Here is a 55,748-nt window from a genome sequence, read left to right on the forward strand (position 1 = left end):
CTCCGGAGGTTTCTTTCGGAGACGACCCGCTGCGGATGCTGCGCGCGGCTCGGTTCACCGGGCAGCTGGGTTTCACGCTGGACCTTGACACCGCGCTGGCCATGGAGAAGATGCGGGAGAGCATTCGTATCGTGTCGGCCGAACGCATCGGTGACGAACTGTCGAAACTGTTGGTCTCGAAGGACCCACGCGCCGGCATCGAAGTGCTCATGGAGTCGGGCCTGGCCGAGATCGTGCTCCCCGAGATTCCCGGGCTGCAATTGGAGATCGACGAGCACCACCATCACAAGGACGTGTACCAGCACAGCCTCACCGTGCTGGAGCAGGCCATGGGCTATGAGAAATCACGCGGCAACCTTGAGGCTCCCGACCTGATTGTGCGCCTCGCCGCGCTGCTGCACGACATCGGCAAGCCGGCCACCCGCAAACTCGAACCGGGTGGAGTGGTGAGCTTCTATCACCACGACGTGGTCGGGGCGAAGCTGGCGAAGAAGCGACTGCGCGCCCTGCGCTTCGACAATGACACCATCAACGCTGTCGCTCGCTTGATCGAGTTGCACCTGCGCTTCTTCGGCTACACCGAGGGAGCCTGGACCGACTCTGCCGTCCGCCGATATGTGCGCGACGCTGGGGATCAGCTGGAACGGCTGCACATTCTCACCCGTGCCGACGTCACGACCCGCAACCGGCGCAAGGCCGACCGGCTCGGTTTCGCGTACGACGACCTGGAACAGCGTATTGCCGCGCTGAACGAGCAGGAAGAGCTCGGCGCCGTGCGCCCCGACCTCGACGGTGAACAGATCATGGTCGTGCTTGGCGTGAAACCGGGGCGCGAGGTGGGCGAGGCCTATCGTTATCTGCTCGAGCAACGACTTGATGACGGCCCGCTGGGTGAGGAAGAAGCCACCCGCCGTTTGACTCACTGGTGGGCGGAGCGTGTCCAGTAAAGGCAGCCTGCGTCGACGCAGTGCGATCACCGGCTATGCCCTGCTCGCGCCCAGTCTGTTCGGCGTAGTCTGCTTTCTCCTGCTGCCGGTGCTCGTCGTGCTCTGGCTCAGCTTTCAGAGCTGGGACCTGATCGGCCCGATCACCTTCGTCGGTCTCGAGAACTACCGATCCGTTCTCAGTGACGGTGTCTTTGGAAATTCACTGCTGGTAACGCTCATCTTTGTCGCGCTCGTGGTCCCGATTCAAACCCTGATCGGACTCGCCGCGGCCACTCTGCTTACGCGCGGTCTGCCGGGGTCGGCCTGGTTTCGCACCGTCTATGTACTGCCGTGGATTTGCGCACCACTCGCTCTCGGAGTGGTGTGGAAATGGATCCTCGCGCCCACTGACGGGGCACTCAACACCCTGCTCGGGCAGCGCGTCGAGTGGCTCAGTGACCCCGCACTGGCGCTGCCGGCCGTGGCTGCAGTGGTGATCTGGACCAACGTCGGCTACGTCACCCTGTTCTTCATGGCCGGGCTGCTCAACATTCCCGGGCAGATTCTCGAGGCGGCCCGCATCGACGGGGCCGGCGCGGCCAAGATGTTCTGGCACATCAAGCTGCCCCTATTGCGTCCAACGATGTTCTTTGTGTTGGTCACCACCGTTATTTCGGCCTTTCAGGTCTTCGACCAGGTGTACGCGCTCACCCAGGGCGGCCCGGCACGATCGACGGATGTTGTGGCCGCGCGCATCTACTACGAAGCTTTCGACGCCTTCGACCTCGGACGCGCGGCCGTCATGGCCGTCGTCCTGCTGGTCATCCTGGTTGTCATCACCCTCGCCCAGCAGCTCTATTTTCGCCGGAGGGTCACCTATGAGATGGACTAAATTCTCCACCACGGCCGCTGTCTACCTGGTGCTGGTCCTTGGCGCCGTATTCACCCTCGGCCCGTTCCTGCTGAGTATCTTGACCGCGTTCAAGACGCGTGGGCAGTTCGCGCAGCAGTCGGCGCTGAGCTGGCCTGACCCGTTCACCCTGGAGAACTTTGCGCTGCTGCTGAACGGTCCGGCCCAATTCGGGCGCGCCATCCTGATTACGGTACTTGCGGCCGTGCTGATTCTGGTCGGGCAGTTGATCTGCTCGATCCTCGCCGCCTATGCCTTCGCCCGGGTCGAGTTTCCCGGTCGCCAGGTGCTGTTCTGGGTGTATCTGTCGACCCTGATGATTCCGCCGGTCGTGCTTGTCGTGCCGCTGTACCTCATGATGACCGAGGCCGGGCTGCGCAACTCGTTTTGGAGTCTCGTGCTGCCATTCGCGTTCGCTTCCCCTTATGCGATTTTTTTGCTGCGCGAATATTTTCGGGGAATTCCCCAGGAACTCATCGATGCTGCCCGGCTCGATGGGGCGAACACGCTCGACGTGTTGGTCGAGATCGTCGTGCCGCTGTCCCACCCGATCATCGCTACCCTGACCCTCATCACAATCGTGAGCCACTGGAACAGTTTCATGTGGCCGCTCGTGGTCACGACCGGTGCCGAATGGCGGGTCGTGACCGTGGCCACAGCCAGCCTGCAAAGCCAGTTCAACGGCAACTGGACACTCGTGATGGCGGCCACCACGCTCGCGCTCGTTCCGCTCCTTGCACTGTTCCTGATGTTCCAGCGCAGCTTCGTGCGGTCGATCACCATCACGGGATCTGCGTAGGCTGGTCCACTGGGGAGGTTCGATCCGTCAACAAAGGACATCATGGCCAAGCGTTCCACCATCATTGCTGCGGGCGCGCTCGCCGTGCTGCTCGTCATCACCGGGGCTGTCGCCGCACTGAATTTCTTCGACTCTGACACGGGAAACACGGCGACAACGGTGACCGTGCGCCTGTGGGACGAACAGGTCGCTGCCGCCTACGAAGAGTCTTTCACCGCCTTCGAACAGGACAATCCCGACATCCATGTCGACGTCGAGATCGTGCCGTGGAACGACTACTTCGAGAAGCTGCGCACCGACGTCGCCGGTGACAGTGCCCCGGACGTGTTCTGGGTCGATGGAGGCAGCTATCCTGCCTATGCCGACGCGGGCGCCCTGCTCGACATTACGACCGCCATTCCAGTGGATGCCCAGGCCGGCTGGGTTCCAGCCGTCGTGGCTCAGTACACCCGGGATGCCACGCTGTGGGGAGTACCGCAGCTGGCCGACCCCGGCATAGCGGTCTATTACAACGCCGACCTGCTCGGTGATGCCGGCCTGAGCGCTGAAGACGTATCTGCGCTCACTTGGGATCCCACCGGGAACACTGACACCCTCATCAGCGTGCTGCAGAAACTCACCAAGGACTACAACGGGAATACGGCCGACAGTGCAGCGTTCGACGGCTCCAACCTCAGCCAATACGGCTACAACGCTGGCTACGACCTGCAGGCGATGGTGCTGAACTATCTGGCCTCCGGTGGCGCCGAGTTCCAGGACGAATCGAATCAGTATGCCTTCGCGTCTGACCCGGGCCTCACGTCATTCCAGTACCTCGTCGATCTCATGAACAAATGGCACGTCGCTCCGTCGGCCGCCGATACAAACACCAACGGCGATTTCAGCCGCGAGCAGTTTCTGCAGGGCAAGATGGCCCTGTTCCAGAGCGGGGTGTACAACCTCGCCAATGTGAGTGCAGGGGCGAACTTCGACTGGGGCATCGTGCGACTTCCCAGCGGTCCCGCCGGCGCGATCAGCGGAGTCGATGGCATTGCTGCTGCCGGAAATGCTTCATCGGAGCACCCGGCGGAAACTCAGCGAGTGTTGGAATGGCTCGGGAGCGCTGCCGGCTCCGAATACATCGGCGCGTCCGGCGCAGCGTCTCCGGCCGTGCTGGCCGCGCAGCCGGCATACGCTGCTTACTGGGCCGCCGAGAAGGTCGACATCAGCCCGTTCTACGACGTTTTGGCTGCCGGAACGGCGCCGGCGCCGCGCGGGGCTGGCTGGCCGGCCGCCGAGAACGCCATGCGGCCACTGCTTGACGAGGTCTTCCTCGGTCGCATCCCGGTGCACCAGGGCGTGCTCGCCGCCCAGAACGCGGCAAACGCGACTCTGACCGAGTAGACCGGCGGATCAACTGGCGCAACGAGTCGGTATCCGGTAGTCTGGGCAGGTTGCCTGCGTGCCGGATTCCTGGCCTCCGCGTTCAGCACATGCACAACCCTCCTGTTACAGAAAGTCTGTAGCCGTTTTAGTCCGAAGGAGGTGGGTTAGTCATGCATCAGTACGAACTAATGGTTATCCTCGATCCCGAGATCGATGAGCGCACCGTAGCTCCCAGCCTTGACAAGTTCCTCAACGTTGTTCGCAACGATGGTGGAACCATTGACAAGGTTGATGTCTGGGGTCGTCGTCGTCTCGCATACGAGATCAACAAGAAGACCGAAGGCATTTATGCCGTCGTCGACTTCACCGCGAACGCCTCAGCCACGGTCGAGCTCGACCGCCAGCTGAGCCTGTCCGAGGCAGTCATGCGCACCAAGGTGCTCCGCGCCGAAGAGGGCATTGCCCAGGTCGTCGTCGCTACCAAGCTGGCCGCAGAGAAGGCTGCCCGCAAGGCTGCCAACCCCAAGGTCATCGCGGCCAAGGCTGAAGCTGCTGCCGCAGCCGCTGCCGCTCCGGCGGCCAAGGTTGCTGCTGCTGCTGCGAAGCCTGTCGTCGCCGATGCAGTCGAGGCTTCGGCCGCTGCTGCTCCGGTTGCCGCCAAGGTCGACGCGTCCACTCCGGTTGCTGCCGCCTCCACCGCGGTCCCCTCCGCGAAGGTTGCTGCCGCCAAGCCTGCTGCTGCCAGGGCCACTCCGGCTCCGGCCGCTGTTGCCGACAAGGCAAGCGACAAGTAGCCCATGGCCGGCGAGACCGTAATCACCGTGGTGGGAAACCTCACCAGCGACCCGGAACTGCGTTACACGCAGAACGGGCTGGCGGTTGCCAACTTCACCATCGCTTCCACTCCGCGCACATTCGATCGTGCGGCTAACGAGTGGAAAGATGGCGATGCGCTGTTTTTGCGTGCGAGCGTTTGGCGTGAATTCGCCGAGCACGTGGCGGGTTCACTGACCAAGGGGTCGCGTGTCATCGCTTCCGGGCGTCTCAAGCAGCGTTCGTACGAGACGAAGGAAGGTGAAAAGCGCACGAGCATGGAGCTCGAGATCGACGAAATTGGTCCCTCTCTGCGCTACGCCACCGCTTCCCTCACTCGCGCGCAGTCGTCCGGCCCCCGCAGCGGCGCTCCCGCTGTTGGTGGTCAGGGCAACGATGAGCCGTGGGCACCCAGCGCCCCCGCCAAGGCGGCTGCGCCCGCAGCGTCCGGTGGAGACGTCTGGAACAGTCCAGGCAACTTCAGCGACGAGACCCCCTTCTAAGCCACGCCTGGCGCGTAGCTAACATCTTTTTTGAGAAAGTAAGGAAATCATGGCTGGAAAGTCGAGCGGCGACCGCCGCAAGCCGCTTCGCGGAGCTAAGGGTGGCAAGAACGCCGCTCCCGCGAAGTCGATTCGGGTTGGTGTCATCGATTACAAAGATGTCCCCACCCTGCGCAAGTTCATCTCCGAGCGTGGAAAGATCCGCGCCCGCCGCATCACAGGCGTCTCCGTCCAGGAACAGCGCCTCATCGCCCGTGCCGTCAAGAACGCTCGCGAAATGGCTTTGCTGCCCTACGCAGGCTCAGGCCGGTAAGGAAACCAAATGTCGAAATTGATTCTGACGCATGAGGTCTCCGGCCTCGGTGCACCCGGCGACGTCGTAGACGTCAAGAACGGGTTTGCTCGTAACTATCTCGTTCCCAAGGGTTTCGCTGTTGCGTGGACCCGTGGTGGCGAGAAGCAGATCGAGCAGATCAAGGCCGCCCGCGCAGCGCGCGAGCACGCCACCTTCGAAGAGGCCGAGGCACTCAAGGTCAAGCTTGAGAACACCAAGGTCACCCTGGTCGTCAAGGCCGGCGCCGGCGGGCGTCTGTTCGGTTCGGTCAAGACCACGGATGTGGCTAACGCCGTCGCAGCCGCTGGCCTCGGTACGGTCGACAAGCGCAAGATCGAACTCACCGCGATCAAGCTGACCGGTGAGCACACGGCAACGGTTCGTCTTCGTGACGAGCTCAGCGCCACGATCACCCTCGTGGTCGTCGCCGCCAAGTAACAACGCACCTCGGTGGGTCCGGTGCTGTACGGCCGGCAGCTTTCACCTACTCCCGTAGCGGGGGATTCCTCAAGGAATCCCCCGCTACGGGGCGTTAACGATCGTTTTTGGGGATTGACCCGCTGCTTTTGTGCACAGGTGAGCATTCGTATCGGCAAGGTTCAAGGGTTTATTGAAGGTACTTTACTCACAGCCATGTGAGTAATTAAAAAGCCTGATCAAAGTAGTTTTATTCGGCAAATTTTAATATTTGTCCACAGGTGAGTGCACAGGTTCTGCACAATCTCCACGGCGTTTCGCGCAGATTATCCACAAGGTTATCCACAGGGGGGTTTGTGGCGGGTGCCGCTGGCTCTTTAGGGTAATTCAGTGTCGGCATCTCGCTCAGGCTGGTGTGTCCCGTCTCGTGTCGGTGGGCCCTGATACACCTATGAGAACGACAGAGAAAGAGGTGCCGAGTGTCAATCGCTCACCTGGGCCTGGCAAATCAGCCAGCGTCAAATGAGTACGGTTTGTCAGCGAGTGGTGGACCCGGTCGCAACGAGCGTTCCGCTGAAGCCTGGAAGTCGGAGCGAGCACTGCCCCACGATCTCCTCGCAGAACAGAGCGCCCTCGGTGGCATGATGCTCAGCAAAGACGCTGTTGCCGACGTTGTCGAGACCGTGCGGGGCGGCGACTTCTACATCCCCAAGCACGAGATCATCTTCGACGCCATTCTCTCGCTCTACGCCCAAGGCGAGCCGACCGACGTGATCACCGTCACCGATGAGCTCACCAAAGTCGGTGAACTTTCGCGGGCCGGCGGCGCGGACTACCTGCACACCCTGACGAGCCTGGTGCCCACCGCTGCCAATGCGGGGTTCTACTCGACCATCGTGGCCGAACGAGCGCTGCTGCGCCGTCTGGTCGAGGCTGGCACCCGTATTGCCCAGATGGGCTACGCCGCAGAAGGGGAGGTTCTCGACCTCGTCAACACCGCGCAGGCCGAAATCTATGCCGTCACCGGGGGGACCCAGACGGAGGACTACGTTCCGCTCACCGATGCTGTGACGGCGGCGATCGAAGAAATCGAGGCCGCCAAGCTCAAAGACGGCCAGATGAGCGGCGTCCCCACGGGGTTTGCCGACCTCGATGAACTGACCAACGGATTCCACGGTGGCCAGCTCATCATCGTGGCGGCTCGTCCGGCGTTGGGTAAGTCCACCCTCGCCCTCGACTTTGCACGCTCGGCGTCCATCCACCACAATATGCCGAGCATCTTCTTCTCACTCGAAATGGGGCGCAGCGAAATTGCGATGCGCCTGCTCGCGGCGGAAGCTTCCGTTCCTCTCCAGAGCATGCGCAAAGGAACCGTTGAGGCGCGCGATTGGACCACGATTGCCGCTACACGCGGCCGCATCAACGACGCACCGCTCTACATCGACGACAGCCCGAACATGACCCTGGTCGAGATCCGCGCCAAGTGCCGCAGACTCAAGCAGCGGGTCGGTCTCAAGATGGTCATCATCGACTATCTGCAACTGATGACCAGTGGCAAGAAAGTCGAGTCACGCCAGCAAGAGGTCAGCGAGTTTTCGCGCGCTCTCAAGCTGCTCGCCAAAGAGCTGCAGGTTCCGGTGATTGCGTTATCCCAGCTCAACCGTGGGCCAGAGCAGCGCGCTGACAAGATGCCGGCCATTTCTGACCTTCGTGAGTCGGGTTCACTCGAGCAGGATGCCGACATGGTTATTTTGCTTCATCGCGAAAGCGCCTACGAGAAAGACAACCCGCGTGCCGGCGAGGCCGACCTCATCGTGGCCAAGCACCGTAACGGCCCGACGCGCACCGTCACGGTTGCCTTTCACGGACACTACTCACGCTTCGCCGACATGGTGGCGGGCGGGTAGTTCGCACCGCGCTCGGGGCATCAGCACGTGCAGCCCGCTCGCAGATCTGGGCGGTGTCGCCGCGTAGACTAGAACTGTCCAACCTTGCAACGAAAGAGGTCGTGCGTGGCGAACGCGCAGGTACCATCAAGCGTCGGGCCCCGCTATTGGGCCGTGCCCGTCGGGCGCGCCATGATCGCAGTCATCCCAGCCATCATCATCACATTCAACCGCGATCACTCCGCGCAGCTGGGTCTCATCGTTTTCGGCGCATTCGCCCTGGCGAGCGGCCTGCTTCTCGTGCTGGTCGGGCCTCGCTCCCTGACCGTTACCACCGACCGCAGCCTGTTTCTCATTCATGGCGTCGTGAGCATGATTGCTGGGGCGCTGGCCCTCGGTTTCCACACGGGTGGACACGGGCTTTTTCTCTTCGTCGTGAGCGTCTGGGGAGCCGTCACTGGTCTGCTCGAAATCTATGCCGGCATCCGGGTGCGCTCACGTCCCCTGCCCGCCAAGGACTGGCTCTTCACCGGCATCGGCGCAGCGGTACTCGCCCTGCTCCTTCTACTGCTTCCGCCCAACCCGGTTGTCTCGGTCGGGTTGTTCGGCGCCTACCTGGTCTTTCTCGTTGTATTCCTGCCGATTGCCGGGCTGTCCCTCAAAGGGGATTCTCCGCGACAGCGTTCTGATGCCACGGCACCAGCAGACGCCGCCCCCGCGAACACCGCAACCAATGATTTGGACTCCCTGTGACCAAAAAGACTCCTGGTACCCCCGACCCGGCGCACCAGCCGAGCCGTTCTGATCGGTTGAAGCCGGTCGAATTGCTTGCAATCTCTGCCGGGATGGCCCTCTTCGTCGGGTTGACCATTCTCGGGACCACACGCGAACTCATACTCTCCGTCATCGGGCTCGGTGTGACGTTTATCGTGGCGCTCGTGGTGATCGCGATGCTCGTGCTCGGTATGAAACCGAACGCGTCGGAGCAAAGTGACCTTGATGAGCAAAACGGCCACTAGCCAACGTGCGGCTACACAAGAGCACCGTCATCGGTTTCGATGACGGTGCTCTTGTGTAGCCGGCGGCTGATCAGGGCAGATAATCAACCAAGGTGTCGGAGAGACCGACGTAGGTGGCCGGGGTCAGGGCCAGGAGCCGGGCCTTGGCCGCGGCGCCGATGTCGAGGGCTGACACGAACTCGGCGAGGTCGGCGCTCGTGATGCGCTTACCGCGGGTCAGCTCCTTGAGCAGCGCGTATGGGTCTTCAATCGATGAGCGCCCCGCCGAGACCTCGGCACGAATCACGGTCTGAATCGCCTCTCCCAGAATTTCCCAGTTGGAGTCGAGGTCGCTAGCGAGAAGCGCACGGTCAATATCAATCTCGCCCAGGCCCCGCAGAATGTTATCAAGCGCGAGCAATGAATGCCCAAAGCCGACACCGATATTGCGCTGGGTGGTCGAGTCGGTGAGGTCACGCTGCAGGCGGCTGGTCACGAGAGTCGCCGCGAGCGAGTCCAGGATGGCGCAGGACAGTTCGAGGTTGGCCTCCGCGTTTTCGAATCGAATCGGATTGATCTTGTGCGGCATCGTGGAAGAACCGGTGGCGCCAACCTGGGGGATCTGGCGGAAGTAGCCAATAGAAATATAGGTCCAGATGTCGGTGGCCAGGTTGTGCAGAATGCGGTTCGCGTGGGACGTGCGCGAATACAGCTCGGCCTGCCAGTCATGCGATTCGATCTGGGTCGTGAGTGGGTTCCACCCGAGACCAAGGCCCTCGACGAACTCGCGTGACAGCGCAGGCCAGTCGACAGAGGGCTCCGCAGTCACGTGCGCGGCGAAGGTTCCGGTAGCGCCGCTGAACTTGCCCAAATACTCACCGGCATTGATCTGACGCACGATGCGCTCGAGCCGGTAAACGAACACAGCAAGTTCTTTTCCCATGGTTGTCGGCGTCGCGGGCTGTCCATGGGTGCGCGCCAGCATTGCATCCGCTCGAAATTCGAGCGCGTTTCTACGCAGCGCATCAATGACCAAGCTCAGCTTAGGTAGCCAGACGGTCTGGACGGCGTCACGAACGGTCAGGGCGTAGGAGAGGTTATTGATGTCTTCGCTGGTGGCGGCAAAATGGGTGAGTTCGCTGATGTGACCGAGGCCTAGCGTTCCCAGGCGTCGACGAACGAGGTATTCGACGGCCTTGACGTCGTGACGGGTGGTCGCCTCAAGCGTGGCCAGTTCGTCAATCTCGGCCTGACCGAAGTCGGTCACGAGGGAGCGCAGGGCGAGTTTCTGTTGGGTGTTGAGGGGCGCGGAACCAAACAGACTGCGGTCGGTGAGGGTGATCAGCCACTCCACCTCGACGCGCACACGGGCGCGGTTGAGACCGGCCTCGGACAGGAACTCGCCCAGATCGGAAACGGCGGCTCGATAGCGGCCATCTAGTGGGCTCAAAACCTGTACGGGTAGGTGACTCATTGGACTCCCTGTCGAATTGCGGGTGCAAGTTGTTTCACAAGTGCGTGACTTGCCCTCTCAATCATGCCCAATACGGCGTCAAACAACGCATCGTCGGAATAGTACGGGTCTGGCACGTCGAACAGGGCGGCCTGCTCGGCGTCAAAGCTCAGCAGCAGGCGCACCTTGGAGCGATCGCGATCCTCCAGTGCCCAGTTACGCAGGATGCGCTCCTGGCTGCGGTCGAGGACGACGACAAGGTCGTGCTCAGCGAACCACAGCGGGTCAAACTGTCGGGCCCGATGGTGGCTGCCGTCGTAGCCGCGCTTGGCCAGGGCCGTGATCGTGCGACCGTCGGCTTGCTCACCCACGTGCCAGTCTCCGGTCCCAGCTGAACTGCTCGCGATGAGACGACCAAGACCAAGCTTCGTGACGAGGTCGCGAAGCACGACCTCGGCCATGGGCGATCGGCAGATGTTACCCGTACAGACGAAAATGATTCGAAACGGCGTCGACTCATCGGGGGTGAGAGACGCGAAGGGCATGCCGTCCATTGTGGAGCAGTTTCGTCTTCTCCACACGCCCAGGTTTTGGTGTCTGTGCACAGATTGCGCGCGGGTCAGCCGGCAGAATCGCTCATTCTGCGACGATCATCCCTGACGAGGAGGTGTCATGGACGGTGTGGAGATGCTGTTGCACGGTCAGAGTCGTTCTGAACGTCTGGCCATGTTGCGCACCCAGCGGGATCTTCTCTTTGCGCTGTACGCAGATATAACAGCGGGCCGTCGACACCTGAGCATGCTCGACCCCAGTGATGTCTGGAGTTCGCGCTCGCAGCGCGAATACTCGTGCCGTGTGGCCGAAATGCTCGGAGACGTCGATGTGGTTTTGCACTATCTCGATGAGGCGCTCGCCAGTGTTCGAAGTCACATTCACGAGGAGGAGCAGATGTGTCGAGCGTGAGTGATGGCTTGGAAGACGGTGACCTGGTTGTCTCGGTGGGTGGCACCGCCATCGTGGCAACGGATGCCATTCTGGCTCAGTCCCAATTCGTGGACGCACTCCACGACGATGCCGCCGACTGGGCTAACCGCGCCTATCGCATTCGAAATTTGGATCCGATGTGGCCGGCGAACTGGCTTGGACAGGATCCCTGGCCGGATCTTCTGCAGGCGGCCGGCAGGCTCCAGCAACTCGCGACGCTGTGTTCGGACGTCGCGAGTTATCTCCGGGCAGCAGCCCGAAATTATGGCTATGCGGAGCGGCTGGCGCAAAAACTCGCGCTGCTTAGTGCCGCAGACATGGCTCACGGTCTTGGCAGTCTTGTTCGTGCCTGTTTGTTGGCGCTGTACAGCACGCCGGTCGGTGTCGCCCTGACCGGGATTCTCACCCTCGAACTGATGCGCCGTTACGGAACCACGCAATCTCCGTCAGCGGTGCAGAGCGGCTCAGTCGGTGGAGTGCAGATCAGCCCTCGCTTGCTCACCAACCCGGCCGTGGTGATGCTCGTTCGGATAGCGGCCTCATCAATCGACGATGCCGCCGCTGGTCTTGGAGGGATGCCGCGAATTGTTGGTCGTACATTCGGCGATGAGGGATTAGGACTGATCGGCGTTTCCCAGACCGCCCTCGGGGTTGTGGCTGCGGCGCGCGCCCTGGGTCTCCTTCAGGAAGGTCCGGTGACGGCTGCGGCGGTGGGAGCACCAACGCGAGCGACTCCACCAACAGGGGTCGGTGACCTGGCGGCGCGCATACCGCGAGCCGTCCCGGGCAAGCCGCAGGTGCGCATCGAGAAATACGGCACACTTGACAACCCTTCCTGGGCGGTCTACGTCGGTGGAACGGTCGATTGGGACCCTGTCGCGTCGACTGAACCGTGGGACCTCACAGCAAACATTGCTGCGGTTGCCCGTCAGAATGCGGGCTCCTTCTCGGCTGTCATCGACGCTATGAAAGCGGCTGGAATCGCACCGTCCGATCCGGTTGTCCTTGCCGGCCATTCTCAGGGCGGGCTGGTCACGACCCAGGTTGCGGCGTACACCTGGTTCAATGTGCAGGCGGTCGCAACCTTTGGGGCACCCGAATCGAGAGTTCCGGTGCCACCTGGCGTGGCCACGATGACGGTAGAACACACCGATGACGTCGTGACCGCTATAGGCGGCGCTAGCTTGCTCGATTCCGATGATCGACTCCTCGTTCGGCGCGAAGCGTTTGCTGTGCAGGAGCCGCTACCCGGGACTGTGCTGCCTGCTCACGATCTCGATACCTATCAGGAGACGGCGCACATCATTGACGCCTCGCCGGAAGACAACCTCAGCGGCTTTCGTTCCACTGTGACCGGAATCATCGGGAGCGAACCGGGTGAGGCCGTGTTGTGGCGCGGTGTCCGCTTGCCGGGAGGCCCTGCGCAACAGTAGGACGCGTGCGGGTGCGGCCCGATCAGTTGCGCGCGGTGACCGGGCGCAGAATGAGACCGAGCAGCCAGGAAACAATGCCGAGAACGAGTGCGCCAAGCACGCCCCACCAGAAACCGTCGACGATAAGGCCGAACCCCAGAAACCCGGAGAGCCACGCCACCAGCAACAGGAGCAGTCCGTTGACGATGAGTGAGAACAGACCCAGCGTCAAAACGTACAGCGGAAAAGCCACGACACGCAGCACACCGCCGACCACCGTGTTCACGAAGCCGAAGATCAGCGCAAGGAGCAGATAGGTGAGCACGCTGGCACCGACATCCGGCGCGTAAGGCGTGACGTGCACGCCGGTCACGAGCAGTGCGGTGAACCACAGGGCTACCGCGTTGACGATCAGTTGGATCAGAAATCTGGCCATGCCCCACTATCTCACCGGCTCGCGGCGGGCGAAAGTCCGACAAACATTCATTCGTCATCGCGAATATATCCGGGCGTAGACTCACCGAGTGAGCCTCTCAGACCGACCCTCCGTCCGCCTGCGCCCGGAGATTGTCGCCCTCCCGGCCTACAAGCAAGGCAAACCGGCCGATGCCAGTGCCTATAAGCTCTCCAGCAACGAGAACCCGTTCGACCCGCTGCCGGGGGTTATCGCTGCGGTTACGGCCGAAACGGCCTACAACCGGTACCCGGATTCCTCGGCGCTGGTTCTGCGCGAGCACCTCGCCGCCAAGTACAGCATCGGCGTCGATCAGGTGCACATCGGTTCCGGCTCGGTGGCCTTGCTGGCCCAACTTATTCTCGCTGCTGCTGGCCCGGATGATGAAGTGCTTTACTCCTGGCGGTCGTTTGAGGCCTATCCCTCACTCGTAACCGTCGCCGGTGCTGTCAGTGTGCGTGTGCCCAACCGCCCCGATCACGCCCATGACCTGCCCGAAATGGCCGCCGCGATCAGCGACAACACCCGGGTCGTCATCGTGTGCTCACCGAACAACCCCACCGGCACGATCGTGACCAAGGACGAATTCGAGGCTTTCATGGCCGTCGTCCCGACCGACCTGCTGGTCATTCTCGATGAGGCATATATCGAGTTCGTTACCCAAGCGGATGCCGTCAACGGCCCGCCACTGCTGGCCCGCTACCCCAACCTTGTCGTTCTCCGCACCTTTTCAAAGGCCTACGGCCTTGCCGGGCTGCGGGTTGGTTACGCGCTCGGTCCCGTGGACATTCTGAACGCCGCTCGTTCGACTGCGATCCCCCTCTCGGTTACCGCGCAGGCCGCGGCTGCCGCTATCGCCTCCCTCGTGGCCGAGAAAGAGTTGCTTGATCGGGTCCGAGTCATCGCCGCGCGTCGCGATGCGACCTGCCAGGCGCTGATCGACCAGGGCTGGAACATCCCGGTACCCCAAGGCAACTTTCTCTGGCTGCCCACCGGCGCCGAAACAACCAGTATCGCCGAGGCCCTCAGCGAAGCTGGCCTGGTGGTGCGTCCCTTCGCGCTTGAAGGTATTCGGATCTCGATCGGTGAAGAGCAGGCTGTAGCGACACTCTTAGTAATGAGCGCGGATCTTGTCGACGCGCTTCCCGTCGGCCACCCGGCTCGGAAGATAGGTTAGTACGGTGTCAGCCACTCGAAACGAAGCAATTGCGTCACGCATTGCTGCAGCGCCCACACCTTTTGGTCTCGATGGGACCGAGACGTGCGTGCGCATGATTTCTTCGACCGGGGTGTTCGAACCGAGCGCCGCCGCTGAAGAGTTTCTGCCCTACCTCGACCGCCTCACCGAAGCTGACTACCGACGTTTCTATCGGGACATGGTCGTGGTGCGGAAGTTCGACACCGAGGCAGCCAATCTGCAGCGTCAGGGCCAGCTCGCTCTCTGGGTTCCAAGCCACGGCCAGGAGGCCGCGCAGGTGGGATCCGCCTACGCCACCCGGCCGCAGGACCATGTGTTTCCCTCTTATCGGGAGCACGTGGTCGGCATGATCCGTGGCCTTGACGTCGTGGATATTCTGCGGATGCTGCGCGGTGTCACCCTCGGCGGCTGGGTCCCCGAAGAGCACGGAAACTTTCACCTCTATACCCTCGTACTCGCCTCGCAGACCCTGCACTCCACCGGCTATGCCATGGGCATGCAGCTCGACGGTTCGACCGCGACCGGCAACGCAGAGACCGATCAGGCCGTCATTGTCTACTACGGCGACGGAGCATCATCGCAGGGCGACGCCAACGAGGCGCTCGTTTTCGCGGCGAGCTACCAGACGCCACAGGTGTTCTTTCTGCAGAACAACCACTGGGCGATCTCGGTGCCCGTCGCCCGGCAGTCCCGTACGCCGCTGTACCTGCGTGCCGCTGGCTTCGGCATGCCGGGCACCCAGATCGACGGCAATGATGTGCTCGCGAGCTTCGCCGTCACGGCAAAGTCGATGGACGACGCTCGCGCCGGCCACGGCCCGTCGCTGATCGAGGCACTCACCTACCGGGTCGGCGCCCACACGACCGCCGATGATCCGACCAAATACCGCGACCCGGAGGAACTCGCCTACTGGGTGGCCCGCGACCCGATCGTGCGCTTTCGCAGCTACCTGAAGGGCTTGGGCGTCGAGCAGCAATTCCTCGACGACGTCGATGACGAAGCGGCCGATTTCGCCGCCGACGCCCGTCGTCGTGCTCTCGAGATCACCGGTCCGGAGCAATCGGTGATCTTCGACAACGTCTACGCCGAACCGCATCCGCTGGTGGCTGAGCAAAAAGCCTGGCTGGAACGCTACGAAGCATCTTTCGACGAGGGCAAAAACTGATGACCGCTGCACTAGACACGAGCGTGGCTTCCGCTTCGCTACCGATGACCAAGGCTCTGAACGCCGGGCTGCGTCGCGCAATGCTCGACGACCCCAGAGTTCTGCTGATGGGCGAAGACATCGGCCCCCTCGGTGGAGTATTCCGGGTCACCGAGGGCCTCATCGCCGAATTCGGTGACAAGCGGGTGCTCGATACGCCGCTCGCCGAATCCGGCATCATCGGTACGGCAATCGGCCTGGCCATGCGCGGGTTTCGCCCGGTCTGCGAGATTCAGTTCGACGGATTCGTTTTTCCCGGCTTCGACCAGATCACCAGCCAGCTCGCACGCATGCGCAACCGCCACGAGGGCGGGCTCATCATGCCGGTGGTCATCCGTATTCCCTACGGCGGACACATCGGCTCGATTGAGCACCACCAGGAGAGCCCGGAAGCCTACTTCGCGCACACTCCCGGCTTGCGTGTGGTCAGCCCCTCCAATCCACACGATGCCTATTGGATGATGCAGGAGGCCATCGCCAGTGACGACCCGGTGATCTTCTTCGAGCCCAAGAGCCGCTACTGGCCCAAGGGTGAGGTGCGCTTTGATGAAAGCGGAACACCGCTGCACGCCAGTCGCGTCGTTCGGGCCGGCACCGACGTCACCGTCGTCGGTCACGGCGCAATGGTAAGCGTGCTGCTCCAGGCGGCCGAACTCGCCACCGCGGAGGGCATCAGCCTCGAGGTCATCGACCTGCGTTCGATCTCCCCGATCGACTATCGACCGATTCTGGGTTCCGTGCAGAAGACCGGCCGCCTCGTGGTCACCCAGGAGGCGCCCGGCTTCGTGAGTGTCGGCAGTGAGATTGCCGCCACGGTTGCCGAGCGATCGTTCTACACGCTCGAAGCGCCCGTGCTGCGGGTCTCTGGCTTTGACACACCGTTTCCACCGGCCGCCGTCGAGACGCACTTTCTGCCCAGCCCCGATCGGGTGCTGGAAGCTGTCGACCGCGTTCTCGCCTACTGATCATGCTCACTTTTACCAGCAGCAGGAAAGGCACAGTATGAGCGTGTCGAAGTTCACTCTCCCCGATGTCGGCGAAGGCCTGACCGAGGCTGAAATCGTTGAGTGGAAGGTCGCGCCCGGCGACGCCGTGACGATCAACCAGGTTCTGGTCGAGATCGAAACGGCTAAGTCCCTGGTCGAGCTGCCGTCGCCGTTCGTGGGCGTGGTCGCGGAGATTCTGGTCGCGGCGGGCACGACCGTCGACGTGGGTACCCTCATCATCACGATCAATCCCGATGCCAGTTCAGCGGCAGCGGATGCCGCCGACACTGGTTCCGCTGACCAGATGACCGTGGACGCGAGCACCAGCATCATCGACGAAGCCCCGGAACCGGTGCTCGTCGGCCGCGGCGCCGCCGCTACCATGCCGACCCGTCGGCGTCGGCACACCGCCGCGAGCGTCGCCCACGAGACACTCGCGCCAAAAGCCCCGGCGCGCGCGCGCGTCGAGGCTTTGGAACCGACCCGGCGCGCGGCATCCGTTGGACCGGTCATGGCCAAGCCGCCCATTCGTAAACTCGCCAAGGACCTCGGTGTCGACCTCTCCCTCGTCGAAGCGACCGGACCGGTCGGCGACGTGACTCGCGAGGACGTGGTGCGCGGCGCGACCCAGACCAGCGTGTTCCGCAATATTCAGACGCCGGAATGGCCGGTCGATCGCGACGAACACATTCCCGTGAAGGGTGTGCGTAAAGCCATCGCGCAGGCAATGGTGAAGAGCGCTTTCACCGCCCCGCATGTGAGCTTGTTTGTTGACGTCGACGCCACCCGCACCATGGAATTCGTCAAACGACTCAAGGCGTCCACGGACTTCGCCGGCATTCGCGTGTCGCCCCTGTTGATCATGGCCAAGGCCATGATCTGGGCCGTGCGGCGCAACCCCACGGTAAACTCGACCTTCACCGATGAGGAAATCATCGTGCGGCACTACGTGAATCTCGGCATCGCAGCAGCGACCCCGCGCGGGCTGATCGTTCCGAACATCAAAGAAGCGCAGGACATGAGCCTGCTCGAGCTTGCGGCGTCCCTCGAGAAACTCACCATGACCGCGCGCGACGGTAAGACCAGCCCGGCCGAGATGAGCAATGGCACGATCACGATCACCAATATCGGCGTGTTCGGCATGGACACCGGTACTCCCATCCTCAACTCGCCAGAGGCCGGAATCGTGGCCCTCGGCACGATCAAGCAGAAGCCGTGGGTCGTCGATGGTGAGGTGCGAGTTCGGTATGTGACCACGATCGGCGCGAGCTTCGACCATCGCGTCGTCGACGGTGACGTTGCGAGTCGTTTTCTGGCCGACGTCGCGAGCATCATCGAGGAGCCGGCACTGCTGCTCGAATAGGAAGCTCGCCCGCTAATGGTTTTGACAATCATTATCAGCAAGGCTACTGTCGAGGAATGCACACGAGACATTTCGCCGTTCCCGCACTCCTCGCGTCAGCCGCACTAGCCCTCTCGGGATGCTCGGCTGAGACGACCGCGAGGGCCGACGGCGCAGCCAGCGACCTCAAGATCGTCGCCACAACCACCCAGGTCGCCGATTTAACCCGCAACGTGGTCGGCGATGCCAGGGGCGTCGACCTGACCCAACTCATCCAGCCGAACCAGAGCGCGCACAGCTATGACCCGTCCGCGGCCGATCTGACCGCGCTCGGCGCCGCCGACGTGCTCGTGATCAACGGCGTCGGACTTGAAAAGTGGCTCGACGACGCCATAGCCGCATCCGGCTTTGACGGTGTCACGATCGATGCCGATGAGGGCATCACGATCTCCAAGGTCGGGGCGGGAGAGGGTCAGACGAACGACCAGCACGCCGACGAAGAAGCGGATGCCCACGCCGACGTGGCCGCGGATGAGCATGCCCACGAGGGCGGTGATCCGCACATCTGGACGAACGTGCAGAACGCGAAGACAATCGTCGCCACGATCGTCGACGGTCTCACCTCCGCCGACGCAGGCAACGCGGTGACTTTCGAATCCAATGCAACGGCGTACACGGCGCGACTCACTGACCTCGACGAATGGATCCGCACCAACGTCGATACGGTGCCGGAGAGCGAACGACTGCTTGTGAGCAACCACGACTCCCTCGGCTACTTCACCGCGGCGTACCACATTGATTATGTCGGTTCGGTGATTCCAAGCTTCGACGACAACGCCGAGCCGAGCGCCGCCGAGATCGACTCCCTCGTCGCGGCCATCACGGCGACCGGCGTCACGTCCGTCTTCTCCGAGGCATCCCTCAGCCCCAAAACCGCCGAGACGATTGCGACCGAAGCTGGTGTGACCGTCTACTCCGGTGATGATGCGCTCTACGTCGACTCGCTTGGCCCGAATGGAAGCGCTGGCGATACCTACATCAAGGCGCAGCTGCACAATGCCACGCTCATGCTCGAGTCGTGGGGAGTCACGCCCTCTGCACTGCCCGCTGACCTGCAATAGTTAACACGTGATCGAGAACACTTCTCAAGAAACACCCACAGCGAACGCTGCCGCCGCTCTTCGTGTGGCGACGGCGTCGTTTGCGTACGGCGCGGACCCCACGCTGACCGGTATCGACTTCACGGTGCTGCCCGGTCAGGCTGTTGCCCTGATCGGCCCGAACGGGTCGGGCAAGTCCACCCTGCTCAAAGGTGTCCTCGGGCTCATCACCCGCACGTCCGGTACCGTCGAGGTGCTGGGACAGTGGCCGGCGCCGGCCGGCTACATCGGCTACGTGCCCCAGACCGACCAGCTCGACCCGCACTTTCCGGTCTCACTCGAGCAGGTCGTCATGATGGGCCGTTACCGCTCTCTCGGCTGGTGGCGCATGCCGACCAAGGCCGATCGCCGAGCCGTCGCCGAGGCGCTGGAGACCGTCAGCCTGGGCGATCGTGCCAAGACACGCTTCGGTGAGCTCTCGGGCGGGCAGCAGCAACGTGGTCTGCTCGCGCGCGCCGTCGCATCCGCCCCGCGCTTGCTTCTGCTCGATGAGCCCTTCAATGGTCTCGATCAGGTCAACCGGGATGCACTCATCGAAACCGTGAAGCGCCTCAAGAAGCAGGGCGTCGCGGTGCTCGTGTCGACCCACGACCTTGACCTCGCGCGGGCCGTCTGTGAGTGTGTGCTGCTGCTCAACGGCGCTCAGGTGGCGTTCGGACCGCGCGATGCGGTGCTGACCCTCGCCAACGTGCAGCAGGCATTCGGCTCCGTCGGTGTGGAAATGGACGAGCACACCATTGTGGTTCCCGGTCACGGAGGTCACTGAGTGGGTGTCTTCACGCCGCTGATCACCGCCTTCGACCTGCCGTTCATGGCCAGGGCGTTGCTCGTGCTCGTCGTTCTGAGCCTCGTGGCCGGACTCGTCGGTGTGCTCGTCAACCTGCGTGGGCTGGAGTTCATCAGTGACGGACTTACCCACGCGGTCTTTCCCGGTGTGGCCATCGGATTCGTCTGGGGTGGCCGCGACGGGCTATTCGTGGGAGCCATGGTGGCGGCGCTCATCGCGGCCGTCGTGCTCACCGTGATCGTCAAGCGCGCGGTCACGTCGGACGCCGCGATCGCTATCGTCTTCACGGCCATGTTCAGCGTGGGGATCATAGTAGTTTCACGGGAAACAAATTATGTCGGTCAGTTGGATGCCCTGCTGTTCGGACGCCTGCTGACCGTCGGCCCGGCCGAGGTCAACCAAACCGTTGTGGTCTGCCTGATCGCCCTGGTCATGGTGGGGTTCACCTTGAAAGAGCAAATCTTTCTGGCTTTCGATCGTGAAGGCGCGGCGGCGGCCGGCTACCGGCCCCTCCTGCTCGACATTGTGCTCAATGTCGCTATTGCCCTCGTTGTGGTGGCCGCAAGCAGCGCTGTGGGCAACCTGCTCGTCCTCGCCGTGCTGATCGTGCCGGGCGCGGTCGCCCGCCTGGTGACCAATCGACTGTGGCTGCTCTTTCCGGTAGCGGCAGGCTTTGCGACCCTGGCCGCCTGGGTGGGGCTGACGCTCGGCTACGAAGCATCGGTCAACGGCGGCGTCGACCTGCCGAGTGGAGCCACTGTTGTGCTCGTGCTCGTCGCAGGTTACGTGCTGGCACTGGTCGTGCGGCTCGCACTGGAGCGAATCGGCGGCCCGCGTCGACATCACCGTACCGTACCGGTGGAGCACTGATGGGCTACTTCGAACAGGCCCTCCTGGCAGCACTGCTGATCGGGGCGCTCAGCGGCCTCGTCGGAACCCTGGTAGTGCTGCGCCAGCGCACCTTCTTCGCTCAGGCACTCACCCACGCGACCTTTCCGGGAGCGGTCGGCGCGGCGATTCTCGGAGTGAGCATTCCGCTCGGCGCCGCCGTGGCGAGCGTATTCATCGTGGGCGTCATGACGATGATCGGGCGGGTCGAACGTCAGGGAAAACAGGTGGCATCTGGCATTCTGCTCACCGCCGGATTTGCACTCGGCGTTCTGCTGCAGGGGCTCAATCCGTCTCTGCCGGTCAAGGTCGACTCGTACCTGGTGGGTTCGATTCTCACGGTGAGCGGTAATGATGTGGCACTCGTGGCTATCGTGCTGGCGTGTGCCGTACTGGCCATTGTCTTTCTGGGCAAGCAGATCATGTTCTCGACCTTCGACGTGAACGGCTTTCGCGCGGCCGGCTATCGAGAATGGCCGATCGAAGTGCTGACTCTGATACTCATCACGGCCACCGTCGTCACCGCGATGCCCGCGGTGGGGGCTATCCTCGCCATCGCCCTGATCGCTGCCCCTGCAGCAGCCGCCCGGCTCGTCTCGCGGACGACCACTCAGATGTTCATCATTGCCCCCCTGCTCGGCGCCCTGGCCGGACTGGCCGGCGTGCTGCTCTCTCGTTCACTCGATGTGGCGGCCGGCCCGGCAATTGCCCTCACTGCGGTGGCCCTGTTCCTGCTTGCCCTGCTGCTGCGGCGGTTGGTCGCTTCACGGCGACCCCGCGAAGCGGATGCGCGCCGACCACAGCGAACATCGCTACGGTTGATGTCATGAAGCGAAACACCTGGCAGCGCGAGGCCGTTCGGGGCGCGCTCGACGCGAACGACGGCTTCGTCAGCGCCCAGGCGCTGCACTCCGCCCTGCACTCGACCGGATCCCCGATCGGACTGGCGACGGTCTATCGCGCCCTGGCCGATTTAGCCGATACGGGTGAGGCCGACTCGCTCCAGTCGCCAGAGGGTGAAAGCCTCTATCGCGCGTGCAGCACCAATGACCACCACCACCACTTGATCTGCCGTAACTGCGGCCTCACGGTCGAGATCGAAGCGGATGCCGTTGAAACCTGGGCCAAGGACGTCGCCGCGAAGAACGGTTTCACCGCTGCCGCCCACGTCGTCGATGTCTTTGGTCTGTGTGCCGCTTGCACGGCGAAAGCCGCAGCATCCGCTGAGTGACGTGAATCGACAAGGCGGCACGCTGAAGTGCTGGCCGGTGGAAGCGCCGTGGTCTCGCCATTTCGACGGAGATTCGCGGACGAATTTGCACTGCGCCTGAGGAGCCCGTATCGTGGGAGGTTGCTGCGCCTCTGCGCGCGCATTGCAGGTTGTTCATTTATGAGCAGCCTGCCGACAAGGGATCTTGGGAAGGGCATTCGCCCTTCGGTAATGGAGGAAACCATGGCATCTGTTTGCCAGGTGACCGGAGCTGTTCCCGGCTTCGGACACAACATTTCGCACTCGCACCGACGCACCAAGCGTCGTTTCGACCCGAACGTTCAGAAGAAGACGTACTACGTGCCGTCGCTTCGTCGCAAGGTCACGCTGACCTTGTCCGCAAAGGGCATCAAGGTTATTGATGCTCGTGGTATCGAAAGCGTCGTCAAGGACGTTCTCGCTCGTGGGGTGAAGATCTAATGGCTAAGGCTCATGACGTACGTCCGATCATCAAACTTCGTTCCACGGCTGGAACCGGTTACACCTATGTAACCAAAAAGAACCGCCGTAACGACCCCGACCGTCTCGTGCTCAAGAAGTACGACCCGGTTATCCGCAAGCACGTTGATTTCCGTGAGGAGCGCTAAACATGGCGAAGAAGAGCATGATTGCCAAGAACAACCAGCGCAAGGTCATCGTCGAGCGGTATGCCGTCAAGCGCCTGGAACTCAAGAAGGCCTTGGTTGACCCTGCCGGCACCGACGAGTCGCGTGAAGCCGCTCGCAAGGGCCTGCAGAAGCTGCCGCGCAACGCGAGCCCGGTGCGCCTGCGCAACCGTGACGCCGTTGACGGTCGTCCCCGCGGCCACCTCTCCAAGTTCGGCATCTCGCGTGTTCGTTTTCGCGATATGGCGCACCGCGGCGAGCTGCCCGGCATCACCAAGTCCAGCTGGTAACTCCTTCTGGCGCCGCTGAAGCTCGTCTTCATCGGCTTCTGAATCATCCAAACGGGATGTCGACTCTGAGTCGGCATCCCGTTTAGTTTTAATCCCTCTCTGGCGCCGTGTTTCGCGCAGAGCGAAAATCGAGCGCTCGAGAGGGTGAAAGTGCACTGAAATGATCGAAAATCGCCGTAAATCCGGGGTTTTTGGTGGATCAATGCTAGATTTCAACTCGGTCGAACCGACCAGCGGGGCTTCTCTTCGAGGAGCATCCGTATTACGAATATCGCTGTGTATACAGACGAAGGTCCGAGGAGGACACTCAATGGCTGACAAGTCGCTGAACAAGACCGAGCTCGTTGCCAAGGTTGCCGCTGACTCAGGACAGAGCCAGGCCGCCGTTGACGGCGTTCTGAACGCATTCTTCGCAACCCTGGCCGAGACCGTTGCCGCTGACGGCAAGGTCACCATCCCGGGATGGTTGGGAGTCGAGCGCACCGCTACGGCCGCGCGCACCGGCCGCAACCCGCAGACCGGCGAAGAAATCGCCATCGCAGCCGGCCACCGCGTCAAGCTGACCGCCGGAAGCAAGCTCAAGGCTGCCGCCAAGTAGCTTTTAGTGAGAAAAGGGGCGTCGACGCGAGTCGGTGCCCCTTTCTGGTTTTCAGGGCACCGTACGCGACGAATGTTCAGGGGTGGGCGAATAAGCTGGACAGGTGCCCCGTATAGTCCGCATTCTCGGACCGGCAGCCCTGCTGCTGGTCGCCGTATTGTCTACCCTTGTCGCGTTGGCCTACGGTGGTGGCGCTTCAGCCCAGCTCCTCGCCGACCCGGGACCGGTGGTGCGCTGGGGCCTTCCCCTGGCCAAGCTCGCGGTCAACATCGCGGCGGCGGGCACCATCGGTGCATTGGTGCTCACACTGTTCGCATTGAGCCCCAAGCAACGTGAATACAGCACCGCCCTGGACTTCGCCGCAGCGTCGTCGGCACTGTTCGCCGTCGCATCTGCTGTCACGGGCTTTCTGACCTTTCTACAGGTCACCAATGTGCCACTCGGCATCAGCGATCAGTTCAGCGCCACGGTCGGCCAATTCTTCAGCCAGATCGAACTGGGGCAGGCCTGGCTCGCGACGACCTTGATCGCCGCCGGCGTAACCGTACTGTGCTTCGCCGTGCGTAATCAGACCGCATTGGTCTTTGTGACCGTACTGGCCCTGACCGCGTTGCTGCCCATGGCTCAGCAAGGCCACTCGGCGGGCGCGTCGGGACACAACGCCGCGATCACGGCCCTCGGGTTGCACCTCGTCTTCGCGGCGATCTGGCTGGGTGGCCTGCTCACCATTGTCGTGCTGCGTACCCAGCTGGACGGCGAACGCATCCGCCAGGTGATCGGGCGGTATTCCTCGCTCGCACTGGTCTCGTTCATCGTGGTGGCCGCGTCGGGCTATGCCAGCGCTGAACTGCGCATCGGCAGCTGGGATAACCTGCTCAGTCCCTACGGCCTGCTCGTGCTCGTGAAGGTCACCGCTCTCGTCGCACTCGGCGGGTTCGGCATTGCGCAACGCCGGTTCTTTATCAAACGGATGCAGCGGAGCGGGCCGGCGAACGGTCGCTGGTTCTGGTGGCTCGTCGTGACCGAGCTCGGCTTCATGGGCCTGGCATCCGGTGTGGCCGCCGCGCTCGCCCGCACGGCGACGCCCGTCGCCCAGGTGGTCGCAACCGAGGTTCCCCAGTCAACGCCGGCGCAAATTCTCACCGGTGAACTCTTGCCGCCGGAACTCACTTTCTCGCGCTATTTCACCGAGTGGAACCTTGACCTCGCCTGGATTCTGTTCTGTGCATTCGGCATCTTTTTCTACCTGGCCGGCGTCTGGCGGTTGCACCGCCGCGGCGACGCATGGCCGATCTACCGCAGCGTGCTCTGGATTCTGGGTATGCTCACCCTGTTCTACATCACCAACGGTGGAGTGAATGTGTACGAAAAGTACCTGTTCTCCACCCACATGCTCGTGCACATGGTGCTGACTATGCTCGTGCCCTTGTTGCTGGTGCCGGGCGCCCCGGTGACCCTCGCCGCGCGGGCGATCGCCAAGCGGCAAGACGGCAGTCGGGGTGCGCGCGAGTGGATCCTCACCGCGGTGCACTCGCGCTTTGCCGGCATCGTCGCCAACCCGATTGTCGCGGCAGTGCTGTTCGGTGTCTCACTGTGGGTGTTCTATTACACCTCGATCTTCAGTTGGGCTACCACCGACCACATCGGCCACCTGTGGATGATCGTGCACTTTCTCATTACCGGCTACCTGTTCGTGCAGTCCCTGATCGGCATCGACCCGGTACCGTACCGCCTGCCGCACGCCTTCCGACTGCTGTTGCTGTTGGTGACAATGGCCTTCCATGCGTTTTTCGGCCTCGCCCTGATGAGCGGCACGGGGCTGCTCCTGGCCGACTGGTACGGAGCGATGGGCCGCACCTGGGGAGTGTCAGCCATCGCCGACCAGCAGATGGGGGGCGGTGTCGCGTGGGGAATCGGCGAACTGCCGACCTTTGTGCTGGCCGTTGTCGTCGCGATTATGTGGAGCCGTGACGATACTAAAGTCACAAAACGGCTGGATCGCACGGCGGACCGTACCGAGGACGCCGAGCTCATCGAGTACAACGCGAACCTGGCCCGTATCGCCGTGCGCGACGCTCGGACCCCCAGCTAGCCGTGCCTAGTGCAGTTGGATGGCGAGGGCACCGCTTGGCTGCACGACTGCGCTGAGCCCCATCGTGAACGGGACGTCTTCGTCGCGGGTACTGATGTCGCCGTCGAACAGTGACTGCACCTTCACCACGATATGGGCCTGCCCGGGGGTAGCGACCATCTCAAACGCCAGTTCGCCCGCGGTGAGCGTGACAGTGGGGTACGCGGTGATCGACCAGGCCGGAGTGCTCTCGATGCGGTCGTCGATCTGGATGCCCCAGGGGCAGCTGGTCGGTTGGAGCACCGTTTGGGTGGCGCACGCGTCGAGGAACTTGTTCAGCTCCGACTGAACCTGGCCCACCATGGCCTGGTTCGGTAAGGCGTTGACCTCCACGGCGGCGGGACCGTCTTTCGTCACACGCACGGTTTTCTTCTGAGCGGTCAGCATGGCCGACTCATGTTCGAACGTATAACGGTTCGGGGCGAACGCGAGATACGCGGCGGACGTGGAGAACGTTGCGGGGGCATCCGCTGCACTGTGGGCGCGCGTGTCCAGGGTGAGGCCGTTGACCGTGAATGATCGTTCGTGCAGCACCGAGACCTGCAGTACAGCTAGGGGGCTGGTGCTGAACGTCCAGGCGTTGAAAACGCCGGCGAACGAGCCCGCCCGCTCGACAGTGAACGCCATGCTCGACGCGATGCCGTTCAGATCGAAATCGAACACCACGGTCTGGGCGGTTCCATCGTCGATGGCGGGCGTAGCGGTCGTGCTCGCGAGTTCGATATTGTCGAGGCCGCTCAGAACAGATGCCCGCAGCAGGGTCTCGGGCAGATCTTTCGCGACCTCGTCGGTGAGCCCCCAGGCAGCCAGGTCGGTTGTGCTGGGCATCACGCCACCGAGAGCGAGGGCGCCGACGGTGTCGCCCCGGGCCAGGGCGTCGAGGTATTGCCGGGCAAAGCCGCTGGCGCTGTAGACCGTGCGATTGAGAGCATTGATGGTGCCCGCGAGGCCGGCCGCGAGCAGTCCGGCGACCACCACGATGACGAGAACGGCCCGGAGCAAACTGCCGCGGCGCCCGCTCGCCCGATGCTGTTCGGCCGGAATGGTCACTCCAATATTGTATGGGGAGGTGAACTGGCATCGCGGCCAAAGCTCCGCTTCGTACCCTGTGCGCTGCTGGAGGCTACAGTGGAATGTTGCCTGTGACGATATCCCCGTGCAGCGTTCGCCTGCCAGAGAAAGTGTGCCGTGTCCGAGATTCCGCTCAGTCGTGAACAGGCGCTGGTCTTCGCGGCGATCGAAGGCACCAAGCAGAACGTGTTCGTCACCGGCCGGGCCGGAACCGGTAAGTCCACCCTGCTGAACCACCTCTCGTGGAACACGAGCAAGCAGATCGTGATCGCCGCGCCTACCGGTGTCGCCGCATTGAACGTTGGTGGTCAGACCATCCACTCGCTCTTTCGGCTGCCGATCGGTGTGATTGCCGACAGCCCGATCGATCAGAACGACCAGGTGCGCAAACTTCTCAACACCATCGACACCCTCGTCATCGACGAGGTCTCGATGGTCAATGCCGACCTCATGGACGCGATCGACCGCAGCCTGCGCCAGGCCAGGCAACGCCCGTTCGATGTATTCGGCGGAGTCCAGATCGTGCTGTTCGGTGACCCGTACCAGCTGGCCCCGGTGCCGGGCGGACCGGATGAGCGTGCCTATTTCGCTGACCACTACCGCTCGATGTGGTTCTTCGACGCGAAGGTGTGGCGTGATGCAGAGTTGCGCATCTTCGAGCTCACCGAAATCCACCGGCAGCGTGACAACGATTTCAAGCTCATGCTCAATGCCGTTCGGCACGGCCAGGTCACTCCCGAGATCGGCGGAGCTCTCAACGGCGCGGGGGCGCGAACACCGCCGAGCGAGGGCGTGATCACCCTCGCGACCCGCAATGACGCTGTGAACCGCATCAACGCATCCGCTTTGAAGAAGCTGTCGGGTAAATCGCTCACCGCGAAGGCCGACATCACCGGGGATTTCGGCGGCAAGCAGTTTCCGGCCGACGAGGTGCTCGAACTCAAGGTGGGCGCGCAGGTGATGTTCCTGCGCAACGATTCTCCGCTTGACGGTGGGCCGCGTTGGGTCAACGGCAGCATTGGAACGGTGACGAAGGTCACCTCGACCGTGTTCGTGGACATCGACGGCGACGTGTTCGAGGTCGAGCCGACGGTGTGGGAAAAGTACAAGTACACCTACAACGCTGCGACCAAGAAACTGAGTCGGGATGTCGTGGCGGAATTCACGCAGTTTCCGCTGCGGTTGGCCTGGGCGGTCACCATCCACAAATCGCAGGGGGCCACTTACGCGCGGGCCATTGTCGATCTTGGTGCGCGGGTGTTCAGTCCCGGTCAGACCTATGTCGCCCTGAGCCGGCTGACCAGTTTGGACGGGCTCTACCTCACCCGCCCGCTGCGGCCGAGCGATATCATCGTCGATGAAAACGTCAAGCGTTTCATGAGCATCGAGGTTGTGCCGCCGGTAGCTGACCTGGCAGGGCTGGATGCGTCGGGCCGTGATTCTTCAGCGTCGGGGCACAGCGAACCCTAGAACGCACTAGCCGTTCGATGTTCACGCAAGTAAGACCCGTTCCACGCTCTGCGAAAGGCACCAGTGCGATCCGTGCCATCAGTGCGGCCAGTGCGGCCAGTGCGATCAGTGCGATCCGTGTGATCCGTGGTCGACCGGTTGCGGCATGATGACCGCGGTCACACCGTGCGACCCGTGGGGTAAGGCGTGGGAGCCGATCTCGGTAGCAGCGAGGGCCGGGGTGGTGAGCGCCGAGAGCAGAAAGCCGCCCACGACGACGCCGGTGAGAAAACGCCAACCGTTCGGCGCGGCGGTGCCGTGCAGAGCGGCACCGACAGGGGCAGTGACTTTGTTCGATGCGTGCCGCTGTGCAATGGCCACCGTAGCGGCCAAGAATATGTTGAGTAGTGACGCAACGGCCATCGGGTAGAGCGGTAGCCCGGTCTGGGCGCTCGTGACGCCGAGACCGCTGCCGAGGGCGGCAGTCGCTCCCCAGATGAAAACCGGTATGAGGGCTGCTCCCACGATGATGCGGGGAACAATTATGCGGTCCCGGGCAAGGGCGGCGATTCCCCAGCCGAGTTCAGCAATGCCGAACCCGACCAGAAGAACCGACAGGGGAAACGGAGCGGTTACGCCCACGGCCAAGTGGACCAGAGCGGCGCCGAGGGCGGCGAAGCCCATCCAAATACGAGTGACCGGGGACATGATGCTCCTTGGGTGAACCTGCTGCGAAGGGATGGAGTGATGCTGGGGCTGGTCGTTACGCCGTGGCGTGGCTGCGAACCATCTTGTCGGCGGTGAGGCCAACCCCGAGGAGAACGATCGCGCTGCCGAGGTGCAGGAAGTGGTCAGCCGTGTTGAGCGCCAGGATGTTCAGTGCGGTACTCGCGATAAAGAATCCAACGATTCCCAGGAGCAGATACACGGCGCCGATGGTGCTGTTAGTTGCCTTGGCGGCCGCAACGTTGGAGAGGCCGGCAATGAGCAGGGCAGCACCGATCAGAAGATGCGCAATGTTGTGCAGAGGATTGACCTCGAAGATTCCGAGAAGCAATTCGCCTTGAGTGGCGATGAAGCCGACTCCGCCGGTAACGGCGAAGCCGAGTAATCCAACGAGAACGTAGACCGCGCCGAAGACGGTGGCGATCAGACGATTAGGTGATGTGCGCATTTCAGGTGCCTCCTGTTTGTTTCACGGCTAACCCGTGCTTGCTGTGAGTTCGGAGCTCCATCGACTTCGGATTGGTGACAATTGTGCCCCTAATCTCCCCTTTTGGGTGTCGGCGCATGAACTTATCGCAAAACGCCACAAGCGTGGCACCCAGATCGGGTGCCACGCTGTGGAAACGGTTAGACGGTTCTGGCAGTTGTATTACGACTTGGCCTGGCGGCGGTTTGCGATCGCCCCATAGATAAGGAGCACGATAAGCGATCCGACGATCGCGAGAATCCACGTCGTCAGCGAGAAGAAGTCGCCCAGGTTGACGTTGAACAGGAGCCCGCCCAGCCACCCACCGAGGAAGGCACCGATCACCCCGAGCAGCAGGGTAATGAACCAGCCTCCGCCCTGCCTGCCGGGAAGGATTGCCTTCGCGATGGCGCCGGCGATGAGACCGAGCAGGAGGAATCCGAGGAAACTCATGAGAACTGCCCTTCCATTGGTCATGCTGTCAGCGTGCCGACGTTTCGGAACGAGCACATCACCGTTCGCGTGAACCTACCCATGTGTGTGCTCGTCGTCAATGCTGCAGGGGTATCGATTCAAATGGACTCACCGAACGGATGCCCCCGACGCTCGAGAAGAGAAAACCCGCGTAAAACGATTCAATCCAGCCAGTAGTCATCATCGATGTACGAGTGGCCAAGGGAGGGAGTTGTGTCAATGGGGTCAGGAAGATCGTCGGCAAAAATGGCTTCCAGCTTCACGATCGAATGTGCCGTGATCAGAAGGGAGGTCTGCGCACGCAGGGAACTGAATATGTCGACGAAGCCGCCGCCGCTGTGGACTGCTGCCGTCATCGCAGCTTTGAGAGCCGAAACGTTGTAATCGCCGGAAAGGTAGAACCAGTCGTCGTTGATCGTCAGGCGGTAGCTCTGCATTACATGGTCCGTTTCGTTAGTGCAGGGTGATGGCCGCGCTCGAGGCGACCTGGCGGCGGCTCAATATCGGCCGGTTGCTAGAACCTGGCTGACCCCAAGGAGCACGTCGAACCGCGAGCGCGTCTTTCAATATACGGGAAATAATTCAAAGAATAAACTACTCACTCATTAAGAAACTCCAAAATTGAGCTACCCGCTACACTGGCAGGACAGAGCGGCTGGGACGGGTCGTTTTGTGGGCCTGCAGTGCGGGCGAAACAGACAGACCAGAGGTCGGAGAACGTATGAAACTCGATATCTCGAGACGCACCGGGGATGGTCTCTCAGCATCCGCTCTTGCGTTTCTTCGGGGGATGGATCGCAACCGCAATCGGGTGGCGGCGGAAACCAACTTGACAGGGAGTGAGCTGCGAGCACTGGCCCGTGTCGCGGAATCCGGAAGCATTACTCCTAAGCTGCTCGCGGAATCGATGGAAATTACAACGGGTGCCGTGACCGCGATTTCAAATCGCCTGGTGGCATTGGAGCTGGTCACCCGGGTGGCCCACCCGCACGATCGACGCAGCCTGCTCTTGGTCTTGACCCCCGCCGCAGAACAGATCACCCAGAAGCTTTACAGCGACTTCACGGCATTGATCGCCTGTGCCGCGCGGGACGTCAGCCCGGATGATCAGGTGCGTCTGGGAGAGCTACTGACCTCGATGGCTCTCGTGGTGGATGCGGATGCGGATCTGATCCCGGCCGGGCCAACCAGGTAGCAACCTACGGGTGGAGTGTTCCGGCTCCCGCCAGGAGTGCGCGGTAGCCCTCTCGGTAGGTGGGGTAGGTGAAGGTGAAGTCGGTATCTCGCAGCAAGCGGTTGCTGAGGAGCTTGTCCCCGCCACGCTGACTTTCCCGGGTGGAGGCTGGCGCTGCTGACGGGTTTAGAGCTAATTCGGGCAGGTCGAGCTCGGCGGCTAGGAAGGCCAGCACCTCGTTGCTCGGGACCGGGGCGTTGTCGACGCCAAGATACAGGGGCGCCGGCTGTTCCGGGCGCAGTAACAGGTGCACGATCGCGGCTGCTGCGTCATCCCGGTGGATGCGGTTAGTGTGGCGTGACTCCGCGGAGAGTGCGGCACCAGCTCGTACCTGCGTGATCAGTCGTTCCCGACCGGGGCCGTAGATGCCGGCCAGGCGCAAAACGGTGGCGCTGGGAATGCGGGCGTGCAGCATTTGCTCGGCGTCGAATACGATCGAATCTGTGCCCGGTTTTGGGTTAGCGGGGGTCTGCTCGTCGACTCGGCTGCCGTCGTTGATGTCGTAGACGGCCGTTGATGAGACGAGCAGCACGCGGCGGGGCGTGACGCCGGCGTCATCGAGCGCATCGAGCAGGTTGCGCAGGCCGTCCAGGTACGCGGCTCGGTAAGCATCGATCGTTGGGCTTCCAGCGGAGATCGCCATAACGACGAACTCGGTATCGAACGGAATGACAGGCTTCTCACGGCTCAGATCGATCGACTGACCAGTGATTTCCCTCGGGAGCACGCTCGCGCTGCGGCGCAGCCCGACCACCGCGTGCCCCAAGGCGGCGAAGCGCAAGCCGACCTCGGTGCCGAGGTCACCGCATCCGGCAATCAATATCGTCATCTGTCTCCTTGCTCATCTCAACGGTATCGGGCGCACGTGACAGTTCGCCGTGCACAGGTGGCCGCTAGCATAAACGCATGCCTATCGTCCCTGACACGTCTGACTGGACCTGGGTTCTCGAACGCCCCTGCTCCGACTGTGGATTTCGAGCGAGCGAGGTGGACTTCGAGAACTTGCCGGGCCTGATTCGTGAGAACGCCGCCGCTTGGCCTGCCGTGCTGGCGGGAGTGGATGTCGCGGCACGTCCAAATGACCACACCTGGTCCGGACTCGAATACGCGGCCCATGTGCGCGATGTCTGTCGCCTGTTCGACGAGCGCCTGCACCGCCTGCTCGATGAAGACGACCCGCTACTGGCGAATTGGGATCAGGACGCCACCGCGGTTTCACAGCGGTACGACCTGCAGGATCCGGCAATCGTTGACGTTGAGCTTGAGGCCGCCGCGCAACGCGTTGCCGACAGCTTCGCATCGGTGCGAACGGATGCGCGCCAGCGCACCGCGCGCCGCAGCGACGGCCCATCGTTCACCGTGGAAACGCTCGGGACGTATTTTCTGCATGACATCGTGCACCACCGACACGACGTACGCTTTGACTTCCGCCGCTAGATGATCCGGTTCGGGATACTCAACACCGTGTGAAATCTGGAGGTCATTATTTCAGCGGCGGCCGCGTTCTCAGAAAAGATGATCCTTGGAGCGCACCCACTGGGAAAGCACCGAGTGTATTCGGAATGAACGGGCAATGTAGGGTTTGGCACTCATGCTGACCTTGGATTTTGACGCAAGAATAGGCCGGTCAGAGGACGGATCTATTGCTTTGAGATTTTGGGTCAGGAACGGTTGGGGCTGGCGCCCGCTCGGAACTCTGCGGGGCATCCGCTGCCCGCTGTTCGGCGGTCAACGCGTTGCCGGTAGGGGGGCGGGCATTTCCAGACGTAGGTTTCGCAGGAATGACCAGGAGGTGATGGGCGGCGGTAGGTGCTGTGGCCATGTGTCAGACTTTTCCGATGCACTCATTTTCCGCTGGAACACCTGCGGCCAGCGCAGAGCTTCTGGCGCGGGCTTTCGCGGCGACGGCGCATATGTCGTTGATTACGGACGCGCAGCAGAACATTTTGCATGTGGGTGATTCCTTCACCACGATTACGGGATACGGCGCCGACGAACTGCTGGGCCGCAACTGCCGCATCCTTCAAGGCCCGGGTACAGATCGTGCAGTTGTCGCCACTATCAGCGCCACATTGCGGGCCGGGGATGCCTTCGAGGGTGACATCCTGAATTACCGCAAGGACGGATCGCCGTTTTGGAACGGTTTGAAAATTACACCACTGCGAGGCCTGGCAGACGAGATCACTCACTACGTGAGTACGCAGAGCGACATTAACACGCGTCGAGCGTTCCAAGACACTTTGCGCTTCCAAGCGCTGCACGATGTTGTCACGGACCTGCCTAACCGCCGCTACCTTGAGCAGCACTTAGCGCGGGACCGGACAGGCCTGCACGCGGGTGTCACGGCCATCGGTCTCATCAACATTAACGAATTCCGTCGGATCAACGAACAAGTTGGACTCCGCGGAGGTGACGAGCTCTTACGTGCGCTGGGTCGTCGGCTTCGCAATTCGGCCGGTGAAGGGGTTTTTCTGGCGAGCATGAAAGGCGATGAATTCGCCGTCGTGATCGACGACCTCGGTTCGCTACGCGATAGTGCAGATATTGACGACCAGCTCGAAGTGGTCCTTCGTCGTTTGCATGAGGCCGTTGAGCGCCCGTTTCAAGTGCTGGGGAAAAGCGTGAGCGTCAGCATCAGCATGGGAGTCGCTTTCTGCCCTCTGGATAGCGATGACATTTTTAATTGTCTTAGCGACGCCGAGGCGGCGTTGAAAGCGGCTCAGAGAGGCCGACACGATCGTCAGCGCTGGTGGTATGTGGCGCCGCCGGTTTCCGATAGCGGCACACAGGCGATAGCCATTTCTACGACGCCGCGTGCAACGCAGGCGGAACGGACCTTGCTGAACCAGCGCTTCGAAGCCCATCGCTGGCGCCTCTTCAACGGCGGATTGTCCATGTACATGCAGCCCGTCATTGACTTACGCACCGGAGATTTAAGCCGAGTAGAGGCTCTGGCGCGACTAATACTTGTCGATGGCACCGTTGTCGGTCCTGATCAGTTCCTTCCTTCACTCGACGATGCTGGCCACGATGAGCTGTTTCGTCTTGGTCTTGACGAGGCATTAGGGTGCCTCGCACGTTGGGACAGGGAGGGGCTGTCAACCCGGGTCTCGGTCAATTTGTCTCCGTCAACGCTTTACGACTCGAACTGTACCGGCTGGGTAAAGAGCGCCTTGGAACGCCACAGCATAAATCCGAGCCGCCTCTCGCTCGAGCTGTTAGAGACGCAGTCAGCGAAGTCCGCAGTGCAAATCGCTGCAATCAGTGGCCTGCGAACACTCGGAGTCGGGTTGGCTCTTGACGACCTGGGTTCCGGTCATGCGACTCTGAAGCGTTTGTCAGAGTTGCCTTTCGACTCGATCAAGCTGGACCGCGGCTTATTTGCGAGCCTGAATAATCGCCCACTGGAGACACTCAGCATGCTCGCCACACTCACACAAATGGGACGCGATTTCAAAGTCGATGTCGTAGCGGAGGGGCTTGAAGATGCCCGCCTCGCTGAAGCTGCGGTCATGCTCGGGGTGCCATTGGGCCAGGGATACTTCCTTGCCCGACCGATGCCCGCCTCGTCGATACCCAACTGGGTCGCGGCATACAAATTCCCCCTTAGCGCTGGTACGGTGACGACCGCACTTGGCGCACTGGCCTACCATTGGAAATTTCTACGTTGGGAATCACCGCATCCGCTGTCGTTATCGGCATGTCCGCTGACCGACTTTATGCAGCGCCACACGCCGCAGACCAGTCGAGCGGCCGCTTTGCATAGACAACAACACGAGCCTTTCAATGCGTTATCGACTGATGGTCAACAGCTGCAGGAATGGCTGGTCGAGTTGGTGCAGGAGCACGCCATAACTCGCACCGACACCTGAGAAAACTCTGGAGCGGATGACGGGAATCGAACCCGCGCTATCAGCTTGGGAAGCTGAAGTTCTACCATTGAACTACATCCGCGCGCCCGCTGTAGGTGAACAACAACCGGAACGTTGCCAGCATATCAACCCCGCGCGGCTAGGCTGGCACAGTGCTGCTCTCCGATCGCGATATCAAAGCTGAACTGAACGCTGGACGAATCGGTTTGGAGCCGCTCGACCCCGCGATGATCCAGCCGTCAAGCATTGATGTGCGTCTTGACCGCCTGTTTCGGCTGTTCGACAACCACAAGTACGCCTACATCGATCCGGCCGAGGACCAGCCCGAGCTGACCCACTTGATCGAGACCAAGCCCGACGAGCCGTTCATCCTGCACCCGGGCGAGTTCGTGCTCGGCGCCACCTACGAGCAGGTCACCCTGCCAGACGACGTGGCTGCCAGGCTCGAGGGTAAGAGCTCCCTCGGTCGCCTCGGCCTGCTCACCCACTCGACGGCCGGCTTCATCGACCCGGGTTTCTCTGGACACGTCACGCTCGAGCTCAGCAACGTCGCGACGCTGCCGATCAAACTGTGGCCCGGAATGAAGATCGGCCAGCTGTGTTTCTTCCAACTCAGCTCTCCGGCTGAAAAACCCTATGGCTCCAGTGAATACGGCTCCCGGTACCAGGGCCAGCGCGGCCCGACTGCCTCACGCTCGTTTCACAACTTTCACCGCACCACCATCGGGCGCTGAAGAAACCGATCGGACGCCGGCGGTAATCCGAACGTAACCTCGCGTCGGGTAAAATTTGGGCATGACCTCCATGCCGACCCGATTCGACGAGGCGCTCATCGCGCACGGCCCAACGCCGGAATACCCCGGACGCATGCACCTCTTCGGCCAGATGGTTGGATCCTGGACTGCTAAGGGGTCCCGCCTGGACGAAACCACCAATGAATGGATTGCACGCGACTTCATCTGGATGGTCGAATTCGTCCTCGACGGCCGGGCCGTGCAAGACGTCGAGATCGTCGCAAGCACGACGCATCCGTCTGGATGTGAAACCGTCGCCACCGCGCTGCGCGTCTACGACCCGTTCGCTGGAGCCTGGCGCGTGAGCTACTTCGCCCCGGCGCTGGGCGAATACTGCCAACTCGTCGCCACCCCGTACCGGCACGGCGTGCGGCAGGAAGGCACCCGCACCGACGGTCGCCCGATCCGGTGGAACTTCACTGCCATCACCCCCGACAGCTACAAATGGGAAGGTTGGGTCTCCGGCGACGAGGGCGCCACCTGGCAACTCATCAGCCACAACGAGGCCACCCGCATCCGCTGAGAAACGGATGCTGACGGCCTCGGTGTCCAGGCGGATTACAGGGCGAACTTGAACCCGAGATCGGCGGGGTAGTCGCCGAGAGCGGTGAGATTCGTGGCTGCGGCCTGCAGGGCGGCCAGGGTCAGCGCGAGGGTGCCAGGGCCGAAGCTGACCCGGGAGACGCCGAGCTCGGCGAGACGCTGAAGCGGAACAAGTCCGGGCGCGCCGATCACGGAGATTTTGCCGTTGACCTGCTCAATCGCACGGGCGACTTTATCTTCGTCGGTCAAGCCGAGGAAGAAGATGACGTCGGCGCCGGCGCCGAGGTAGGCGTTGGCACGGGCCACGGCTTCTCCCCAGTCGCCTCCGCCGGCCAGGGTGTCGACGCGCGCGTTGATCACGAGCGGAATGCCGCTCTGGTCGGCTCCGGCTCTGGCCGCGGCCACGCGGGCGGCGGCGGTTTCGATGTCGAACTGCGGGGCCTTTGCCGCGCCGACGGAGTCCTCGATATTGATGCCGACAATGCCGGATTCCTCGATGAGGCGACGCACGTTGCGGGTTACACCAACGGCATCCGGTGCGTACCCCTTCTCGAAATCGGCCGAGACGGGCACGTCGACAGCGCCGGCGATAATCGTGGCAGCGATGATGGCCTCGTCGAGGGAGAGGCCCTCGCCGTCTGGCAGGCCGCGCACGTTCGAGATGGAGTGGCTCGCAGTCGCGAGGGCCCTGACGCCGGGCGCGTCGGCGACGACCTTGGCGGTAATGGCGTCCCACACGTTGGTCACGATGAGAGGCTCACCGGGCTTGTGCAACGAGAGCAAAAGTTCGGCCTTCTGGAGCTGGGTATGTGTCATACCATTCAGTCTGACCGGCCTGTGTCCACTAAGCGAGGGGACAGCCCTATTTCAGCGGATGCTCAGGCAAAGACGGGTTGGGGCCAGCTAGCGGATCTGCTGCTGCCTGGCCGAGACTGCTACTGGGCGCGCAACCGCAACTGCTGCATTCCACCGTCGACTGCTAGCGAGATGCCTACGGTGGAACCTAGAAGCGCCGAGAATACCGATACGAAGCATGTTGCCTTCTTTCAGAATCTGTTGGTGGAGGCTGAACGATGCGAAATTGTGCGCGCTTTGCTGTACGCAAAGTGGTGCGCACTCTTGTGAATTGAGTGCGCACCACAGAGGGAATCCGCCCCGGCGATTCAGGGGAATGCCACGCCTCGATCGGAATTATGCAGTGGGCGGCGTCTGGGCTCCCTGGTTGGGTGCCAAGGACTGGTTCAGCTGCTCCTGCAGGTTCAGCTGTGCCTGCTGATTGAGCAGATTCTTAGTCTGCATGTCCATGGCCTCGGTGTGGCGAATACCGTCGTGATCGGCGAACAGGCGCGCGTTGATCTCATCGCGGAACTGCAGAAGCTTGGCTTTCTCCAGGATCGACACCTTTAGGGGAGTCGTACCGCCCCCATTGTTTTGAATTTTGAGTGTCGAACTCAATGCATTCACCAGGAGCACCGCAGCGAATAGCAAAAGGAACCAGCCCCACACATCTCCGAGTCCGGCAAACGATATGAGTAGAAGAATAATTCCCCAGACTGCGCGACCGGCAGAGAACTTGACCTCAACACCGACACCGGCGGTGTTGGCAAGAGGGTAAGCCGCGTCGGAGTAACCAAGCGGGATAAGACCGAATAGCGTGTTTGGGGTCTTCGTGACGATTCGTTTGTTTGTCACCGCTAGATCAGTTTTTAACCAAAACAGGACAACCGACGGGCTGAATTTTGCAGTATAAATATTGGATTCGCCGGGTGCGAATGTAAGATCCCCCATGAAATACCTTTCCGATAAATGTTGACGTGTTCAACAATGATTGTTTCGAACCCCTCAGACCTTACAGGATGGCGTGTTTAGCGAGGATGCACGCTCGTATTGCAAGGTTCGGTTAGGCGATCTGCTGTTGTCTGGCCGAGACGGGAATGAGCAGGAGCAGTCCGACGAGCAACACGAGCATGATGCCGAGAATGCCCCAGTAGGTTTCGCCGAAGATCGTCACGGACAGTGCGAAGGCGGACGGGGCAAGAAAGCTGACGGCGCGACCGGTTGTGGCGTAGAGCCCAAAAACTTCGCCTTCACGGCCGACGGGAATGAGGCGGGCCAGAAAGGTACGGCTGGCCGATTGGGCCGGTCCGACAAAAAGGCACAGGGCCAATCCAGCCGTCCAGAACACGATCTGCCCGCCGTCGTGCAGGAAGAACACCACGAGGCCGCTCACCAAAAGGCCTACAAGGGCGGTCATAATGACGGGCTTGGCGCCCAGTCGATCGTCGAGCGCGCCGACACTCATGGTGGCTACGCCGGCGACAACGTTGGCGGCTATCGCAAAGATAATGACCTCGCCGGGTGAGAATCCAAAAACGGATGCTGCGAGCACACCTCCAAAGGTAAATACGCCAGCCAGACCGTCACGGAAAACCGCGCTCGCTATGAGAAAGTAGACCGTCTGACGGCTGGTCCTCCACAGCCTGGCAATATCGTGGCCGAGCACAATGTAGCTGCGGAAAAAGCTGACCTTTTCGCGGCGGGCGGCTGTGGGTGCCCGATACTCCGGCACGCGCAGGAGTACGGGCAGCGCGAACAGCCCGAACCAGGCGGCCGCGAGCAGCATGGAGACCCGCACGGCGAGACCGTCGGCGCTGGTCACGCCGAACAGGCCGACCTCGGGCTGGATGAAACCGAAGTACACGATGAGCAGCAACACGATGCCACCGAGGTACCCCATGCCCCAGCCGAATCCACTGACCTTGCCGATCGTGCGCGGCGTCGACACCTGAGCGAGCATGGCGTTGTAGTTGACGGCTGCGAATTCGAAGAAGACGTTGCCGGCCGCCACCAGAAACAGACCGAGCAGCAGATAGCTGGGACTCGCCTGCACAAAGAACATGGCCGCGGTCAGTACCACGACGATGAAGGTATTGACGCCGAGCCAGAACTTGCGCCGGCCGGAGGTGTCAGATCGCTGCCCGGTTATCGGGGCAAGGGCGGCAATCACCAGGCCCGCGATGGCGAGGGCCCAGCCGAGCTGGGCTGAAATAACGTTCTCGTCACCGAAGGAAGAGCCGGTGAGGTACACCGTGAAGACAAAGGTCGTGACCACGGCGTTGAACGCCGCTGATCCCCAGTCCCAGAAGGCCCAGGCCAAAACCCGTCCGCGCCGTGGAGCGGTGCCCGCGTCTGGGGTGACAGTCTCGATCATGTGCACAATCTACTGCTCGGTGGTAAATATCCGGATTCGCCGGGCTGCGGCATCCGCTTCAATCAAACTTGAGTCACTCACACTCAACTTTCAGCCACAGAAATTGACAGGGACGCGACAGCGCTGGAATACTTGAGCCATCGAGGCTCAAGTCTTGAGATTGCTTTGATGTTCGTTTCGCACCTGATTGAAGGAGAACAACCCACATGGCTCGTGCAGTAGGTATTGACCTCGGAACCACCAACTCTGTGGTGGCCGTGCTCGAAGGTGGAGAACCCACCGTCATCGCCAACGCTGAAGGCTTGCGCACTACCCCCTCGGTGGTCGCGTTCACCAAGGACGGCGAGGTCCTCGTCGGAGAAACCGCCAAGCGTCAGAACGTCACCAACGTCGATCGCACGATCTCCAGCGTCAAGCGCCACATGGGCACCGGCTGGAACGTCGCCATCGACGACAAGAAGTACACCCCGCAGGAGATTTCGGCGCGCATCCTCGCCAAGCTCAAGCGTGACGCCGAGCAGTACCTGGGCGAGAAGGTCACCGACGCCGTCGTGACCGTGCCCGCATACTTCAACGACGCCGAGCGTCAGGCCACCAAGGAGGCCGGCGAGATCGCCGGACTCAACGTGCTGCGCATCATCAACGAGCCCACCGCCGCCGCGCTGGCCTACGGCCTCGACAAGGGCAAGGAAGACGAGCTCATCCTGGTCTTCGACCTCGGAGGTGGAACCTTCGACGTATCCCTGCTCGAGGTGGGCAAGGACGACGACTTCTCCACCATCCAGGTGCGCTCGACCGCCGGTGACAACCGCCTCGGCGGCGACGACTGGGACCAGCGCATCGTTGATCACCTGATCAAGCGCTTCAAGGAGACCACCGGCGTCGACGTGTCCAAGGACAAGATCGCCAAGCAGCGCCTGAAGGAAGCCGCCGAGCAGGCCAAGAAGGAACTCTCGTCGAGCATGTCGACGAGCATCCAGCTGCCCTACCTGTCGTTGACCGAAAACGGCCCGGCCAACCTCGACGAGACGCTCACCCGCGCCCAGTTCGAGAAAATGACCGAAGACCTGCTCGACCGCACCAAGAAGCCCTTCCAGGACGTCATCCGTGAGGCCGGCGTCAAGGTCGGCGACATCGCCCACGTCGTTCTCGTCGGTGGCTCCACGCGGATGCCCGCCGTCTACGAGCTCGTCAAGAGCGAGACCGGCGGCAAGGACCCGAACAAGGGCGTCAACCCGGACGAGGTCGTCGCCGTTGGCGCTGCCCTCCAGGCTGGCGTGCTGAAGGGCGAGCGCAAGGACGTTCTGCTCATCGACGTCACCCCGCTGAGCCTGGGCATCGAGACCAAGGGCGGCATCATGACCCGCCTGATCGAGCGCAACACGGCCATCCCGACCAAGCGCAGCGAAACCTTCACGACGGCCGACGACAACCAGCCGTCCGTTGCGATCCAGGTGTTCCAGGGTGAGCGTGAGTTCACCCGCGACAACAAGAACCTCGGAACCTTCGAGCTCACCGGCATCGCCCCGGCGCCGCGCGGAATTCCGCAGGTTGAGGTCACCTTCGACATCGACGCCAACGGCATCGTGCACGTGTCCGCCAAGGACAAGGGCACCGGAACGGAGCAGTCGATGACCATCACGGGCGGATCCTCGCTCGCGAAGGAAGACATCGAGCGCATGGTGCGCGAGGGCGAAGAGCACGCCGCCGAAGACAAGCGCTTGCGCGAAGTCGCCGAGACCCGCAACACGGCCGAGCAGCTCGCCTACTCGATCGAGAAGCTGATCAAGGACAACGTCGACAAGCTGCCCGAAGACGTGAAGAATGAGGTGCAGGCTGATGTCGACGCCCTCAAGTCTGCTCTTGCGGGCGACGATGACGACGCGGTGAAGACCGCGTTCGACAAGCTCAATGAAAGCCAGGGCAAGCTCGGCGAAGCCATCTACAAGTCCAGCCAGGCGGATGCCGCAGCCGGCTCCGACGAGGCCGGTACCGACGAGACTCCCGCCGAGGAGAACAAAGACGAAGACGTTGTCGACGCCGAGGTTGTTGACGACGACGAAGACGACAAGACAAAGAAGTAGGCCGCAACTATGGCTGACAAGAAAAATCCTGACAACGACGCGGCGGGGGTGCCGGATGACGGCACCGCCGCGGCGGGCGCGGGCGTCCCTGCAGAATCGGTGCCTGACTCGGCATCCGTTGCTGATGGCGAGGCTGCGGCCTCGGCCGACGGAATCGAAGAAGACGAGTTGACCGTTCAGGACATCCTGGACGCGGCAGAGCGCGAAGTCGCCGAGCCGACGAGTGAACACCTCGCCGACCTCAAGCGTGTGACGGCGGAGTACGCCAACTATCGTCGGCGTACCGAAGCCAACCGTGCCATTGAGAAAGAGCGAGTGACCGGGGATATCGTCAAGATACTGATTCCGGTACTCGACGATATCTACCGGGCGGAGAAGCACGGCGACCTCGTGCCCGACTCGGCCTTCGCCACGATCGCGGCCAAGCTGCGTTCGAGCGTTGAGCGTCTTGGACTCACCTCGTTCGGCGCGGTCGGCGACCCCTTCGACCCGACTATGCACGAGGCGATCTTCCAGCAGCCCAGTGCGGTCGTCGACACCGAAACCGTTGGCGACGTCGCGGAGACGGGGTACTACCTCGGTTCCACGCTGTTGCGTGCGGCCAAGGTTGTCGTTCAGGTACCGAGCGATGGCTAGCCAGGACTGGTTCGACAAAGACTTCTACAAGGTTCTCGGGGTATCGAAAGATGTCACGCCGGCCGAGTTGAAGAAGGCGTATCGAAAACTCGCTCGTAAATACCACCCGGACTCCAACCCGGGGAACCCCGCCGCTGAGGCGAAGTTCAAGGAATTGAGTGAGGCGCACTCGGTGCTGAATGATGCCGCCCAGCGCAAGGAATATGACGCCGTGCGGGCAATGGGAAGCGGGGCGCGGTTCGCCGCGCCCGGCGGCCGGGCCCAGAGTGGCGGCTTCGAGGACGCTTTCGGAGGCATGTTCGGCGGCGGAAGCCGTCAGCAGAGTTACACCTTCGAACAGGGCGGTTTCGACGATATCCTCGGGGGTATGTTCGGACGAGGTGGCCAAGGTGGGGGCGGTTTCGGCAACCCCACCGGTGGCTACCGCGGCTCGGGCGCACCGACGCGCGGGCGTGACGTGATCGCCTCGACGACCATCGACTTCATCACAGCCACCCAGGGCGACCAGATCAGCCTGCAAACCCAGGACGGTCGACCGATCAAGGTCAAGGTTCCGGCCGGAGTCGCCGATGGGCAGAAGATTCGCCTGCGTGGCAAGGGGCAGCCGAGCCCGGACGGTGGAGAAACCGGCGACATCGTGCTGACGATCACCGTGCGCAAACACCCGGTGTTCGAACGCGACGGACTCAATCTGCGGGTAACCGTACCGGTCACTTTCGTCGAGGCCAGCCTCGGCGCGACGATCGAGGTACCCACCCTCGGCGGCAGCCCCGTCAAGTTGCGCGTTGCCCCCGGTACTCCTGGTGGCCGGGTGCTGCGGGTCAAGGGTCGCGGCGTCACCACGGCCAAGGGCACGGGCGACCTGCTCGCGGTCGTGCAGGTCGCTGTGCCCTCACACCTGTCGAAGGATGCCGAAGAGAAACTCGCCGCGTTTGCCGAAGCGCTGCCGAAGGAGAACCCGCGCGATGAACTGATTGCTCGGGCCAAGGGCTGATTATGGACGAGACCACCCGGGTTTTCGTGATTTCGACGGCGGCCGAGCTTGCGGGAATGCACCCGCAAACCCTGCGCCAATACGATCGCCTGGGCCTTGTCAGCCCAGAACGCACCCCCGGCAAGAGCCGACGATACTCCATGCTCGACGTGGCAAAGCTCCGTGAAATTGCGGAACTGGGCTCTGAAGGCGTGAGTTTGGAAGGCATCCGTCGTATCCTCGAACTCGAGGATCACGTGCGCGGGCTCGAAAATCGCCTGCGCGAGTTGGAATCGACGCTCGCCGACGAACTACTGAACCGACCGGGCCGCCGCGTTTTCGCGGCTGGCTCGGCCGGCGATGTTATTTCAATGAAGGCGGGCACCCGCACCAGGCGCAGCAACCAGGTTGTCATCTGGCGGCAGCCCAGACCATAGTCAGTTATCTGTAACAAGCTTCACGTTTCTGCCCCACAGCACGAACTGGTCGCACCAGCACTACTCTCAGGGGGATCCATGTCCAAATCGGACGCGTATGACCAGTCCGCGCCGCGGAACGCAAACACTTCGTCGAAAAGCACCATGTCGGACGAAAACGAGGCCGTGTCGAACAACGGCATGAACGGGTTCGATTTCGACCGCCTGCGTCGTCGCCCCGACATCGAGGCGGAGAACCTGTTCGCCGTCGACGCGAGTGACCGCCTCATTCTCGATGAGGCCGCTGGCGCACTCGCGGCATATCGTGCCGGTGGCGTCGTCGTGCTCGAGGATCGCTATGGCGCCCTGACCCTCGGTGCCGCTGCCCTGCACAACGCCCGCGGCATCCGTGTCTACCAGGACGCGCTCTCGGGCGAATATGCGCTCGACAGCAACGCCTCCGGCGTCGACCTGACGGATGCCTACCGCTCACTGCCGCTCAGCGAAGAGTTGTTGAAAGACGCCCACGTCGTGCTGTTACAGCTGCCGAAGAGCCTCGACGCGCTCGACGAGATCGCCGCCGCCGTCGCCAAGTACGCCGCTCCCGACGTGATCGTCTTTGCCGGCGGCCGCATCAAGCACATGACCGTGAGCATGAATGAGGTGCTGCGCCGCCACTTCGGGGCCCTCAATGTGCGCCCGGCCCGCCAGAAGTCGCGCGTGCTCATCGCTTCCGCACCGTTGGCCTCGTCGACGAGCGACTGGCCACGCAGCGAAAAGCACGACGACTTCGACCTCACCGTGCGCGGTCACGGTGGCGTATTCGCCGGAACCAGCATCGACATCGGTACCCGGGCGCTGCTCGAGGTGCTCGACCGAATGAAGCCCGACGCCGAGCGCGCCATCGACCTCGGCTGCGGCACCGGAGTGCTCGCCGCGGCCTTGGCGGCCCAGCGCCCGCTGCTGCAGGTGCTCGCGACGGATCAGTCGGCTGTGGCCGTCGCATCCGCTCGCGCAACCATCGACGCCAACGCGCTCGCCGATCGTGTCACCGTCGTGCGCGCCGATGGCCTGTCTGGCCAGCCGGATAATTCGGGTGATCTGATTCTGCTCAACCCGCCGTTTCATATTGGAGCGTCGGTGCATGCGGGCCTCGCTGAGAAACTCTTCATCGACGCGGCGCGGGTACTGGCACCCGGCGGAGAACTGTGGACCGTGTGGAACACCCACCTCGGTTACCGTCCGATGCTCACCCGCATCGTCGGTTCGACCCGCCAGGTTGGCCGCAACACCAAATTCACGGTGACGGTGTCGACCGGCCGCTGACGTTACGCCGTGGTCAGACGCGCACGAGCAGCTCGCCGTTGAGCACCTCGAGCTGCCACTCGGCCGCGCCATCCGCGTGGTCGTAGTGGTGGTGCACGAGGTTGATCGAGGCATTGTTGATGCTGCCGATGGACTGGTCCAGGGCGTTTTCGAGGCTCAGTCGAATGAGCGTGCCGTGCGCGACGACGATGATGCGCTCTCCGGGGTGATGTCGAGCGAGCTCGCACAGGGCGTCGATGCCACGCGCGGCGACGGCTTCCTCGGTCTCGGCACCGTGGAATCCCCCCGGAAAACGCAGGGCGTCCAGCTGGGCGCCGGCGCTTAGGCCCTCGGCTGGTCCGTAATCGCGCTCGATCAGACCCGGAATGCGGCGGGCCGCGTCGAGGCCCAGCTCTTCGCCGATCAGGTCAGCGGTTTCGGCCGCACGAGAAAGCGGCGACGAGACAATGAAATCCCACTCATACCGGGAGAGTGGGGCGACGGCAGCCGCTGCCTGGCCGCGCCCCACGTCGTTCAGCGGAATGTCGGTGGCGCCCTGGATGCGCGCGGCGGCGTTCCAATCGGTCTGGCCGTGGCGGATGAGGGCGAAGGTTGTCGTCGTGGTCACTGATCTATTCTGCCTTGGCCGACTGGGAGTGCGCGGCGGGCCAAAATGCGCGCTTCCCGTTTCGGCAGAGCCCAAGCCAGACTGGCCAGGTCGGTGATCGCCCAGGCCAGCAGCACGACGAGCAGCGCGTTGCGCGCTGTCAGCAGCAGCAGGGAGAACAGATCGCCGTCGATGAGCGGCAGGTAGAAAATGGGAAAGACGAGCGTCGTCAGGCCGGAGATAGCCAGCGTCAGCGTGGCGGGCACCCGCCACTCAGCCCAGCTGCGGCCGACACCGACCGCAACCACCGGCACCAGCCACAACATGTATTGCGGTGAACCGACCTTGTTGAAGACGATGAACGCGCTGACCAGGGCAAGGGCTCCGACAAGCAGCAGTTGGCCGGCATCCGCTCGCCGATGCTGGGCAATGAGCATCAGCACGAAAATCACCGCGATGGCGCCGAACATGACCGGCGTCATCAGGGAAGCGACCACGTCGGTACCGGGTCCGCTCACCTCACGGGTGGCGATCGCGAAATTCTCGTAGATGAACGTGCTGTGGTGACCGAGTGTGGCCAGCCACACCCACACAGTTGTGATGGGCGCCTCGAGTTGCAGGGCACGGTCAGATTGTTCGGTGACGAAACTGGTGAGATATTGCAGGCCCCCCACAAGCCAGACGAATGCCGCCACCCCCGCCGAGACGGCCGCACCGATAAGCACCACCGTGCGACGACGCGGCGACACGGTGACCACCGCGAGGAACACGGCCGCTGGCCACACCTTGATCCAGGTGGCGAGGGTCAGCACAACCGCCGCGACGGCCGGCCGGCGCGCGAGCAGCACGAGTCCGACAATGACGAGCGGTGCTGTGAGTCCTTCCAGTCGCAGTAGCCCGACCGGGCTCAGCAGAAACGACGCGAACAGCCAGTACCAGGCCGATTTGAAGCCACCGCGGCGACGTCCCCAGTCGGTGAGCGCTCCGACTGCGACGGCATTCAACGCGGTGGTCAGCAGGTACCACAGGAGTTGGTAGAGGAGCGGACCGGCGATGCCCGCGAAGGCGATCGGCAGCATGGCGCCGATCGGGTACACCCACCCGGTATCGATACCCTGCCAGATGCCGTGCTCCAGGCCGAGTTCAGCCCAGGTTCGGTACAGCGGAAGGTCGCCGAGTACCCGACCGGTCAGGATGGTGGGCAGCAGGGCGAACAGGAACACCGCGTGCAGACCGAGAAAACCGAGCGCGAGGGTACGCGGGCGTTGCAGCGTCAGGCGGCGAGCCGGAGTGAGTGTGCGAGCCAGGCGAGCGTCGACCCGATCAAAAATGGTGGACATAGGACCGTTTCTGCAGTGTGCGACGTGGTGCCGTCGCCCGCAGTCTAGGGGGGCTGGATGAACTGTTGGTGTCGCCTCAAGCCAGGAGTTCGCGAATGTCGGCCGCGGTCAGGGCGGTGCCCTGCGGCGCTCCGTCGGTCATGACGCTTTCGAACAGGCGCGCTTTGGTGGCTTTGAGGGCCATGACTTTTTCTTCGATGGTGTCCTTGGAGACCAGGCGATAGACCATGACATTCTTTGTTTGTCCGATGCGGTGTACGCGGTCGACGGCCTGGGCTTCGGTCGCCGGGTTCCACCACGGGTCGAGCAGAATGACGTAGTCGGCCTCGGTGAGGTTGAGTCCGAATCCGCCAGCCTTGAGGCTGATCAGAAAGACGGAGCTGGAGCCCTCTTTGAAGTCGCTGATGGCCTTGGCCCGGTTGCGGGTCTTGCCGTCGAGGTAGGAATAGCTGATGCCGGCGGCGTCGAGCCGGTCCCGTGCCTTGCCGAGGTACTGGGTGAACTGGCTGAAGATCAGGGTTCGGTGACCCTCGGCGACGGTATCTTCCAGAAGTTCCAGCAGGGCGTCGAGCTTGGTCGAGGGAATACTGTCGTACTTCGCGTCATACAGGCTGGCGTCGAGACTGAGCTGGCGCAGCATGGTGAGTGAGCGAAAAATCTCGAACCGGTTCGCGTTCATGTCCTCGATCAGGCCGAGCACCTTCTGCCGTTCTCGGGCAAGGTGCATGTCGTAGACCTTGCGGTGCCTCGGGTGTAGGTCGAGTTCGAGCACCTGTTCCTGCTTCTCGGGCAGGTCGCTGGCGACTTCGGCCTTCGTGCGCCGCAGCATGAAGGGTCGGATGCGGCGGCGCAGCTGCGCGAGCCGGTCGGCGTCGGCATCCGCTTCAATGGGCTTGCGGTAGTAGTCGGCAAAACGGCTCGGGCTCGGGAACAGGCCCGGCGCGGTGATGGAGAGCAGCGACCACAGCTCCATCAGGTTGTTTTCCATCGGGGTTCCGGTGATGGCGAGCTTGAAAGGGGTGCGCAGGCGCCGGGCGCAAACGTGCGCCTTGCTCTGGTGGTTCTTGACGAACTGGGCCTCGTCGAGCAGCAGCCCGGCCCAGTCGTGAGCGTTGTACTCCTCGAAATCGAGTCGGAACAGCGTGTATGAGGTGATCACGACGTCTGCCTGGCCCATTTCATCGAGCAGGCTGGAGCCGCGTTTGCCGGTGGTCTGGGTGATGGCTGTTGTCGTCAGGTCGGGCGCGAACCGAGCGCATTCGGTGGCCCAGTTGGAGACGACGCTTGTGGGAGCGACCACGAGAAAGCGCTTGCGAGTGGAGCCTTCCGCAGCGCGTTGGCTGTCGCGGGCGTGGGCAATGAGGGCGATGGCCTGCAGCGTCTTGCCGAGTCCCATGTCGTCGGCGAGCACGCCGCCAAGCTGGTGGTCGTAGAGAAAGCTGAGCCAGTCGAATCCGGTCTGCTGGTAGGCACGCAGGGTGGCATGCACGGCCGGCGGGAGCGGGCGTTCGGCGATGGGTGCGGCCTCAGCCGAGCCGTGCAGGGCGGCGAGACCCTCGACGGCGCTGCGCCAGGACGCAGCCTGCTCGGCGACGACACCGAGCAGTTGCAGTTCGTCCCACAGGTCGGCCTGAAAACGGCTGAGACCAAGCGTGCCTGCGTTGCTCTCCTGCAGGCCGCGGGCTTCTTCGATCAGCCGCCGCAGCTGCTGCAGTTCGGGCCGGTCGAGACTGAAGTACGTGCCGCTGTCGAGGATCATCAGGTCTTGATCGGTGGCCAGCGCCCGAAACAAGTCGTCGAAGGGGATGTCTTCGCCCTCGATCGTCACGGTAACGGCGAGATCGAACCAGTCTCGGGTGTCGGTGCTTTCGGTGGTGGCGAGGCTGATCACCGGCGCTTCGTCGGCTTCACGGTAGCTCGGGGCGTCGGCCGAGACCTGCACGGCGATGCCGGCGGCCTCGAGTTTCGGCACGGCCTCGCCGAGAAACGTGATCATGATGGCGCTGCGAAGTTCTGACTGCTCAAGGAGTCGGGCCGGGCTGATCGGTGTGGCAGGTTGCCAGAGCTCCGAGAACGAGGCGATTTCTCGGCTGACCGCTTGCAGCGTGTCGTGTTCGCGGGTGAGGTCGCGAAAGCGGGTGTCGCCGGGCGTCGGGCGCAGGGGATGGCGGTACAGCACGGGGGCCGGTTCGACCGCGTCCGTGCTGATCGACTCCGGGACCGATTCGGTGGGCGCGACGTAGTGCCATTCCCACGCGACGGTGATGCGGGCATCCGTTTGGTGGGTGATCGTCAGCGCCAGCTGGGGTCGAGCCGTTCTGGGCAGCTCGAACGAGGCGTCGTGACTGGTCAGGGTCAATTTTTGCTGCAGAAACGGGTAGTAATCAGCTAGGAATGAAGGCTCGTCGTTGGCTGGAATGTCAAAGCCCCCGGTGACAGCGAGCGCGCGGATCTCAGAGCTGACCTGTGCATTCAGTGGTGCGAGAACGAGCTGCCTGCCGGTTGCGAGCGGGTCAGCGGGGCTCGTGAACGTGTAGGCGCCGTGCGCCGGGTCACCAATGAATCCGAATTCGGCGCCGCGGTGCAGCTGTTCGCCCAGCATGAGCAACGGGGTCAGTTGCAGGCCCTCGTCGTCGCGGCGAATGTTCAACTCGAGCGCGGCCGGCGTGGGCGAGAGCAGAACGGGATTCTGGGCATCCGTAGCGCAGACCATGGGCAGCCCGCTCAACTGTGCTTCGTGCAGCAGGTCCCAGAGGGCCTTGTTCTCAAAATTGTCGAGGTAGAGCCAGTGGTCGGTGTAGCTGTAATAGCGCTGGCCGGTGGCCGAGAGGGCGTAGAGGGCGTTCAGAATTTTGCGGTGGGCGCGGTTATAAGTGCCGGGGGTCCAGGACAGGTTGTCCCAGGTGAGGGAGCCTCGAATCCATTTGCCCTTCTTTCCCATGACCATCGGGCGTGCGCCGAGACGGCGGGGGGCCGGGCGTCTGTTCGGGCTGTAGGCCGGGTCGAGCAGGTCGAATTGCAGCGCGAGGGCCGTGCTTGTGACGGTGTCGCCGGCAGTCGGCTTGGCGATCGGCGCCAGGGCGGCGCGCCAGGCGGGCACTGGCGGGCGAATGGGAATGACCGGTACCGGGGTGGTCGGCTGGTATGCGCCCGGCACAAAGGTCGATTCGAACACCGGCGTGCGACGGTCGCCGATGGCGCGCACGTTCGAGGCGGCGCGCTCAGCGTTCAGTTCGGCGGGCGTGCTGCGGCTGGCCAGGAGCAGGGCGGCGACGTGCTTGCAGTTGCTGCCCATGGGGCAGGTGCAGGTTCCGCTGGCCCGCACAGCCTGGCCGGCAGCATTGAGCGTGAACGAAACGAGTACGGTGTACGGCTGTGGGCTGGTGCCACTCACTCGACCGGTGAGGTGTGTCCCCGACGAGGCCCAGGACTGCTCGGTGACGTGCCCATTGCGGGCGTACCGTTCACCGCGCGAGAACGACTGGCTGCCAACGATTCGGGCGATCTCGTGAGTGCTGAGGGAATGAGCCATAGGTGGGGGAGCTCCGTAAGAAAATGGGACCAACCTTTATTGTCTCACGGGAGGCTGCCCGGCCCCGCGCTGATTGCACCGCTTTCGCGGCACTCGTCGGTGGCGGTGGCACTCCTAACCCGGGGTGCCCTGAACTCTGACGAGTGCCGCGACACCGGCAGATGACTGGTGTCAGCCGTATGGGCAGACGAGATGTTCAGCCCTCGAATATTCGACGCCGGGGAGATGGCCGGGGTACTAAACTTGAGCCAGCAAGGCTCAACTTTAGAGGAGACAGCGATGCAAGCCGGTCAGCGACCACCGCAGCAAGACGCCAAGACGGCCCTCGAGTTGTATGGGGTGAACCTCACCGACATCGCCCGCAGTGGCAAGCTCGACCCGGTGATCGGGCGTGACGCCGAAATTCGCCGGATCAGCCAGGTGCTCACCCGGCGCACTAAGAACAACCCCGTGCTGATCGGAGAACCCGGCGTCGGCAAGACGGCCGTGGTCGAGGGGCTGGCCCAGCGCATCGTAGCCGGAGACGTCGCCGACTCACTCAAAGACAAACAACTGGTCTCCCTCGACCTCGCTGCCCTCGTAGCCGGCGCCAAGTATCGCGGTGAGTTCGAGGAACGGCTCAAGGCCGTACTCAAACAGATCAACGACGCCGACGGGCAGATCATCACCTTCGTCGACGAACTGCACACTCTGATGGGTGCTGGTGGCGGCGAAGGCTCCGTGGCGGCCAGCAACATGCTCAAGCCCATGCTCGCCCGCGGCGAACTGCGCCTGATCGGTGCCACGACCCTCAACGAGTACCGCGAATTCATTGAAAAGGATGCCGCGCTCGAGCGCCGCTTCCAGCCGGTGCTCGTCGACGAACCGTCGGTTGAGGACACCGTGGCCATCCTCCGCGGGCTCAAGGAACGCTATGAAGCCCACCACAAGGTGACCATCGCCGATTCTGCCCTCGTGGCCGCGGCATCCCTCTCCAATCGCTACATCACCGCCCGCCAGCTGCCCGACAAGGCCATCGACCTCATCGACGAGGCTGCGAGCCGGCTGCGCATGGAGATCGATTCCTCGCCGGTGGAGATCGACGAACTGCGGCGCAGCGTCGATCGGCTCAAGCTCGAAGAGCTCGCTCTCAAGAAGGAGAAGGACGATGCCTCGAAGGCGCGTCTGGTGAAGCTGCGTAGCGATCTGGTAGAGCGCCAGGCCACCCTCAAAGAGTTGCAGGCGCGCTGGGACAGCGAGCGGGCCTCGCTGAACCGGGTCGGCGAGCTGCGTGAGCGGCTCGACGCCGCCCGCATTGAATCTGACCGGGCGCAGCGTGAGGGAGACCTCGAGAAGGCGTCCCGGCTGCTCTACGGTGACATTCCGGTGATGGAGCGCGCGCTCGCCGACGCCGAACAGGAAGAATCCGTCGGCCCGCGCATGGTGAACGACCAGGTCGCGAGCGAGGATATCGCCGCCGTGGTCGCCGCGTGGACGGGCATCCCGGTCGGCCGGCTGCTGCAGGGCGAAACCGACAAACTGCTCAACCTTGAAAACGAGCTCGGCCACCGCCTGATTGGACAGAAGCGCGCCGTGAGCGCGGTCGCCGACGCCGTGCGGCGTTCGCGTGCCGGCATTTCCGACCCCGACCGGCCGACCGGATCCTTTCTCTTTCTCGGCCCGACCGGCGTCGGCAAGACCGAGCTGGCCAAGGCGCTCGCCGAGTTTCTGTTCGACGATGAAAAAGCTATGGTGCGCATCGACATGAGTGAGTACGGTGAGAAGTTCTCGGTGTCCCGCCTGGTTGGAGCGCCTCCTGGCTATGTCGGCTACGAGCAGGGCGGCCAGCTCACCGAGGCCGTGCGGCGTCGCCCGTACTCGGTGATTCTCTTCGATGAGGTGGAGAAAGCGCACCCCGAGGTGTTCGACGTGCTGTTGCAGGTGCTCGACGACGGCCGCCTCACCGACGGCCAGGGGCGCACGGTAGATTTTCGCAACACCATTCTCGTGCTCACCTCGAATCTCGGTTCGCAGTTTCTGACCGACCCGACCCTGTCGGTGGAACAGAAAGAGGCGGCAGTGCAGGGCCTCGTGCGACAGGCTTTCAAGCCGGAGTTCGTCAACCGGCTCGACGACATCGTGGTGTTCTCCTCGCTGACAACCGATGAGCTCGGCGAAATCGTCGAACTCGACGTCGACCGATTGCAGAAGCGTCTCGCCGAACGCCGGCTCGACCTCGCCGTAACACCGGATGCCCGCCGCTGGCTGGCTGAGCGTGGTTACGACCCGATCTATGGTGCGCGTCCGTTGCGGCGTCTCATGCAGCGCGAGATCGACGACCGCCTGGCGAGGGCGCTGCTGGCCGGCGACATTCGTGACGGCGACACGGTGCTGGTGGCGCTGGCGGCCGACGGTGACGCGCTCACCGTGGCATCCGCTCCGTCACTGGCAGCGACGATGTGACCCGAAGGGGGGGGTAGATCCGGGTTGGGCGGGTTAGGGTTTATCAATGAAAGCAACTGTGATTTATGGCGAACGAGATATTCGCCTCGAAGAAGTTCCTGACCCTGTACTTTCGACCGGTGGCGACGCCATCGTTCGGGTGGTCGCGGCCTGCGTCTGTGGGTCTGACCTGTGGCCCTACCGCGGCGTGACCGCCACCAAAGAGCCACACCGCATTGGCCACGAGTTTGTGGGCATCGTCGAGGAAATCGGCCCAGAGGTTTCGACCGTCAAGGTCGGAGACTTCGTCATTGCGCCCTTCTACGACTGCGACAACACCTGCGTCAACTGCCGCAACGGCGTGAGCTTTTCCTGCCTCCACCTTGTTCCGTGGGGCGAGAAAGACGACATGGGCGGCTTCGCCGACGGCGCCCAGGGCGAGCGGGTACGCGTTCCCCATGCCGATGGAACGCTCGTGGCAACCGCCGAGGTGCCGGATGACGCTCTGATTCCGGGACTGTTGACCCTCTCGGACGTCTTAGGCACCGGACACCACGCGGCCGTGTCTGCCGGCGTCACCGCCGGCAGCACCGTTGTCGTCGTCGGTGACGGAGCCGTCGGGCTCTGCGCCATACTCGCGAGCAAGCGACTCGGCGCGAGCCGCATCGTCGCTATGTCCCGTCACGCTGATCGCCAGGCCGTGGCCCGCGAATTCGGTGCGACGGACATCATCGAAGAACGGGGTGATGAGGGTGTTGCGGCGGTGCAGGCGCTGTTCGATGGAATCGGCGCCGATTGCGTGCTGGAGTGCGTCGGCACCAAGGAATCCATGGATCAGGCCATCCGGTCAACGCGGCCCGGTGGGATGGTCGGCTACGTCGGCGTACCCAACGGCGGCGCCGAGCTGCCCATCCGCTCGCTCTTTGGACGCAATGTGGGCGTGAACGGCGGCGTGGCCTCCGTTCGCGGCTATATCGAGGAACTACTGCCCGAGGTTCTTTCGGGCCAAATCAACCCCGGTCGGGTCTTCGACCTGGAGCTTCCCTTGTCCGAGGTGGCCGAAGCCTACGCCGCGATGGATGAACGCCGAGCCATCAAGGTGCTGCTGCGACCATAACCCGCCCGCGATAGCAAAAAATGCCCGTTTGGCTGAGGCCAACGGGCATTTTGCGTGCGCCGGAGCGATCTCATTCGGAGTGCGTACTATTCCATCGAAGGCTTCACGGTTGACCGCGCAGCCTATTTGCCTTGCAGTCGGTTACGCACCTCGCGGCGCAGCACTTTGCCGAGCAGACTGCGCGGCAGGTCGTCGACCTCGACGATGCGCCGCGGCACCTTGTAGGACGACAGCCGGGTGCGGCAGTATTCACGCACCGCAGTCACATCGAGGTCGACGCCGGGCCGCAGCACCACGACCGCCACGACGTCTTCGCCGCCGGTCGGGCTCGGCAGCCCGACCGCGGCCGCGTCGTTGATGTCGGGGTGCGACAACAGAGTCTCTTCAACCTCGGACGGCGACACGTTGAAACCGCCCGTGATGATGAGTTCCTTCAGGCGGTCGATGATGGTGATGAAGCCGTCGGCCGAGACTCGCACGATGTCGCCGGTGCGTAGCCAGCCGCCGGGGAGCAGCACCTCGGCGCTCTCGCTCGGGCGGTCCCAATAGCCGGAGAAGACCTGCGGGCCGGCTACGAGCAGCTCGCCCTCCTCGTCGAAGCCGCGCTCGATTGTGGGGTCTTCCGGGTCGACCACGCGAATGTCGGTGCTCGGAAACGGCACACCGACCGTTCCGGGGCGACGGCTCGGGCCGACCGGGTTGCCGGCGACGATCGGTGACGCCTCGGTCATGCCGTAACCTTCGACCAATAGCCCGCCGGTGGCCTCTTCCCAGCGTTCCACGATGGACACCGGCAGGTTCATCGCGCCCGAAATAGCAAAGCGGACGCCCGCAAGGCTCACCTTTTTCTTCGCTGCGGCCGTGACTAAGCGGTCGTAGATCGGCGGTACCGCCGGCAAAAAGGTGGGCGGTGCGTGCTTGGCCGCGTCGAGCACGAGCTTCTCGTCGAACTTGGGAAACAGTACGAGGCGGGCGCCGATGCTCATCGCAAAGGTGAGGCAAAGGGTGAGGCCGTAGGCATGGAACATCGGAAGAACGCCGTAGACGGTCTCATCGCCGGGGCGGAGGCCTGCTACCCAAGCGGAACCCTGCGCGGCGTTGGCGCGCAGGTTGTAATGGCTCAGGATGGCGCCCTTCGGGGTGCCGGTTGTGCCGCTCGTGTACTGCAGCACGGCCGTATCCGTGAGCAAGGGCCGCTGGTGTGATGGGTGCAGTTTGCGGGCGCCCACGATCGACTCCCAGCTGATCGCGCCCTTTCCGGGCCCGGCGGTAAGAGAAGCACGAGCGTCCTGGGCTTTTTTGATCGGTAGTTTGAGGGCCAGCCGTTTCGAGAACGGCATCGCACGCGTGAGGTCGACGGTGACGATATCCGCTACGCCCATGTCTTTGGGGAACATGCGCGCCGACTCGTAGACCTTGTCCCACACGATCGCGACGCGGGCGCCGTGATCTTCGAATTGATGGCGCAGTTCTCGGTCGGTGTAGAGCGGATTGTGCTCGACCACGATGGCACCGAGGCGCAGTACGGCATAAAACGCGACGACGTGCTGCGGACAGTTCGGCAGCACGAGGGCAACGCGGTCGCCCGGGCTCACGCCGAGTTTGCGCAGGCCGTTCGCGGCCCGGGAAATCTGTTCTCCAAGCTCGGCGTAGGTGGTGCTGGAGCCGAAGAAGTCCAGTGCGATCGCCGGCGCAAACCGTTCAGCCGAGGTCTCCATCATGTCGGTGAGGGTTTCGGTGGTCTCGGCGATCGTGCCGGGAACG

Annotated in this window: 55 protein-coding genes, 1 tRNA gene and 1 pseudogene (2 of these 57 only partly in view); 40 read left to right on the plus strand and 17 right to left on the minus strand. The window is 62.8% G+C overall.

The window, feature by feature from the left end:
* The 11 genes and pseudogenes from CXY83_RS10495 to CXY83_RS10545 all read left to right on the plus strand — a co-directional run.
* On the plus strand, positions 1-947 hold the 3' portion of the coding sequence (locus tag CXY83_RS10495) for a CCA tRNA nucleotidyltransferase (protein ID WP_104197294.1). Its footprint begins 484 nt before the window's first position; 947 of the gene's 1,431 nt are visible here — the last part of the coding sequence; its start codon lies beyond the left edge, outside the window; its stop codon occupies positions 945-947.
* Positions 937-1,818: a carbohydrate ABC transporter permease gene (locus tag CXY83_RS10500; RefSeq protein ID WP_104197295.1), complete on the plus strand. Its 882-nt coding sequence runs from the start codon at positions 937-939 to the stop codon at positions 1,816-1,818. The genes CXY83_RS10495 and CXY83_RS10500 overlap by 11 nt, the downstream gene beginning before the upstream one ends.
* Positions 1,805-2,635 (plus strand): carbohydrate ABC transporter permease, encoded by an 831-nt coding sequence (locus CXY83_RS10505; protein ID WP_104197296.1) that lies wholly within the window; start codon positions 1,805-1,807, stop codon positions 2,633-2,635. The genes CXY83_RS10500 and CXY83_RS10505 overlap by 14 nt, the downstream gene beginning before the upstream one ends.
* Before the next feature lie 42 nt (positions 2,636-2,677).
* Positions 2,678-4,018 (plus strand): sugar ABC transporter substrate-binding protein, encoded by a 1,341-nt coding sequence (locus tag CXY83_RS10510; RefSeq protein ID WP_104197297.1) that lies wholly within the window; start codon positions 2,678-2,680, stop codon positions 4,016-4,018.
* 152 nt (positions 4,019-4,170) lie between these two features.
* Positions 4,171-4,539 (plus strand): annotated as a pseudogene (gene rpsF / locus CXY83_RS18145) (30S ribosomal protein S6); the annotation flags it as partial.
* A gap of 258 nt (positions 4,540-4,797) precedes the next feature.
* Positions 4,798-5,316 carry a single-stranded DNA-binding protein gene (locus CXY83_RS10520; protein WP_104197299.1) on the plus strand — a complete coding sequence of 173 codons (519 nt, stop codon included), beginning with the start codon at positions 4,798-4,800 and terminating at the stop codon, positions 5,314-5,316.
* A gap of 49 nt (positions 5,317-5,365) precedes the next feature.
* Positions 5,366-5,629 carry a 30S ribosomal protein S18 gene (rpsR, locus tag CXY83_RS10525; protein ID WP_035835236.1) on the plus strand — a complete coding sequence of 88 codons (264 nt, stop codon included), beginning with the start codon at positions 5,366-5,368 and terminating at the stop codon, positions 5,627-5,629.
* 9 nt (positions 5,630-5,638) lie between these two features.
* On the plus strand, positions 5,639-6,088 hold the full coding sequence (gene rplI / locus CXY83_RS10530; RefSeq protein ID WP_092110565.1) for a 50S ribosomal protein L9: 450 nt from the start codon (positions 5,639-5,641) through the stop codon (positions 6,086-6,088).
* Between the two features lie 458 nt (positions 6,089-6,546).
* Positions 6,547-7,974 (plus strand): replicative DNA helicase, encoded by a 1,428-nt coding sequence (dnaB, locus tag CXY83_RS10535; protein ID WP_369831152.1) that lies wholly within the window; start codon positions 6,547-6,549, stop codon positions 7,972-7,974.
* Positions 7,975-8,145: 171 nt separating this feature from the next.
* Positions 8,146-8,706: a hypothetical protein gene (locus tag CXY83_RS10540; RefSeq protein WP_146069911.1), complete on the plus strand. Its 561-nt coding sequence runs from the start codon at positions 8,146-8,148 to the stop codon at positions 8,704-8,706.
* Positions 8,703-8,972: a hypothetical protein gene (locus CXY83_RS10545; protein ID WP_104197301.1), complete on the plus strand. Its 270-nt coding sequence runs from the start codon at positions 8,703-8,705 to the stop codon at positions 8,970-8,972. Before CXY83_RS10540 ends, CXY83_RS10545 begins: the two co-directional genes overlap by 4 nt.
* 70 nt (positions 8,973-9,042) lie before the next feature.
* Here CXY83_RS10545 and purB read toward each other — a convergent pair whose 3' ends face one another.
* Together purB and CXY83_RS10555 are read right to left on the minus strand one after the other, a co-directional pair.
* Positions 9,043-10,425 (minus strand): adenylosuccinate lyase, encoded by a 1,383-nt coding sequence (purB, locus tag CXY83_RS10550; protein WP_104197302.1) that lies wholly within the window; start codon positions 10,423-10,425, stop codon positions 9,043-9,045.
* Complete coding sequence (locus CXY83_RS10555) at positions 10,422-10,949, minus strand: low molecular weight protein-tyrosine-phosphatase (protein ID WP_104197466.1); 528 nt, start codon at positions 10,947-10,949, stop codon at positions 10,422-10,424. Before CXY83_RS10555 ends, purB begins: the two co-directional genes overlap by 4 nt.
* Positions 10,950-11,076: 127 nt before the next feature.
* On the opposite strand from CXY83_RS10555, the gene CXY83_RS10560 reads away from it, so the two are divergent.
* Together CXY83_RS10560 and CXY83_RS10565 are read left to right on the plus strand one after the other, a co-directional pair.
* Positions 11,077-11,367, plus strand: coding sequence for a hypothetical protein (locus CXY83_RS10560; RefSeq protein WP_104197303.1), 291 nt, complete (start codon positions 11,077-11,079; stop codon positions 11,365-11,367).
* Positions 11,355-12,821, plus strand: coding sequence for a hypothetical protein (locus CXY83_RS10565; protein ID WP_104197304.1), 1,467 nt, complete (start codon positions 11,355-11,357; stop codon positions 12,819-12,821). The genes CXY83_RS10560 and CXY83_RS10565 overlap by 13 nt, the downstream gene beginning before the upstream one ends.
* 22 nt (positions 12,822-12,843) lie before the next feature.
* Here CXY83_RS10565 and CXY83_RS10570 read toward each other — a convergent pair whose 3' ends face one another.
* Complete coding sequence (locus tag CXY83_RS10570; RefSeq protein WP_104197305.1) at positions 12,844-13,236, minus strand: phage holin family protein; 393 nt, start codon at positions 13,234-13,236, stop codon at positions 12,844-12,846.
* 88 nt (positions 13,237-13,324) lie between these two features.
* On the opposite strand from CXY83_RS10570, the gene CXY83_RS10575 reads away from it, so the two are divergent.
* From CXY83_RS10575 to CXY83_RS10640, 14 genes are all read left to right on the plus strand, one after another.
* Positions 13,325-14,431, plus strand: coding sequence for a histidinol-phosphate transaminase (locus CXY83_RS10575; protein ID WP_104197306.1), 1,107 nt, complete (start codon positions 13,325-13,327; stop codon positions 14,429-14,431).
* A 94-nt stretch (positions 14,432-14,525) separates the two neighbouring features.
* A complete protein-coding gene (locus CXY83_RS10580; protein ID WP_104197307.1) occupies positions 14,526-15,617 on the plus strand; it encodes a thiamine pyrophosphate-dependent enzyme in 1,092 nt (363 codons plus the stop codon).
* Positions 15,617-16,621, plus strand: a complete 1,005-nt coding sequence (locus CXY83_RS10585; RefSeq protein ID WP_104197308.1) for an alpha-ketoacid dehydrogenase subunit beta — start codon at positions 15,617-15,619, stop codon at positions 16,619-16,621. Before CXY83_RS10580 ends, CXY83_RS10585 begins: the two co-directional genes overlap by 1 nt.
* A gap of 37 nt (positions 16,622-16,658) precedes the next feature.
* Positions 16,659-18,005 carry a dihydrolipoamide acetyltransferase family protein gene (locus CXY83_RS10590; RefSeq protein ID WP_104197309.1) on the plus strand — a complete coding sequence of 449 codons (1,347 nt, stop codon included), beginning with the start codon at positions 16,659-16,661 and terminating at the stop codon, positions 18,003-18,005.
* Positions 18,006-18,061: 56 nt separating this feature from the next.
* A complete protein-coding gene (locus tag CXY83_RS10595) occupies positions 18,062-19,105 on the plus strand; it encodes a metal ABC transporter substrate-binding protein (RefSeq protein ID WP_104197310.1) in 1,044 nt (347 codons plus the stop codon).
* Between the two features lie 7 nt (positions 19,106-19,112).
* Entirely contained in the window at positions 19,113-19,910 is a 798-nt protein-coding gene (locus CXY83_RS10600) for a metal ABC transporter ATP-binding protein (protein ID WP_233200791.1), read from the plus strand.
* A complete protein-coding gene (locus CXY83_RS10605) occupies positions 19,911-20,801 on the plus strand; it encodes a metal ABC transporter permease (protein WP_104197312.1) in 891 nt (296 codons plus the stop codon). It begins immediately after the preceding gene.
* Positions 20,801-21,649, plus strand: coding sequence for a metal ABC transporter permease (locus tag CXY83_RS10610; protein ID WP_104197313.1), 849 nt, complete (start codon positions 20,801-20,803; stop codon positions 21,647-21,649). The genes CXY83_RS10605 and CXY83_RS10610 overlap by 1 nt, the downstream gene beginning before the upstream one ends.
* The gene (locus CXY83_RS10615; RefSeq protein WP_104197314.1) at positions 21,646-22,050 is read left to right on the plus strand and encodes a Fur family transcriptional regulator; all 405 of its coding nucleotides are present in this window, start codon (positions 21,646-21,648) and stop codon (positions 22,048-22,050) included. Before CXY83_RS10610 ends, CXY83_RS10615 begins: the two co-directional genes overlap by 4 nt.
* Positions 22,051-22,272: 222 nt before the next feature.
* Positions 22,273-22,509 carry a 50S ribosomal protein L28 gene (gene rpmB / locus CXY83_RS10620; RefSeq protein ID WP_035835252.1) on the plus strand — a complete coding sequence of 79 codons (237 nt, stop codon included), beginning with the start codon at positions 22,273-22,275 and terminating at the stop codon, positions 22,507-22,509.
* Positions 22,509-22,676: a 50S ribosomal protein L33 gene (gene rpmG, locus CXY83_RS10625; protein ID WP_035880539.1), complete on the plus strand. Its 168-nt coding sequence runs from the start codon at positions 22,509-22,511 to the stop codon at positions 22,674-22,676. Before rpmB ends, rpmG begins: the two co-directional genes overlap by 1 nt.
* A 2-nt stretch (positions 22,677-22,678) precedes the next feature.
* On the plus strand, positions 22,679-22,984 hold the full coding sequence (rpsN, locus tag CXY83_RS10630; RefSeq protein WP_092110538.1) for a 30S ribosomal protein S14: 306 nt from the start codon (positions 22,679-22,681) through the stop codon (positions 22,982-22,984).
* A gap of 310 nt (positions 22,985-23,294) precedes the next feature.
* Positions 23,295-23,582, plus strand: a complete 288-nt coding sequence (locus tag CXY83_RS10635; protein WP_035835256.1) for an HU family DNA-binding protein — start codon at positions 23,295-23,297, stop codon at positions 23,580-23,582.
* Between the two features lie 103 nt (positions 23,583-23,685).
* Positions 23,686-25,674, plus strand: coding sequence for a cytochrome c oxidase assembly protein (locus CXY83_RS10640; RefSeq protein WP_174722163.1), 1,989 nt, complete (start codon positions 23,686-23,688; stop codon positions 25,672-25,674).
* A 6-nt stretch (positions 25,675-25,680) separates the two neighbouring features.
* On the opposite strand, the gene CXY83_RS10645 is transcribed toward CXY83_RS10640, so the two are convergent.
* On the minus strand, positions 25,681-26,763 hold the full coding sequence (locus CXY83_RS10645) for a hypothetical protein (protein ID WP_104197315.1): 1,083 nt from the start codon (positions 26,761-26,763) through the stop codon (positions 25,681-25,683).
* 138 nt (positions 26,764-26,901) lie between these two features.
* Between CXY83_RS10645 and CXY83_RS10650 the strand changes: the two genes are divergently transcribed.
* A complete protein-coding gene (locus CXY83_RS10650; RefSeq protein ID WP_104197316.1) occupies positions 26,902-28,254 on the plus strand; it encodes an ATP-dependent RecD-like DNA helicase in 1,353 nt (450 codons plus the stop codon).
* 105 nt (positions 28,255-28,359) lie between these two features.
* On the opposite strand, the gene CXY83_RS10655 is transcribed toward CXY83_RS10650, so the two are convergent.
* The 4 genes from CXY83_RS10655 to CXY83_RS10670 all read right to left on the minus strand — a co-directional run bounded on the left by CXY83_RS10655 (position 28,360) and on the right by CXY83_RS10670 (position 30,336).
* A complete protein-coding gene (locus CXY83_RS10655; protein ID WP_146069912.1) occupies positions 28,360-28,941 on the minus strand; it encodes a hypothetical protein in 582 nt (193 codons plus the stop codon).
* A 55-nt stretch (positions 28,942-28,996) separates the two neighbouring features.
* Positions 28,997-29,407 (minus strand): DUF4383 domain-containing protein, encoded by a 411-nt coding sequence (locus CXY83_RS10660; protein ID WP_104197318.1) that lies wholly within the window; start codon positions 29,405-29,407, stop codon positions 28,997-28,999.
* Positions 29,408-29,608: 201 nt separating this feature from the next.
* Positions 29,609-29,878, minus strand: a complete 270-nt coding sequence (locus tag CXY83_RS10665; RefSeq protein ID WP_104197319.1) for a GlsB/YeaQ/YmgE family stress response membrane protein — start codon at positions 29,876-29,878, stop codon at positions 29,609-29,611.
* A 182-nt stretch (positions 29,879-30,060) separates the two neighbouring features.
* Positions 30,061-30,336 (minus strand): hypothetical protein, encoded by a 276-nt coding sequence (locus tag CXY83_RS10670; RefSeq protein WP_104197320.1) that lies wholly within the window; start codon positions 30,334-30,336, stop codon positions 30,061-30,063.
* Between the two features lie 353 nt (positions 30,337-30,689).
* On the opposite strand from CXY83_RS10670, the gene CXY83_RS10675 reads away from it, so the two are divergent.
* Complete coding sequence (locus tag CXY83_RS10675; protein ID WP_233200793.1) at positions 30,690-31,094, plus strand: MarR family winged helix-turn-helix transcriptional regulator; 405 nt, start codon at positions 30,690-30,692, stop codon at positions 31,092-31,094.
* A gap of 4 nt (positions 31,095-31,098) precedes the next feature.
* Here CXY83_RS10675 and CXY83_RS10680 read toward each other — a convergent pair whose 3' ends face one another.
* Entirely contained in the window at positions 31,099-31,962 is an 864-nt protein-coding gene (locus tag CXY83_RS10680) for an NAD-dependent epimerase/dehydratase family protein (protein ID WP_104197322.1), read from the minus strand.
* Positions 31,963-32,039: 77 nt separating this feature from the next.
* Between CXY83_RS10680 and CXY83_RS10685 the strand changes: the two genes are divergently transcribed.
* Positions 32,040-32,570, plus strand: coding sequence for a methyltransferase type 12 (locus CXY83_RS10685; protein WP_104197323.1), 531 nt, complete (start codon positions 32,040-32,042; stop codon positions 32,568-32,570).
* A 401-nt stretch (positions 32,571-32,971) separates the two neighbouring features.
* Entirely contained in the window at positions 32,972-35,005 is a 2,034-nt protein-coding gene (locus CXY83_RS10690) for a GGDEF domain-containing phosphodiesterase (RefSeq protein ID WP_158251874.1), read from the plus strand.
* Between the two features lie 8 nt (positions 35,006-35,013).
* Here CXY83_RS10690 and CXY83_RS10695 read toward each other — a convergent pair.
* A tRNA-Gly gene (locus CXY83_RS10695) sits at positions 35,014-35,087 on the minus strand.
* A gap of 70 nt (positions 35,088-35,157) precedes the next feature.
* Here CXY83_RS10695 and dcd point away from each other — a divergent pair.
* Positions 35,158-35,739: a dCTP deaminase gene (gene dcd, locus CXY83_RS10700; RefSeq protein ID WP_104197325.1), complete on the plus strand. Its 582-nt coding sequence runs from the start codon at positions 35,158-35,160 to the stop codon at positions 35,737-35,739.
* A 61-nt stretch (positions 35,740-35,800) separates the two neighbouring features.
* On the plus strand, positions 35,801-36,322 hold the full coding sequence (locus tag CXY83_RS10705; RefSeq protein WP_104197326.1) for a hypothetical protein: 522 nt from the start codon (positions 35,801-35,803) through the stop codon (positions 36,320-36,322).
* A gap of 35 nt (positions 36,323-36,357) precedes the next feature.
* On the opposite strand, the gene CXY83_RS10710 is transcribed toward CXY83_RS10705, so the two are convergent.
* From CXY83_RS10710 to CXY83_RS10720, 3 genes are all read right to left on the minus strand, one after another.
* Complete coding sequence (locus CXY83_RS10710) at positions 36,358-37,158, minus strand: isocitrate lyase/phosphoenolpyruvate mutase family protein (RefSeq protein WP_104197327.1); 801 nt, start codon at positions 37,156-37,158, stop codon at positions 36,358-36,360.
* A gap of 375 nt (positions 37,159-37,533) precedes the next feature.
* Positions 37,534-38,130, minus strand: a complete 597-nt coding sequence (locus CXY83_RS10715; RefSeq protein ID WP_104197328.1) for a hypothetical protein — start codon at positions 38,128-38,130, stop codon at positions 37,534-37,536.
* Between the two features lie 112 nt (positions 38,131-38,242).
* Complete coding sequence (locus tag CXY83_RS10720) at positions 38,243-39,553, minus strand: MFS transporter (RefSeq protein ID WP_104197329.1); 1,311 nt, start codon at positions 39,551-39,553, stop codon at positions 38,243-38,245.
* A gap of 206 nt (positions 39,554-39,759) precedes the next feature.
* Between CXY83_RS10720 and dnaK the strand changes: the two genes are divergently transcribed.
* The 5 genes from dnaK to CXY83_RS10745 all read left to right on the plus strand — a co-directional run bounded on the left by dnaK (position 39,760) and on the right by CXY83_RS10745 (position 44,988).
* Entirely contained in the window at positions 39,760-41,637 is a 1,878-nt protein-coding gene (gene dnaK, locus CXY83_RS10725; protein WP_104197330.1) for a molecular chaperone DnaK, read from the plus strand.
* A gap of 9 nt (positions 41,638-41,646) precedes the next feature.
* Entirely contained in the window at positions 41,647-42,273 is a 627-nt protein-coding gene (locus tag CXY83_RS10730) for a nucleotide exchange factor GrpE (protein ID WP_104197331.1), read from the plus strand.
* Positions 42,266-43,267, plus strand: coding sequence for a DnaJ C-terminal domain-containing protein (locus CXY83_RS10735; RefSeq protein ID WP_104197332.1), 1,002 nt, complete (start codon positions 42,266-42,268; stop codon positions 43,265-43,267). The genes CXY83_RS10730 and CXY83_RS10735 overlap by 8 nt, the downstream gene beginning before the upstream one ends.
* Positions 43,268-43,269: 2 nt before the next feature.
* Positions 43,270-43,683 (plus strand): heat shock protein transcriptional repressor HspR, encoded by a 414-nt coding sequence (locus tag CXY83_RS10740; RefSeq protein ID WP_104128702.1) that lies wholly within the window; start codon positions 43,270-43,272, stop codon positions 43,681-43,683.
* A gap of 144 nt (positions 43,684-43,827) precedes the next feature.
* Positions 43,828-44,988 carry a class I SAM-dependent methyltransferase gene (locus CXY83_RS10745; protein WP_233200796.1) on the plus strand — a complete coding sequence of 387 codons (1,161 nt, stop codon included), beginning with the start codon at positions 43,828-43,830 and terminating at the stop codon, positions 44,986-44,988.
* A gap of 13 nt (positions 44,989-45,001) precedes the next feature.
* On the opposite strand, the gene CXY83_RS10750 is transcribed toward CXY83_RS10745, so the two are convergent.
* From CXY83_RS10750 to CXY83_RS10760, 3 genes are all read right to left on the minus strand, one after another.
* The gene (locus CXY83_RS10750; protein ID WP_104197333.1) at positions 45,002-45,595 is read right to left on the minus strand and encodes a histidine phosphatase family protein; all 594 of its coding nucleotides are present in this window, start codon (positions 45,593-45,595) and stop codon (positions 45,002-45,004) included.
* Positions 45,592-46,914: a glycosyltransferase 87 family protein gene (locus tag CXY83_RS10755; RefSeq protein WP_104197334.1), complete on the minus strand. Its 1,323-nt coding sequence runs from the start codon at positions 46,912-46,914 to the stop codon at positions 45,592-45,594. Before CXY83_RS10755 ends, CXY83_RS10750 begins: the two co-directional genes overlap by 4 nt.
* Before the next feature lie 76 nt (positions 46,915-46,990).
* Positions 46,991-50,446, minus strand: a complete 3,456-nt coding sequence (locus CXY83_RS10760; protein ID WP_104197335.1) for a DEAD/DEAH box helicase — start codon at positions 50,444-50,446, stop codon at positions 46,991-46,993.
* Positions 50,447-50,725: 279 nt separating this feature from the next.
* Between CXY83_RS10760 and CXY83_RS10765 the strand changes: the two genes are divergently transcribed.
* Positions 50,726-52,888 (plus strand): ATP-dependent Clp protease ATP-binding subunit, encoded by a 2,163-nt coding sequence (locus CXY83_RS10765; protein WP_104197336.1) that lies wholly within the window; start codon positions 50,726-50,728, stop codon positions 52,886-52,888.
* Between the two features lie 46 nt (positions 52,889-52,934).
* Positions 52,935-53,984 carry a zinc-dependent alcohol dehydrogenase family protein gene (locus CXY83_RS10770; RefSeq protein ID WP_104197337.1) on the plus strand — a complete coding sequence of 350 codons (1,050 nt, stop codon included), beginning with the start codon at positions 52,935-52,937 and terminating at the stop codon, positions 53,982-53,984.
* Positions 53,985-54,106: 122 nt separating this feature from the next.
* Here the strand turns inward: CXY83_RS10770 and CXY83_RS10775 are convergent, their stop codons facing one another.
* Positions 54,107-55,748, minus strand: the 3' portion of a protein-coding gene (locus CXY83_RS10775) for a long-chain-fatty-acid--CoA ligase (RefSeq protein WP_104197338.1). 44 nt of this gene lie beyond the right edge of the window; the window shows 1,642 of its 1,686 coding nt (coding positions 45-1,686); its start codon lies off the right edge, out of view; the stop codon is at positions 54,107-54,109.

The organism is Cryobacterium sp. M15, assembly GCF_002929675.1.
GTDB lineage: Bacteria > Actinomycetota > Actinomycetes > Actinomycetales > Microbacteriaceae > Cryobacterium > Cryobacterium lyxosi.

What these genes read in the sequence shown, in the direction of transcription:
- CXY83_RS10505 (WP_104197296.1), top strand. Translation starts at nt 1,805, where the DNA reads ATGAGATGGACTAAATTCTCCACCACGGCCGCTGTCTACCTGGTGCTG.
- CXY83_RS10510 (WP_104197297.1), top strand. Translation starts at nt 2,678, where the DNA reads ATGGCCAAGCGTTCCACCATCATTGCTGCGGGCGCGCTCGCCGTGCTG.
- CXY83_RS10520 (WP_104197299.1), top strand. Translation starts at nt 4,798, where the DNA reads ATGGCCGGCGAGACCGTAATCACCGTGGTGGGAAACCTCACCAGCGAC.
- rpsR (WP_035835236.1), top strand. Translation starts at nt 5,366, where the DNA reads ATGGCTGGAAAGTCGAGCGGCGACCGCCGCAAGCCGCTTCGCGGAGCT.
- rplI (WP_092110565.1), top strand. Translation starts at nt 5,639, where the DNA reads ATGTCGAAATTGATTCTGACGCATGAGGTCTCCGGCCTCGGTGCACCC.
- CXY83_RS10540 (WP_146069911.1), top strand. Translation starts at nt 8,146, where the DNA reads ATGATCGCAGTCATCCCAGCCATCATCATCACATTCAACCGCGATCAC.
- purB (WP_104197302.1), bottom strand. Translation starts at nt 10,425, where the DNA reads ATGAGTCACCTACCCGTACAGGTTTTGAGCCCACTAGATGGCCGCTAT.
- CXY83_RS10555 (WP_104197466.1), bottom strand. Translation starts at nt 10,949, where the DNA reads ATGCCCTTCGCGTCTCTCACCCCCGATGAGTCGACGCCGTTTCGAATC.
- CXY83_RS10560 (WP_104197303.1), top strand. Translation starts at nt 11,077, where the DNA reads ATGGACGGTGTGGAGATGCTGTTGCACGGTCAGAGTCGTTCTGAACGT.
- CXY83_RS10570 (WP_104197305.1), bottom strand. Translation starts at nt 13,236, where the DNA reads ATGGCCAGATTTCTGATCCAACTGATCGTCAACGCGGTAGCCCTGTGG.
- CXY83_RS10580 (WP_104197307.1), top strand. Translation starts at nt 14,526, where the DNA reads ATGATTTCTTCGACCGGGGTGTTCGAACCGAGCGCCGCCGCTGAAGAG.
- CXY83_RS10585 (WP_104197308.1), top strand. Translation starts at nt 15,617, where the DNA reads ATGACCGCTGCACTAGACACGAGCGTGGCTTCCGCTTCGCTACCGATG.
- CXY83_RS10590 (WP_104197309.1), top strand. Translation starts at nt 16,659, where the DNA reads ATGAGCGTGTCGAAGTTCACTCTCCCCGATGTCGGCGAAGGCCTGACC.
- CXY83_RS10595 (WP_104197310.1), top strand. Translation starts at nt 18,062, where the DNA reads ATGCACACGAGACATTTCGCCGTTCCCGCACTCCTCGCGTCAGCCGCA.
- CXY83_RS10610 (WP_104197313.1), top strand. Translation starts at nt 20,801, where the DNA reads ATGGGCTACTTCGAACAGGCCCTCCTGGCAGCACTGCTGATCGGGGCG.
- CXY83_RS10615 (WP_104197314.1), top strand. Translation starts at nt 21,646, where the DNA reads ATGAAGCGAAACACCTGGCAGCGCGAGGCCGTTCGGGGCGCGCTCGAC.
- rpmB (WP_035835252.1), top strand. Translation starts at nt 22,273, where the DNA reads ATGGCATCTGTTTGCCAGGTGACCGGAGCTGTTCCCGGCTTCGGACAC.
- rpmG (WP_035880539.1), top strand. Translation starts at nt 22,509, where the DNA reads ATGGCTAAGGCTCATGACGTACGTCCGATCATCAAACTTCGTTCCACG.
- rpsN (WP_092110538.1), top strand. Translation starts at nt 22,679, where the DNA reads ATGGCGAAGAAGAGCATGATTGCCAAGAACAACCAGCGCAAGGTCATC.
- CXY83_RS10635 (WP_035835256.1), top strand. Translation starts at nt 23,295, where the DNA reads ATGGCTGACAAGTCGCTGAACAAGACCGAGCTCGTTGCCAAGGTTGCC.
- CXY83_RS10655 (WP_146069912.1), bottom strand. Translation starts at nt 28,941, where the DNA reads ATGTCCCCGGTCACTCGTATTTGGATGGGCTTCGCCGCCCTCGGCGCC.
- CXY83_RS10660 (WP_104197318.1), bottom strand. Translation starts at nt 29,407, where the DNA reads ATGCGCACATCACCTAATCGTCTGATCGCCACCGTCTTCGGCGCGGTC.
- CXY83_RS10665 (WP_104197319.1), bottom strand. Translation starts at nt 29,878, where the DNA reads ATGAGTTTCCTCGGATTCCTCCTGCTCGGTCTCATCGCCGGCGCCATC.
- CXY83_RS10670 (WP_104197320.1), bottom strand. Translation starts at nt 30,336, where the DNA reads ATGCAGAGCTACCGCCTGACGATCAACGACGACTGGTTCTACCTTTCC.
- CXY83_RS10675 (WP_233200793.1), top strand. Translation starts at nt 30,690, where the DNA reads ATGGATCGCAACCGCAATCGGGTGGCGGCGGAAACCAACTTGACAGGG.
- CXY83_RS10680 (WP_104197322.1), bottom strand. Translation starts at nt 31,962, where the DNA reads ATGACGATATTGATTGCCGGATGCGGTGACCTCGGCACCGAGGTCGGC.
- CXY83_RS10685 (WP_104197323.1), top strand. Translation starts at nt 32,040, where the DNA reads ATGCCTATCGTCCCTGACACGTCTGACTGGACCTGGGTTCTCGAACGC.
- CXY83_RS10690 (WP_158251874.1), top strand. Translation starts at nt 32,972, where the DNA reads ATGCACTCATTTTCCGCTGGAACACCTGCGGCCAGCGCAGAGCTTCTG.
- CXY83_RS10705 (WP_104197326.1), top strand. Translation starts at nt 35,801, where the DNA reads ATGACCTCCATGCCGACCCGATTCGACGAGGCGCTCATCGCGCACGGC.
- CXY83_RS10710 (WP_104197327.1), bottom strand. Translation starts at nt 37,158, where the DNA reads ATGACACATACCCAGCTCCAGAAGGCCGAACTTTTGCTCTCGTTGCAC.
- CXY83_RS10715 (WP_104197328.1), bottom strand. Translation starts at nt 38,130, where the DNA reads ATGGGGGATCTTACATTCGCACCCGGCGAATCCAATATTTATACTGCA.
- CXY83_RS10720 (WP_104197329.1), bottom strand. Translation starts at nt 39,553, where the DNA reads ATGATCGAGACTGTCACCCCAGACGCGGGCACCGCTCCACGGCGCGGA.
- dnaK (WP_104197330.1), top strand. Translation starts at nt 39,760, where the DNA reads ATGGCTCGTGCAGTAGGTATTGACCTCGGAACCACCAACTCTGTGGTG.
- CXY83_RS10730 (WP_104197331.1), top strand. Translation starts at nt 41,647, where the DNA reads ATGGCTGACAAGAAAAATCCTGACAACGACGCGGCGGGGGTGCCGGAT.
- CXY83_RS10735 (WP_104197332.1), top strand. Translation starts at nt 42,266, where the DNA reads ATGGCTAGCCAGGACTGGTTCGACAAAGACTTCTACAAGGTTCTCGGG.
- CXY83_RS10740 (WP_104128702.1), top strand. Translation starts at nt 43,270, where the DNA reads ATGGACGAGACCACCCGGGTTTTCGTGATTTCGACGGCGGCCGAGCTT.
- CXY83_RS10745 (WP_233200796.1), top strand. Translation starts at nt 43,828, where the DNA reads ATGTCGGACGAAAACGAGGCCGTGTCGAACAACGGCATGAACGGGTTC.
- CXY83_RS10755 (WP_104197334.1), bottom strand. Translation starts at nt 46,914, where the DNA reads ATGTCCACCATTTTTGATCGGGTCGACGCTCGCCTGGCTCGCACACTC.
- CXY83_RS10760 (WP_104197335.1), bottom strand. Translation starts at nt 50,446, where the DNA reads ATGGCTCATTCCCTCAGCACTCACGAGATCGCCCGAATCGTTGGCAGC.
- CXY83_RS10765 (WP_104197336.1), top strand. Translation starts at nt 50,726, where the DNA reads ATGCAAGCCGGTCAGCGACCACCGCAGCAAGACGCCAAGACGGCCCTC.
- CXY83_RS10770 (WP_104197337.1), top strand. Translation starts at nt 52,935, where the DNA reads ATGAAAGCAACTGTGATTTATGGCGAACGAGATATTCGCCTCGAAGAA.